General features: G+C 63.9%; 49 protein-coding genes and 1 pseudogene. 31 read left to right on the forward strand and 19 right to left on the reverse strand.

Translation table 11 applies throughout. The features are described from left to right. Positions 1-1131, forward strand: a 1131-nt coding sequence (locus tag VNH11_13585) for a DUF4214 domain-containing protein (protein ID HVA47396.1), incomplete at its 5' end; no start/stop codon positions are given. A 22-nt stretch (positions 1132-1153) separates the two neighbouring features. Here the strand turns inward: VNH11_13585 and lpxK are convergent. From lpxK to VNH11_13620, 7 genes are all read right to left on the reverse strand, one after another. Beyond that, the gene (gene lpxK / locus VNH11_13590) at positions 1154-2224 is read right to left on the reverse strand and encodes a tetraacyldisaccharide 4'-kinase (GenBank protein HVA47397.1); all 1071 of its coding nucleotides are present in this window, start codon (positions 2222-2224) and stop codon (positions 1154-1156) included. 21 nt (positions 2225-2245) lie between these two features. After that, positions 2246-3544, reverse strand: a complete 1299-nt coding sequence (locus VNH11_13595) for a hypothetical protein (protein ID HVA47398.1) — start codon at positions 3542-3544, stop codon at positions 2246-2248. A 97-nt stretch (positions 3545-3641) separates the two neighbouring features. Continuing rightward, positions 3642-3875 (reverse strand): hypothetical protein, encoded by a 234-nt coding sequence (locus tag VNH11_13600; protein ID HVA47399.1) that lies wholly within the window; start codon positions 3873-3875, stop codon positions 3642-3644. Between the two features lie 38 nt (positions 3876-3913). Continuing rightward, positions 3914-5011 carry an isocitrate/isopropylmalate dehydrogenase family protein gene (locus tag VNH11_13605; protein HVA47400.1) on the reverse strand — a complete coding sequence of 366 codons (1098 nt, stop codon included), beginning with the start codon at positions 5009-5011 and terminating at the stop codon, positions 3914-3916. 123 nt (positions 5012-5134) lie between these two features. Continuing rightward, positions 5135-6163, reverse strand: coding sequence for an ROK family protein (locus VNH11_13610; protein ID HVA47401.1), 1029 nt, complete (start codon positions 6161-6163; stop codon positions 5135-5137). A gap of 30 nt (positions 6164-6193) precedes the next feature. After that, positions 6194-6817, reverse strand: coding sequence for an SIS domain-containing protein (locus VNH11_13615; protein ID HVA47402.1), 624 nt, complete (start codon positions 6815-6817; stop codon positions 6194-6196). A 236-nt stretch (positions 6818-7053) separates the two neighbouring features. Beyond that, the gene (locus VNH11_13620) at positions 7054-8763 is read right to left on the reverse strand and encodes a DNA-directed RNA polymerase subunit alpha C-terminal domain-containing protein (protein HVA47403.1); all 1710 of its coding nucleotides are present in this window, start codon (positions 8761-8763) and stop codon (positions 7054-7056) included. Positions 8764-9035: 272 nt separating this feature from the next. On the opposite strand from VNH11_13620, the gene VNH11_13625 reads away from it, so the two are divergent. The 3 genes from VNH11_13625 to VNH11_13635 are packed head-to-tail and all read left to right on the forward strand — an operon-like array spanning position 9036 to position 13642. Further along, positions 9036-11222: an ATP-binding protein gene (locus VNH11_13625; protein ID HVA47404.1), complete on the forward strand. Its 2187-nt coding sequence runs from the start codon at positions 9036-9038 to the stop codon at positions 11220-11222. Further along, positions 11212-11664: a response regulator gene (locus tag VNH11_13630; GenBank protein HVA47405.1), complete on the forward strand. Its 453-nt coding sequence runs from the start codon at positions 11212-11214 to the stop codon at positions 11662-11664. The genes VNH11_13625 and VNH11_13630 overlap by 11 nt, the downstream gene beginning before the upstream one ends. Positions 11665-11674: 10 nt before the next feature. Then, positions 11675-13642 (forward strand): response regulator, encoded by a 1968-nt coding sequence (locus VNH11_13635; protein ID HVA47406.1) that lies wholly within the window; start codon positions 11675-11677, stop codon positions 13640-13642. A 41-nt stretch (positions 13643-13683) separates the two neighbouring features. Here VNH11_13635 and VNH11_13640 read toward each other — a convergent pair whose 3' ends face one another. Continuing rightward, positions 13684-14091, reverse strand: coding sequence for a response regulator (locus tag VNH11_13640; GenBank protein HVA47407.1), 408 nt, complete (start codon positions 14089-14091; stop codon positions 13684-13686). Positions 14092-14432: 341 nt separating this feature from the next. Between VNH11_13640 and VNH11_13645 the strand changes: the two genes are divergently transcribed. The 3 genes from VNH11_13645 to VNH11_13655 all read left to right on the forward strand — a co-directional run bounded on the left by VNH11_13645 (position 14433) and on the right by VNH11_13655 (position 19148). Continuing rightward, entirely contained in the window at positions 14433-16460 is a 2028-nt protein-coding gene (locus VNH11_13645) for an ATP-binding protein (GenBank protein HVA47408.1), read from the forward strand. A 119-nt stretch (positions 16461-16579) separates the two neighbouring features. Then, positions 16580-17767, forward strand: a complete 1188-nt coding sequence (locus VNH11_13650) for a response regulator (GenBank protein HVA47409.1) — start codon at positions 16580-16582, stop codon at positions 17765-17767. A 187-nt stretch (positions 17768-17954) separates the two neighbouring features. Beyond that, complete coding sequence (locus tag VNH11_13655; GenBank protein ID HVA47410.1) at positions 17955-19148, forward strand: HD domain-containing phosphohydrolase; 1194 nt, start codon at positions 17955-17957, stop codon at positions 19146-19148. 520 nt (positions 19149-19668) lie between these two features. On the opposite strand, the gene VNH11_13660 is transcribed toward VNH11_13655, so the two are convergent. Next, on the reverse strand, positions 19669-19839 hold the full coding sequence (locus VNH11_13660) for a hypothetical protein (protein HVA47411.1): 171 nt from the start codon (positions 19837-19839) through the stop codon (positions 19669-19671). Between the two features lie 93 nt (positions 19840-19932). After that, entirely contained in the window at positions 19933-20319 is a 387-nt protein-coding gene (locus VNH11_13665; GenBank protein HVA47412.1) for a hypothetical protein, read from the reverse strand. Between the two features lie 502 nt (positions 20320-20821). On the opposite strand from VNH11_13665, the gene VNH11_13670 reads away from it, so the two are divergent. From VNH11_13670 to VNH11_13685, 4 genes are all read left to right on the forward strand, one after another. Next, the gene (locus VNH11_13670; protein HVA47413.1) at positions 20822-21943 is read left to right on the forward strand and encodes a HEAT repeat domain-containing protein; all 1122 of its coding nucleotides are present in this window, start codon (positions 20822-20824) and stop codon (positions 21941-21943) included. Between the two features lie 157 nt (positions 21944-22100). Further along, positions 22101-23123 (forward strand): porphobilinogen synthase, encoded by a 1023-nt coding sequence (gene hemB / locus VNH11_13675; GenBank protein HVA47414.1) that lies wholly within the window; start codon positions 22101-22103, stop codon positions 23121-23123. A gap of 109 nt (positions 23124-23232) precedes the next feature. Continuing rightward, the gene (gene hemL / locus VNH11_13680) at positions 23233-24534 is read left to right on the forward strand and encodes a glutamate-1-semialdehyde 2,1-aminomutase (GenBank protein ID HVA47415.1); all 1302 of its coding nucleotides are present in this window, start codon (positions 23233-23235) and stop codon (positions 24532-24534) included. 120 nt (positions 24535-24654) lie between these two features. Beyond that, the gene (locus tag VNH11_13685; protein HVA47416.1) at positions 24655-25581 is read left to right on the forward strand and encodes a diadenylate cyclase; all 927 of its coding nucleotides are present in this window, start codon (positions 24655-24657) and stop codon (positions 25579-25581) included. 8 nt (positions 25582-25589) lie between these two features. Here the strand turns inward: VNH11_13685 and VNH11_13690 are convergent, their stop codons facing one another. Beyond that, on the reverse strand, positions 25590-26519 hold the full coding sequence (locus tag VNH11_13690) for a PDZ domain-containing protein (protein HVA47417.1): 930 nt from the start codon (positions 26517-26519) through the stop codon (positions 25590-25592). A 286-nt stretch (positions 26520-26805) separates the two neighbouring features. Between VNH11_13690 and VNH11_13695 the strand changes: the two genes are divergently transcribed. The 3 genes from VNH11_13695 (at position 26806) to VNH11_13705 (ending at position 30644) form a co-directional block, all read left to right on the forward strand. Continuing rightward, the gene (locus tag VNH11_13695; protein HVA47418.1) at positions 26806-27816 is read left to right on the forward strand and encodes a GNAT family N-acetyltransferase; all 1011 of its coding nucleotides are present in this window, start codon (positions 26806-26808) and stop codon (positions 27814-27816) included. A gap of 570 nt (positions 27817-28386) precedes the next feature. Beyond that, complete coding sequence (gene dnaA, locus VNH11_13700; GenBank protein HVA47419.1) at positions 28387-29778, forward strand: chromosomal replication initiator protein DnaA; 1392 nt, start codon at positions 28387-28389, stop codon at positions 29776-29778. Between the two features lie 80 nt (positions 29779-29858). Beyond that, positions 29859-30644 carry a methyltransferase domain-containing protein gene (locus VNH11_13705; protein HVA47420.1) on the forward strand — a complete coding sequence of 262 codons (786 nt, stop codon included), beginning with the start codon at positions 29859-29861 and terminating at the stop codon, positions 30642-30644. Between the two features lie 43 nt (positions 30645-30687). Here the strand turns inward: VNH11_13705 and VNH11_13710 are convergent, their stop codons facing one another. The 3 genes from VNH11_13710 to VNH11_13720 all read right to left on the reverse strand — a co-directional run bounded on the left by VNH11_13710 (position 30688) and on the right by VNH11_13720 (position 32703). Next, entirely contained in the window at positions 30688-30846 is a 159-nt protein-coding gene (locus tag VNH11_13710) for a hypothetical protein (protein ID HVA47421.1), read from the reverse strand. A gap of 32 nt (positions 30847-30878) precedes the next feature. Further along, entirely contained in the window at positions 30879-31214 is a 336-nt protein-coding gene (locus tag VNH11_13715; protein HVA47422.1) for a hypothetical protein, read from the reverse strand. A 100-nt stretch (positions 31215-31314) separates the two neighbouring features. After that, positions 31315-32703, reverse strand: coding sequence for a DUF1501 domain-containing protein (locus VNH11_13720; protein ID HVA47423.1), 1389 nt, complete (start codon positions 32701-32703; stop codon positions 31315-31317). A 202-nt stretch (positions 32704-32905) separates the two neighbouring features. Between VNH11_13720 and VNH11_13725 the strand changes: the two genes are divergently transcribed. Beyond that, complete coding sequence (locus tag VNH11_13725) at positions 32906-34213, forward strand: hypothetical protein (protein ID HVA47424.1); 1308 nt, start codon at positions 32906-32908, stop codon at positions 34211-34213. Positions 34214-34229: 16 nt separating this feature from the next. Here the strand turns inward: VNH11_13725 and VNH11_13730 are convergent. Together VNH11_13730 and VNH11_13735 are read right to left on the reverse strand one after the other, a co-directional pair. After that, positions 34230-34442 (reverse strand): annotated as a pseudogene (locus VNH11_13730) (IS1 family transposase). A 159-nt stretch (positions 34443-34601) separates the two neighbouring features. Further along, entirely contained in the window at positions 34602-35105 is a 504-nt protein-coding gene (locus VNH11_13735) for a hypothetical protein (protein ID HVA47425.1), read from the reverse strand. Positions 35106-35297: 192 nt separating this feature from the next. On the opposite strand from VNH11_13735, the gene VNH11_13740 reads away from it, so the two are divergent. From VNH11_13740 to VNH11_13760, 5 genes are all read left to right on the forward strand, one after another. Further along, entirely contained in the window at positions 35298-35717 is a 420-nt protein-coding gene (locus VNH11_13740; GenBank protein HVA47426.1) for a hypothetical protein, read from the forward strand. Beyond that, entirely contained in the window at positions 35696-36079 is a 384-nt protein-coding gene (locus tag VNH11_13745; protein HVA47427.1) for a hypothetical protein, read from the forward strand. The genes VNH11_13740 and VNH11_13745 overlap by 22 nt, the downstream gene beginning before the upstream one ends. Positions 36080-36095: 16 nt before the next feature. Then, the gene (locus VNH11_13750; protein ID HVA47428.1) at positions 36096-36281 is read left to right on the forward strand and encodes a hypothetical protein; all 186 of its coding nucleotides are present in this window, start codon (positions 36096-36098) and stop codon (positions 36279-36281) included. Beyond that, positions 36278-36427 (forward strand): hypothetical protein, encoded by a 150-nt coding sequence (locus tag VNH11_13755; protein ID HVA47429.1) that lies wholly within the window; start codon positions 36278-36280, stop codon positions 36425-36427. Before VNH11_13750 ends, VNH11_13755 begins: the two co-directional genes overlap by 4 nt. A 166-nt stretch (positions 36428-36593) precedes the next feature. Further along, positions 36594-38789: a PQQ-binding-like beta-propeller repeat protein gene (locus VNH11_13760; protein HVA47430.1), complete on the forward strand. Its 2196-nt coding sequence runs from the start codon at positions 36594-36596 to the stop codon at positions 38787-38789. Positions 38790-38805: 16 nt separating this feature from the next. On the opposite strand, the gene VNH11_13765 is transcribed toward VNH11_13760, so the two are convergent. Continuing rightward, a complete protein-coding gene (locus VNH11_13765) occupies positions 38806-39339 on the reverse strand; it encodes a hypothetical protein (GenBank protein ID HVA47431.1) in 534 nt (177 codons plus the stop codon). A 322-nt stretch (positions 39340-39661) separates the two neighbouring features. On the opposite strand from VNH11_13765, the gene VNH11_13770 reads away from it, so the two are divergent. Further along, entirely contained in the window at positions 39662-40717 is a 1056-nt protein-coding gene (locus VNH11_13770; protein HVA47432.1) for a MoxR family ATPase, read from the forward strand. A 145-nt stretch (positions 40718-40862) separates the two neighbouring features. Next, positions 40863-41087: a hypothetical protein gene (locus VNH11_13775; GenBank protein HVA47433.1), complete on the forward strand. Its 225-nt coding sequence runs from the start codon at positions 40863-40865 to the stop codon at positions 41085-41087. Between the two features lie 99 nt (positions 41088-41186). Here the strand turns inward: VNH11_13775 and VNH11_13780 are convergent, their stop codons facing one another. After that, complete coding sequence (locus tag VNH11_13780) at positions 41187-41774, reverse strand: nucleotidyltransferase family protein (GenBank protein HVA47434.1); 588 nt, start codon at positions 41772-41774, stop codon at positions 41187-41189. 67 nt (positions 41775-41841) lie between these two features. Between VNH11_13780 and VNH11_13785 the strand changes: the two genes are divergently transcribed. The 9 genes from VNH11_13785 (at position 41842) to VNH11_13825 (ending at position 57223) form a co-directional block, all read left to right on the forward strand. After that, positions 41842-43830 carry an ABC transporter ATP-binding protein gene (locus VNH11_13785; GenBank protein ID HVA47435.1) on the forward strand — a complete coding sequence of 663 codons (1989 nt, stop codon included), beginning with the start codon at positions 41842-41844 and terminating at the stop codon, positions 43828-43830. 471 nt (positions 43831-44301) lie between these two features. Continuing rightward, a complete protein-coding gene (locus VNH11_13790) occupies positions 44302-46632 on the forward strand; it encodes a hypothetical protein (protein ID HVA47436.1) in 2331 nt (776 codons plus the stop codon). Continuing rightward, positions 46625-47929: a DUF1501 domain-containing protein gene (locus VNH11_13795; protein HVA47437.1), complete on the forward strand. Its 1305-nt coding sequence runs from the start codon at positions 46625-46627 to the stop codon at positions 47927-47929. Before VNH11_13790 ends, VNH11_13795 begins: the two co-directional genes overlap by 8 nt. Before the next feature lie 453 nt (positions 47930-48382). Continuing rightward, positions 48383-51325 carry a DUF1592 domain-containing protein gene (locus VNH11_13800; GenBank protein ID HVA47438.1) on the forward strand — a complete coding sequence of 981 codons (2943 nt, stop codon included), beginning with the start codon at positions 48383-48385 and terminating at the stop codon, positions 51323-51325. Then, positions 51322-52680: a DUF1552 domain-containing protein gene (locus VNH11_13805; protein ID HVA47439.1), complete on the forward strand. Its 1359-nt coding sequence runs from the start codon at positions 51322-51324 to the stop codon at positions 52678-52680. The genes VNH11_13800 and VNH11_13805 overlap by 4 nt, the downstream gene beginning before the upstream one ends. 247 nt (positions 52681-52927) lie before the next feature. Next, positions 52928-53962, forward strand: coding sequence for a TIM barrel protein (locus VNH11_13810; protein HVA47440.1), 1035 nt, complete (start codon positions 52928-52930; stop codon positions 53960-53962). 355 nt (positions 53963-54317) lie between these two features. Then, positions 54318-55349 carry a DUF1573 domain-containing protein gene (locus VNH11_13815; GenBank protein ID HVA47441.1) on the forward strand — a complete coding sequence of 344 codons (1032 nt, stop codon included), beginning with the start codon at positions 54318-54320 and terminating at the stop codon, positions 55347-55349. 64 nt (positions 55350-55413) lie between these two features. Further along, the gene (locus VNH11_13820) at positions 55414-55908 is read left to right on the forward strand and encodes a hypothetical protein (protein HVA47442.1); all 495 of its coding nucleotides are present in this window, start codon (positions 55414-55416) and stop codon (positions 55906-55908) included. Between the two features lie 55 nt (positions 55909-55963). Next, a complete protein-coding gene (locus tag VNH11_13825) occupies positions 55964-57223 on the forward strand; it encodes a hypothetical protein (protein ID HVA47443.1) in 1260 nt (419 codons plus the stop codon). Between the two features lie 13 nt (positions 57224-57236). On the opposite strand, the gene VNH11_13830 is transcribed toward VNH11_13825, so the two are convergent. Further along, positions 57237-57524: a hypothetical protein gene (locus tag VNH11_13830; protein ID HVA47444.1), complete on the reverse strand. Its 288-nt coding sequence runs from the start codon at positions 57522-57524 to the stop codon at positions 57237-57239. Positions 57525-57671 lie beyond the last annotated feature (147 nt).

Here is a 57671-nt window from a genome sequence, read left to right on the forward strand (position 1 = left end):
AGCGCCACCATCAACTGGGGCGACGGCTCAAGTTCCACCGGCACCGTCGGCGACGGCGTGACGCCGGTGGACGCGAGTATGGCCGGCGGTTACTTCACTGTAGCGGGCAGCCACACTTACGCGGCCACCGGCAGCTACACCTTCACCGTCACCATCAGCGACACCGACGGCATCACCACCACCGCGAAGGGAACGATCGACCTTGGCCAAGCGCCGCTGTTGGCGGTGGGCGTGCCCGTCGTCGTCACCTCGGGGCTTTCGATCGACGGCGCGATCGTGGCGGCCTTCGCCGATGCCGGCGGCGGCGATGCGCTTACGAATTACAGCGCCACGATCGACTGGGGCGACGGCAGCTCGACCTCGGTCGGCAGCGTCACCGGGTCGGGCAACAGCTTCATCGTCACCGGCAGCCACACTTACGCGGCGGGCGGCGATTACGAGTTGAAGGTCGCCCTCGCCGACACGGACGGTTCGACCGCGAATGTCACGGCGCACGCCTTCCTCGACTCGCCGGTGGCCTCCGTCGTGGCCACCGCCTTCCAGGACGTGTTGCACCGCGCCGCCGACGACTCGGGGCTCAGCTATTGGACCCAGCAGATTGCCGGCGGCCTGCCGCCCAGCCAGTTCGCCAGCGACTTGACGCACAGCGCCGAGTTTTACGCCACGAACGTCATCGACCCGGCCTACCAGTCCTATCTGGGCCGCGGGGCCGACGCCGCCGGCGTCGCGTATTGGACGAGTCAAATGCAGCAAGGGTTGACCGACCAGGAGATCGAAGCCAATTTCATCGCGTCGCCCGAGTTCTACGCCCACGCCGGCGGGACCGATGCGGCCTGGGTCAACGCCATGTATCAGACGGTCTTGGGACGACCGGCGGACAGCGCGGGCCTGAACTACTGGACCAATCAATTGGCTGGCGGGGCCAGCCGTTCGAGCGTGGCCATGGGCTTCGCGGCCAGCCAGGAGCGCGAGGCGCAGACCATCCAGAACGATTACTTCACGTATCTCGGCCGCACGGCCAGTCCCGCGGAGGTGAATTATTGGGTCGCGCAGTTCGACCAAGGCTCGACGAACGAAGATATCGTCAGCGCGTTCATCGGGTCGAGCGAGTACTTCAAGGTACACTCGTAGGGCGGGACCAGCGAGCTGATTCCTATGACGCCACAAACTCCGCAAGCCGGCGATCAAGCGCGTCGCGGCCTGAGATGATGTCCAGTTCGATCGCCAACGCCCACAGCGGGCGGCAGCCGATCTGCGTTAACCGCAGCTTGACGAGGTCCTTGGCGGTGCAGACCACCGCCTCGACCGCGAGCGATTTGGTCCATTGCCCGAGGGCCTCGACGTCGTCGCGAGTGTAGGCGTGGTGGTCGGGGAACTCCTGCAGCGCCACGACGTTGGCGCCGACACTCGACAGCGTGTGGAGGAAACCGACGGCATTGCCGATGCCGCAGAACGCCGCGATGCGCTTCCCGGCAAGGCCTTCGAGCGGTTGTTCGTCGCCGCCCGCTCCAACGAACCGTCGCGGCCGATGTGTCAGTTCCAGCCAGGCGGCTTTGGGCGCATAGCGGCGCACCCGATGGGCAATCGTTTCGCGCTCGGCGGCATCGACGACGTCGGCACGCGACAGAGCGACGATATCGGCCCGCGCGAGGCCCGCAAGCGGCTCGCGCAAGGTGCCGCGCGGGAAAACATGATCGAAGCCGAACGGCTCCAGGGCGTCGATCAACACGATGTCGAGATCGCGGGCCAGGCGGCGGTGCTGAAAACCGTCGTCCAGCAAGATGAGTTGGCTCTCGAACTCTTCGATCGCCATTTTCGCCCCGGCCACGCGGTCGCGGTTTTGCACGTGCGGCACGTCGGGCAAACGCTGCTCCAGTTCCAGGGCCTCGTCGTTGGCCGCCCCCTGTTCGGCGCCGTAGCCGCGGCTGACGATGGCCACGCGCACGCCGCGCGCCCGATACCAGCGGGCAAGCCACTCGACCATCGGCGTCTTGCCCGTGCCGCCCAGGGTCACGTTGCCGACGCTGATCACGGGGACGCCCACGCGTTCGATAGGCAATCGTCCGCGGTTAAAGCGGTAGTTTCGCCAGCGCATCGCGGCGGCATAGCCGAATTCGGCTCCCCGCAGCACCATCCGCGCGGCGGCGGCTCCGATACCGCGACGGCGGCCGCTGACAAGATCACGGAATTCGGAGGGGCGAAACATGGCCGTGCCTAATGGCATTGCTGGCTCACGGCAATTGACTCATGTGCGGCTTGCACGGCTCATGAGGACAACCGCTTCATGGAGCCCGGACTTGCTTTGTCGACGCCGCATTTTTTCGATTCCATCGAGCCGAAACCCAAAATGCTGGAACAGCTCAGCGAGAAGTTCGTCACTCGGCAGTGGCGCCCCGTAGAACTTGCTGTTGCCGATGACATACGCTAAGCGAGCGGCTCCAGAGCACACCGCGGCAACCTGCGAGGCATGCTGGTACATATCGTTAAAGTACTTGATCACATAGCTCTCCATCAGAGATCCGTTCGAGGGAACGCTTCGCCGATACGGCGCCAATAATTCGGCGATAAACGCGTTTGCGGGTTCGACGCCGTTCGCAAGAACCGACGTGGCCTTGCCCCAGGTACCACCGATCGCCTCCGTCTCGAGCGCTCCGACGCTGCGCGACTCGCTTAAGAAATTCATGAAGAAGAGATGAGGTCGAGTCTCTCGTGCATAACTAAAGCGATTAGGATAAGGGGGCGACGTGATGACCGCAGTTGGCTGTTGGCCTTTGATAACTTCGACCAATTGCTTGCTGTTTCCCCGAAATACATGAACGGCGGCAGAGGGCAGGCCCGCGACGGCCCGCAGATCCGCGATCATTTCTTCCAGTTTGTCAGACAGCACTTGGCAGACATCGACTTTCGGCATCGGCTCGTCGGCGAAGGTAAGTGAGACATGATTGTGCTTGGCGTTACTTACCGGAATCAGGATCGCCAGAACTCCCATGCGCAGCAGGTCGAAATCAAACGATTCTTCCTTCATATCCAGAAGCAGTCGGCGAAGGCAAACGAGTTGCATCAGATTAGCGGGCGACCACCAACGCTCGACGTTTTTTATTGGCGGGACGAAGTTGGCGTTGCCGCTCAGGTAGGCAGCCGCTTGTCCCTCATCAGGAACTTCATCAAGGTGCGCGCGATACCGCTGGACAAATGACGCGAAATAGGTCGCAGTGGCCTCTGGGTCGCGGTACGTACGGTTTTTTACCGTGCTGACGAAATGCAAATATGGGTTGATTTCAACGCTGAATGCCGGGATACTACGATATTTCATGGTGAGCGGCACGGTACCGACTCCACTGAATGGATCGAGCACCAAGTCATCCGTCCCGAGGCGAAAATGGGTCGCAATGTCGTCGGCGAGCTGTGGCGAGAAACTTGCTGTTAGGCGATACCAGCGATGAATCGGCCGGCCGAGCTTGCCCTGAAACGTGACGGCCTTAACCGAACGGTTGCGAAACCGCTCCGAAGCGCCGATATCGAAAAGAGTTCGCTGCTGCGTCATTTCGTCAAGTTCCGCAAAACCTTTATGACCGGTTGACGAAACAGTTCTTTGTTGCGCCGCAAAAAGTCATAGTAGTCAAAGCCAGATAATTCCCTGATCAACTCGTCCCGCCAGATAGGGCGGCGGCGATGTATTCAGCGGAGTCTAAGCCGAAAATGCTGAAGACCGGATCTTGCTCGAATCGGCGAAGCAACGCGTACTTTGCCTTGCCTGCCTTTTTCACCGGTCCAGGAATATAGCTGTCCAGTTTGGCCAAATGCTGGAGCGTGATATCAAACAACGTTTGTTCGAGCGGTGACCTGATATCCGGTGCAGCAACTTTTTTTGGCATCTCCCACGCCTCGCCTCGATCGCGTTGGATAGATGCGGCTATTTTAACTTCGCACAAATCGCCTCGGCCATCTCGCGCGTGCCGACGGCCGTGGGATCGTCGCGGTGCGGCTTCAAGTCGTAGGTCACGTGCTTGCCTTCGACGATCACGTCGGCCACAGCCTTTTCCAGCCGGTCGGCCGCGTCGGTCTCGCCCAAGTGCCGCAACATCAGCATGCCCGACAGGATGAGCGCGGTCGGATTGACCTTGTTCTGTCCCTTGTACTTTGGCGCGCTGCCGTGGGTCGCTTCGAACACGGCGCCCTCGGGTCCGATGTTCGCCCCAGGGGCCACGCCAAGCCCGCCGACCAGTCCGGCCGCCAGGTCGCTGAGAATGTCGCCATAGAGGTTTTCCAGCACCAGCACATCGTACAGTTCCGGCTTCTGCACCAACTGCATGCACATGTTGTCGACGATGCGGTCTTCGAACTCGACCGCCGGATACTCGGTGGCGACCTTCCGCGCCACCTCCAGCCAGAGGCCGTCGGTGTGCTTCATGATGTTCGCCTTGTGGACGCAGGTCACTTTCTTGCGGCCGTTGGCCTTGGCGTAGTCGAAGGCGCAACGCACGATCCGCTCGCTGCCCGACACGCTGATCGGCTTGATCGAGATGCCGGTCTCCTGCGGGCCGGTCTTCACTTTGCGGTCGGGCGAAATCTGGTTGATGAAGTCGATCAGCTTGGCGGTTTCGGGCTTGCCGCGCTCGAACTCGATGCCGGCGTATAGGTCTTCGGTGTTCTCGCGGACGATCACCAGATCGACCGGCACGCCGTCGAAGAAGGTCCGCACTCCCTTGTACTGCTTGCAGGGCCGGATGCAGGCATATAGTCCCAGGGCCTGCCGCAAATGCACGTTGATGCTGCGAAAGCCGGTGCCGACGGGCGTGGTGATGGGGGCCTTCAGGGCACAGCGAGTGCGGCGGACGCTTTCCATGACGGCGTCGGGCAGGGGCGTGCCGGTGCGGGCCATAACATCGACGCCGGCCTCCTGGACATCCCATTTGACTTTGACGCCGGTGGCGTCGATCGAGCGTCGGGCGGCGTCGGCCAGTTCCGGGCCGGTGCCGTCGCCCATGATAAGCGTCACTTCGTGGGCCATGAGAACCTCTTTGCATAACGGTCGTTGGATAAGTTCGCAAACTAACAGATGCCGCGGCATGAGCCAAGGGGCCATCCGTCGCGCAGGGTGTGAAACCGCGGCGCCCCGGTACGAGTCGGCATCTTACGCGCCGGCCGCCAGGGCCAGCGCGCCGTACACGACCATCTCTTCGCCCAGCTTGGCGGGCAAGATTCGAAAGGTGCCGCCCAGCGGCGGAAAGACGTAGCGATCGACCGCCGCGCGCAGCGGCTTGAAGAACTGCTCTTCGCCAATCAGCGACACGCCGCCGCCCACGACCACCACCGCCGGCGAAACCAGCGTGACGACCTGAGCGATGGCCCAGCCCAGCGCCTGGCAAGCATGGTGCAAAACGTCGCGGGCCACCAGATTCTTTTCGCAGGCCGCTTCGCCTACGATCTTGGCCGTCAACGCTTCCGGCTCGCGGTCGCAACGACGCAAAAGATCGGCGGTATGTTCTTCCAGCACGGCTTCGGTCTCGATCAAGTGCTGTCGCACCATTTCGGGTTTCAGCGGCCGCGAACCACCGCGGAACGCGCCGAGTTGGTGCGAGATCGGACCACCCAAATAGGCCTGGGCCGCGGCGGCAATGCCCCAGCCGCTGGCCAGCGACTCGACCGTTTGATCGGAACGGTCGGCGTGCAGGCCCGGCCGAAGGTGGCCGATTTCCGCCGCGGCGGGTCCGTGGCCATGATACGGCTTGCCGTCAATCACCAGTCCGCCACCGATGCCCGTGCCCACCGTCACATAAAATACCGGGCTTTGGCCCTGGGCGGCCCCGAAACGCGCTTCGGCCAGGCCGGCCAGGTCGGCGTCGTTGCCGAGCACGGCCGGCACGCCCAGCGCGTCCTTGGTCCAGGCGGCGAGCGGAAAGTCGTCCCAGCCCTCGACGTGATGGCTCTTGATGACCCTGCCCCGCGCCGCGTCCACCGGCCCACCAAAGCCGTAACCGACCCGCTTCACCCGGTGCTTCTTGACGAGTTCGCCGCCGGCCCGCGCGATTTGATCGCGAATGCCCGCCGCGCCGTTGGCTGGCGTCACATCCAAGCGGCGCATCTCGGCCAGCGTGGGCGAATCGCCTGGGCCGACGCCAAGCTGCAGCTTTGTGCCTCCGATTTCAATTCCCAAGAACATCGCCGTGCTCGAGGCGTGCGAGATGGCAGGTTAGCGCGCAGCCAGCGCCTCGGCGTGGCGCCCTTCCTGATTGATCCGGGCAAAAACGTCGTTCAGCACCCAATGGAACAGCGCCAGGTGGATGCTTTCGACCATTCCCATGTCGTCGAGCGGCACGTGCAGACCCGCCTGCTGCATCTGTTTGAGCTTGCCGCCCTTGAAGCCGGTGAGACCGAAAGTCCGCAGTCCGTGACGGTTGGCCCAATCCACGGCCTTGAGCACGTTGGCACTGTTGCCCGAACCGCTAATGCCGATCGCCAGGTCTCCGGGCCGGCCATAGTTCATGAGTTGCTGGACGAAAATCTGGTCGTAACCGCAGTCGTTGCCCACGGCCAGGATCCAACCCAAATTGTCGGTCAGGCTCATGATCTTGAGCCGTTGCTTGCTTTCGTCCTGCAAATCGCACTCGCGAAGCGAGCTTTTGCCTAGGTCTTCGCTGATGTGCGTGGCCGTGGTGCCGGAACCGCCGTTGCCGAAGACATAGACGAACTTGTCCTGCTCCCAGGCTTCGAAGATCCAGTCGGCCATCTGCTGAATTTCGCTGTGGTCGACGCGGTCGATTTCTTCGTGCAGCCGGGCGAGGTATTTTGGGATGTCAAGTTTGGCGCCAAGCATGGCGGCAGGGTCTCCGGGATATATAGGGAAAGGTGCCATGATTGTAGCGTATGCAGGCGGCGCGTTCCAAGTGCTCCGTCATCGTCCCTTGACGGATCGGTCGCAACAGCAGCGACGCTGGCTGGTGGCCGGGGCATCGCTTGGCCACACAGCGTATCGTGAAGGGTCGTGGTAGTAACGGCCAAGCTCTGCCCCAGCCACCGCCTGTCATCCATCAATTGACGAGCGGTCGAGTACTACTCCGTCGGCAGCGGCACGCTGCCCGTAACGCCGTAGAGGGCCAGGCCGTAGCGACTGATCGCGGGACTTTGCAAACACCTTCCATACGACGGGGCTTCAATGCCGGCCTCCGCGGCGAGCGACGCAAGCTCTCGCCGGGGCAAGGGACCGTGCTCGATCAGCAGGCGGACGATCTCTCGCTCATGTCCTTGCAGAACGTCGAGCGGGTTTTCGGGATGACGTGCCATGATGAATTTTCCGGCAACGCGCCACCCGGGCTGACGACGGCAATAGTCCAAGAGCTGTGCCCGTGTCAGAGCCTGACCCGGATAACGGTCGTCGTGCTGCAGGGCCAGCCAAAGCACGTCTGCGGAAATGCGGGGACAGACCGCCAACACCTTGCGGATCCGGTTCCAGAGCACGTTGGGCCGCGACCAACGCAACGAAAACGTGCCTTCCGATTCGTCGAGCCAATAGAAGCCTTCGAGGGACCGCAGGGCGTACATCACCGCCGAAGGCGAGAGGCCCGCCGCGGCCGGAGTGTCCGTTGCCCGTTTGACCGTCGTCAAGCCGACCGTCGTGACGAGCTGCCGCGCGCGAGACTGCAACTGCAAAATACTCCCCAACTCCGCTTCGGAGACCACGGAGCGCCGTTCTCCGTGGCCGTGGATCACGAAGCCCGGTTCGCGCCCCATAAGCGTCGCCAGCTCTCGAATTCCCGCGACGGGTACACGGCCCTTGGTCAGCCGCGAGCGGGCCAATCGCCGCTCGACCTCCGCCAGCGGGGCCGGCAGGTCGGCCCGCACGATTTCCAGCGCTCGATCGAGCGTGGGAGCAAACGGTGCTGGTCCGCCCGACCGCGGTAGCCAACGGCAAAACACCTGGCGAACGCGCTCGTACGTGATGTCGAACTGCTTGCCCACGCTGGTATTGGTCGCCCGGCGGTTGCCCTGCCATTTCAAGCAGGCTGCGACCACTTGGCGGTCGCGTTGAGACCGGCCGGCGGCCAGGATGTCGACCAACTCGTCTTCCAACTTGGCGCCGTCCAGCGTTTGGACCTCCTCGCAGAGCGACAGCAATGCGGCGGTCGAGGGTCCGCTCAATCGGCCGTCGCGCAGCGCGTCGAGAGCCGCGCCCAAGGTCGTCGCATCGTGGACCGCGGCCCGGAATTGGCGGCCCACCCGCGGATCGGCAGGGGCGATCGCCAAGGCGCCGGGAAGCGCGGACATGCTGGCCGTCACATTTCGGATTCGCTTCGAGACGGCTCCGTCGCGTGCCGCGGCGGGCAGCTTCCGGCTTCGCGCCGCCGGCGACTTGCCTGAGCCGTCCTGTTGGCGTCGCTTGGAATCGGCCGGCGCGCTTGCTTCCAACGACACCAAAAGATCGACGAGACTCTTGAGGCCGAAGCCTTTGAGGTGCAACAATTCGCCAATCGTCACCCCCTCGGTGCCGGTCGTAAAGCGATGGATGCCGGCGCGGTCAAGGCAGTTGAACGTGCGGTTTTCAAGCTGCAGGTCGTCGATCGCGACGGTCCGAGGATGCGGCGAAACCGGGCGGCTCTCCAACGAGCGAACGAGCACGGGCCACCGGGCCGCCAGCTCGTGGAGCAGACTTCTCGCCAGGCGGCGGCGTGTACTTTCATCCTGTCGATTGGAATTCGTCGCCTTGAGGCCCTGAAAGCCCGGCACGCCCTCGTCCTGAAGGAATTCGTGTACCAGTCGGGGCACAATCGGTTGCCCTGGTCGAGGATAGCGAGAAATAGGCATGATGCTGGTGAATTTTACTGCAATTCGAACGAAGGTCCAAGTCCCAGTATAATCGACAAGACCAGCAAACTCACCCCACCTCTATCGGCTTTTCGGCATATCTGACCTGAAAGTGGACGGCGTCGGCGTCCCTCACGGCCGAAGATTATCATATTTGGTCATCGATAGATCGACGCGCGCGGACGCGCCGTGTGAGGGCGCGGTGGCTAACGGATCTTCACCAAGGGGGGCCAATGCGGAACTCGGTTGAACCGTTTGCTGCCAGCCGGCGTTTTACCGGCGCGATCGCCGGTTCGATCGTCGTCGGCTGCCTGGCAACACTCACGGGCTGGCTGATCGACAGCCCAATTTTGAAGAGCTTGCTGCCCGGACGGGTGGCGATGAATCCTTCCACCGCCTTGGCGCTGGTCGGCGCGGCCGTTTCCTTGGGTCTGACGGCAGCCGGACGTGCTCGGAATCTGGCGCGGCTGTCGGCCTCGGTGGTGGCCGCCCTCGGTGCGGCTTGCGTGGCCTGCTATTGGGCCGGCGTCGATTCGCGAATCGACCGCGTGCTGTTTGCTTCGGCGCTGGGCGACAACCGCATGGCCCCCAACACCGGGGTCTGCTTGTTCCTGGCCGGCACGGCGCTGCTGACGGTACCGCAGCCACGCGGTCGGCGAATCGCCGAGGCGTTAGGCTCGGCCCTGGCTTGCTGGTCGTTTTTGTCGGTCATCGGTTACCTCTTCGGATCGCGCTCCTTGTACGGCATCGGTGCGTATATCCCCATGGCCCTCAACACGGCCCTGCTGCTGCACCTGCTCGGGCTGGGAGTTGTACTGGCAGCCGGCCCGTCGTGGCTGGCATCGGTCATCGACACGAACACGCCCGGCGCGATCATCGCGCGGCGGCTGATGCCGGCGGCCGTGGCGGTGCCGTTGGTGTTCGGCTGGCTGCGGCTGAGGGGAGAGGCGGCGAAGCTTTACGACACCCAGTTTGGCGCGGCCCTGCTCGTAGTGGCGACGATTGTCGTATTGCTGAGCGTGGTCGTGTGGGCGGCGAAATCGGTCGATCGGGCGGTGGCCCACAGCGCCGCGGTGCAAGCGGCCTCACGCGCCCAAGAAATACAATACCGGCTGCTGGTCGCGGGCGTTCAGGACTACGCCATTTTCCTGCTCGACCCCGAGGGAAACGTCAGCACCTGGAACGAAGGCGCCCAACGCATCAAGAGATACAAGACCGCGGAGATCCTGGGGCGCCATTTCTCGCGTTTTTACCCGGCGGAAGACCTGGTGCATGGCAAGCCGTTGCGCGAGCTGGCCCAAGCGGTAAAGCAGGGCCGCGTGTGCGACGAAGGGTGGCGCGTGCGGGCCGACGGCACCAGGTTCTGGGCGAATACCGTGATTACCGCCATCTTCGACGACAACGGCAAGCTCACCGGCTTCTCCAAAATCACCCGCGACATGAGCGCCGAAAAAGACTACCAGCAGCGGCTGGCGGACCTGAACGACGATTTGGAGCGGCGCGTCGAGCTGCGCACCAGGGAACTGGCCGAAGCCAACCGCGATCTGGCGGAACAGAACCGCGAGAACGAGACGTTCGTTTACAGCGTGTCGCACGACCTGCGTTCGCCGCTGGTCAATTTGCAAGGTTTTAGCGCGGAGCTGGAGCTGACCTGCGGCGAGCTTGCCGAGACGCTGAGCGCCGCAGACGTGCCGGCGGCGGTGCGCGAGTGCGCCGCGAAACTGATCGATCCCGCAATGAAGGAGCCGATTCACTTTATCCGCACCGCCGTCACTCGGCTGAGCGCGATCATCGACGCCTTGCTGCGGCTGTCGCGCGCCGGCCGCGTCGAATTTCAGATCCGGGATGTGGATCTGAATGAAGTGGTGCAGCGCATCATCGACGCGATGCGCGCCACCCTGGCCGCGCGCGGCGCGGAGATCATCCTGCACCCCCTTCCGGCCGTTCGCGGCGACGCCACCGCTCTGGAGCAGGTGTTTGCCAACCTGATCGGCAATGCCGTCAACTACCTCGATCCGGCCCGGCAAGGGGAGATCGAAGTCGGCGTGTTCGAAGAGGCTCCCGCGACCGACAAGAACGGTCCGCCACTGTGGACCTGTTTCGTGCGCGACAGCGGTCTGGGGATTGCCGCCCCATGTCAAAACAAAGTGTTTCAGGCGTTTCAGCGGCTGCACCCGGCGGCGGCGCGGGGCGAGGGAATGGGGCTGACGATCGTGCGCCGGGTCGTCGAACGCCACGGTGGACGGATTTGGCTGGAATCCACCGAAAACGTGGGCAGCACGTTCTTTGTTTCGTTGCCGGCCGCGGACGCGAGCGGCCGGAATCCGACCTCGCAAGCCGGCCGCGGCGCGCCCGCATCGGAGAGTGCCGGTCAGACCATGAAGGCCACTCGGCAGGAAGGACTTTGTCATGCGCACTGAGCCACTGGTGATCCTTTTGGCGGAAGATGACGACGGTCATGCTCGGTTGGTCGAGCGGAACTTGCAGCGGGCCGGCATCACGAACCAGGTGGTCCGTGTCCGCGACGGACAACATGCCCTCGACTACGTGCGCCGCACGGGAGAACATTCCGGCCGCGATGCCGGCGCGCCCTTGCTGCTCTTGCTCGACATCAACATGCCGCGGGTCGACGGCGTGGAAGTGCTGCGCCAGGTCAAGGCCGAAGAAGCGACGTGCAAGATTCCGGCGATCATGCTGACCACCACCGACGATCCGCGTGAGGTGGAACGCTGCTATCAGCTCGGCTGCAGCGTGTACATCACCAAACCGGTCGAATACGAGGCCTTCGTCGAAGCCGTCAAGCGGTTGGGCCTGTTTTTGCAAGTCGTTCAAGTTCCACTCGAGGACGCGAAACTAGCGTAAAGGACAAGCCATGAGCGAAGAGCGCGAGATCGTGCTGATTGTCGACGACGACCCGGGCGTGGGCGCCCTGCAGCGGCGTGGTCTGGAACGCGCCGGGTTTCAAGTCGCCAGCGCCGAGACCGCTTCGGCGGCGATGGAGCACCTGCGCCGCGGCGGCGTCGAGCTGGTGGTGCTGGACTATCGCCTGTCCGGCGAGATGAACGGCCTGGAGTTCTACGCCGCCATGAAACACGCCGGCTACGATGTGCCGGTGATTATGGTGACCGGGTACAGCCAGGAATCGACCGTGGTAGAGGCCCTGCGGGCCGGGGTGCGCGATTTCGTCAGTAAATCGCCCAACTATCTCGACTATCTGTTGCAAGCGGTCGAGCGGTTGTTCCAGCAGTTGCGGATGCAACGCCAATTGGCCGAATCGCAGGCGCGGCTGGGCGCGGTGATCGGTTCTTCGATGGACGCCATTATCACCGCCGACGCCGGCGGAACGATTACGCTGTTCAACGCGGCGGCGGAGCGGATGTTCGACTGCGCGGCCGCGGAAGCGGTAGGCCAGCCGATCGCCAGGTTCAGCCCGGAGATGGCGGGTCTGCTGAAAGGGGCGGGGGTTGCTTCAGGGACCGCGACTCAAACCGCACCTGCCCTGCCGTATGAAATGCACGCCCAGCGGCTCAACGGCCAACCCTTTGCCATCGAGGCCTCGCTGTCGCAGGGCGACGCGAGCGGCAAGTCTTTTTATACGTTCATCGTGCGCGACGTCACCCAGCGCCAACGGGTCGCCACCGAGCTGCGGATGGCCAAGGAGGCCGCCGAAGCCGCCAACGTGGCCAAGAGCAGTTTCCTCGGCAACATGAGCCATGAGCTGCGGACCCCGATGACCGCCATCCTCGGCTTCACCGACTTGTTGCTCGACGGCGAACCGAACGTGAGCCGGGAGGAAGCGCTGGAGGTGATCAAACGCAATGGAAAGCACCTGCTGAAGATCATCGACGACCTGCTCGACATTTCCACGATCGAAGCCGGGCATTTGACCATCGAGCGCGTCCCCTGTTCGCCGGCGCAACTGCTCGTCGAGACGCACGCCCTGATGCAGGTCCGCAGCCAGGCAAAAGGGCTCTCGCTCACGATCGAGTGCCGCGACTCCCTGCCGCAACTCGTGTACGCCGACGCGACGCGGCTGAGGCAGATTCTGCTTAACCTCATCGGAAACGCGATCAAGTTCACCGAGTCGGGCGAAGTGCGAATCGTGGCCGAATACGACGCCGGCCGTCAGATACTGCACGTCGAGGTGAGCGATACGGGCATCGGCATGACCGAGCGGGAAATCGCCGGGCTGTTTCGTCCTTTTACGCAGGCCGACAGCACCATCACTCGCCGTTTCGGCGGCACGGGCCTGGGACTGACCATCAGCAAGCGGCTGGCCGTGCTGTTGGGCGGCGACGTTCATGTTCGGAGCAGTCCGGGCACGGGCAGCACGTTCCGGCTGAGCGTTCCCCTGCAGCCCATCCGAGCGGAACGGAGTACCCCTCGACCACAGCCCGAGGCCTGCCATCTGCTGGCGGACCGGCGGATCCTGTTGGTCGAAGATTCGCCCGACAGTCAGCGGTTGATCGCGTTCGTGCTCGCCAAGTGCGGCGCGGAGGTCGTGACGGTGGAGAACGGCCAGCTCGCCATCGACGCAGTTTTGGCCGCCAAGGAACGCGGCATCTCCTACGACCTGATTCTGATGGACATGCAGATGCCGGTCTTGGACGGCTATGAGGCGAGCCGCCGGCTGCGCGACTGCGGTCAAACCGAACCGATCATCGCTTTGACGGCGCACGCCATGAAAGGCGACCGGGAGAAATGCTTCGACGCCGGCTGCAACGATTATCTGACCAAGCCCGTCGACGTCGCCCTGCTGCGGGGCAAGTTAGGTGAATGGGCCCATCGTGGCTCGGTTGCCGTCGCGGCCAACTTTGCCGACGCCTCGGCGGGCGAATAGAGAAGGCTCACTCGATTTCATAAATTGGGCTGCGCGGGTCGTCAACACGACAGGGCGCATTCGCGGCCGTGCGTTTGCTGGCCATCGCCTTTTGCGAACCGCGCGATCGTCCCAACCAGCCGTCGCAGGTCAACCGGTTTTCCAAGATGTTCGTCGAAGCCCGCGTCCAGGCATTTGCAGCGGTCGTCGAGCGAAGTGAGCGCCGTAAAGGCGATGATCGGTCCGCAATACGCTTGGGCCCGCACCCGGCGCGTCGCCCCGACACCGTCCAGAACCGGCATCTGGATGTCCATGAGAACCACGTCGAATGCGTTGCCGAGCTGCGCGGCTGCGAGAATCTGCTCGGCGCCGCTCTGGCCGTTCGATGCCAGGCTGACCGTGGCGCCCGCACTTTGCAGTACGGTGATCACGAGCTTCTGAATATCGGGGCAGTCGTCGCACAGCAACACAGTGCAACCTTCGAGACGCCGTTTGTCGAGCATGGTTTCCTCTTGTCAGCGACGGTTTCACCGGCACGCTTGTCCCACCTCACGGCAAGCCGCGTGCCGGAAAGTGCGCCGTCATAAAGCTGACGAATGCGCAAGTCGAATGGATGTGATAACCGGAGCGACCCGGCCGATCGCGCAGACCGTGCCGCGCGACGGCAAGTGCGCTGTGCGAAACCGCCCGCTCAAGCGCAGTACCCGCACACGGACACGGCGCGCGAGGAAAGCGTCGCGGGTTTGTTCGCCGGGCTGGCGTAATCTAGGCTCGATAGGGACACCAAATCACGAACGACCAAGCGGCCAGCATGCGGCAAACGACGGCGGCGGAGATGAACGATCCGAGGTACCGCTTTGCGGTCCTCTATATCGGCGACTGCGATGAGCGGTTCGACCGAGCGGCATCGGCCCTCGAAGCATCGCGCCGTCTGCGCTTCGAGGTCAGCCGGCTAGGCGCGGCGGAGGCCACGCCGTCGCTGCTCGACTCTCGCCAAGACGAAGCCTGGCTGATCGATGCGGTCGACGATTGCGGCGTCGCGCGGCGGTTGATCGAGGAGACCGATAACGATTCGCAACGTCCGGCGCGCATCGCGCTGGTGCGCGCCGAGCGCGGCGAGGAACCGTTTGGCGACGCCACGCTCGACATCGCCCAATTGCAAACCGAGACCATCGAGCGGTCGCTGTCGGAGGCCCTCCGCCGCCGCCGGGAGCATCGCGTCTGTCTGGAACGACAAGCCAGCGCCCAGCTTCAGCCGCCGCAGGCCGACGGACAGTTCACGATGAATGCCGAGGGCATCATCGAGTCTGCCACGCCGGCCGCCGAGAGACTCCTTGGTTTCCCCCCGAACGGCCTGTGCGGCCGCGCCGCACGCGAGCTGGCACCGGGCATCGGCAACTTTCCCGCCGACGCCTACCTCTCGGCCGACCACCAGCGGACCGGTTCGCGGCTGGGCCTGGATGTCTGGCTCCGCTGCCGCGACGGCAAGGCCATCCCCGTCAACCTGCTGCTCTGCCGGCGGACGTTGCCCGACGGCCGGCAGCGAACGGTGGCCACGCTCAGCGACCTGAGAGAAGCGAAACAAAGCGAGAGCCAGTTGCGGCAATCGCAACGCTTTCTGCAAGCGACGCTCAACTCGCTCTCCGCGCGGATTGCCATTCTCGACGATCGCGGCGTGATCATCGCCGTCAACGAGGCCTGGCGGACCTTCGCCGACGCCCAGCCCGATTGGCGCCAGTCGGCCTTGGTGGGCGCCAATTATCTCGACGCCTGCGCGCTGGGCACCGCCGACTGCGGACGCGAAGGCGCCCAGGCCGCCGACGGCGTGCGGCAGCTCCTCGGCGGCCAACGGCGCGAGTTTCACCTGCAATATCCTTTCGCGGGACCGTCGGGCACGCGCTGGTTCGTCATGACGGCCACCCGTTTTCCCGACGATGGGCCGCTGTGCGTGGTGGTGGCCCACGAAGACGTCACGGAACGCACTCGCTTGCAGGCCCAGCTCTTGCAGGCCCAGAAGCTCGAATCGATCGGTCAGCTTGCGGCCGGAATTGCGCACGAGATCAATACGCCCACCCAATACATCGGCGACAATAACCGCTTTTTGCAGGACGCCTTCCGCGACCTCGACGGCCTGTTGACGGAAGTCAAACGGCTTGCCAAGCTGCCGGATGCTGCGGGCCGGTGCGGCGCTTTGGCCCAGCTCGCCGCGCGGGCCGACTTGGACTACTTGCTCGACGAGATCCCCAAGGCCATTTGCCAATCGCTGGAGGGCATCGACCGGGTGGCCGGCATCGTGCGGGCGATGAAAGAATTCGCGCATCCGGGCACGCCCGAAAAAACGCCGGTCGACCTGAATCGCGCCATCCAAAGTACGCTGACTGTGGCCCGCAACGAGTGGAAATACGTGGCCGACCTGGTGACCGAGCTGGACGACCACCTGCCGCCGGTGCCTTGCTTGCCCGGCGAAATCAACCAGGTGGTGCTCAACCTCGTGGTCAACGCGGCCCATGCGATCGGCGACGTGGTGTCGGCGGGCAAGTTCTCGAAGGGCCAAATCCGGGTGGCCACGCGGGCCGACGGCGACTTCGTCGAAATCCGCGTCTCGGACAACGGCACCGGAATTCCGCCGGAGATCCATCGCAAAATCTTCGATCCTTTCTTCAGCACGAAAGGAGTCGGCAAGGGCACCGGGCAAGGGCTGGCGATCTCGCACGCCGTGGTCGTCGAAAAGCACGGCGGCACGATCGCTTTCGAGACGGCATTGGGACGCGGAACGACCTTCATCGTTCGGCTGCCGCTGCAGACGGGCCAGGACGACGAGGGTTCAGGGTTCAGATGAGGGATGAGGGATGAGGGATGAGAGATGAGAGATGAGAGATGAGAGTACGCTTCGCCCACTCAAGACCCGAACACTCGGCACCAAAAACCTGAACCCTGAACCCTGAACCCTGAACGCTCATGAAGCGCATCTTGTTTGTGGACGATGAACCGAGCGTGCTCGATGGCCTTCGCCGCATGCTCCGCGCCTGGCGCGGCGAATGGGAACCGGCATTCGCCGCCGGCGGCAGCGAGGCCCTGGCCCTCTTGGCCGAGCGGCCGTTCGACGTGGTCGTCTCCGACATGCGCATGCCCGGCATGGACGGCGCGCAGTTGCTCGACGAGGTGACGCGGCGTTATCCGTCCATCGTGCGGATTATTCTTTCCGGCCAGGCGGACCGCGAGAGCGTGCTGCGTTGCATCGGTCCGACGCACCAGTATCTGTCGAAACCGTGCGGCGCGGCCGAGCTCAGGGCAACCATCGAGCGCGCGTTGGCTCTGCGACAATGGCTGGACGAGCCGACGATTCAACACGTGATCGCCAACGTCTCGTCGCTGCCCGGCCTGCCGGCGCTCTATACCGAGCTGGTGGCCGAGCTGCAATCGCCCGACTGCTCGCTGGCACGCATCGGCGAGATCATCGGTCGCGACGTGGCGATGACCGCCAAGATCATGCAGCTCGTCAACTCATCCTATTTCGGCTTGCGGCAGCGCGTGGGCACGCCGCAGCAGGCGGCCGCCGCGCTGGGTACCGAAGTGTTGCGGGCGTTGGTGCTGTCGATCAAGGCTTTCTCGCACGAGGATCAGATCAAGCTGCCCGGCTTTGACATCGAGCGGCTCTTCGAGCACAGTCTGGCGGTGGGCGCCACAGCCAGGGCGCTGGCCCGCCTGAGCGGCGGCGCCACGGCGCTGGTCAACGATTCCTTCGTGGCCGGCGTGCTGCACGACGTGGGCAAGCTGGCGCTGGCGCGCAGTCTGCCCGAGCGTTACGCAAAGGTGCTCGCCCTGGCCGATAACGAAGGGTTGCCTCGCTGCGTGGCCGAGACGGAGATCCTCGGTTGCTCGCACGCCGAAGTGGGCGCGTATCTTCTGGGGCTGTGGGGCTTGCCCGACGCGCTCATCGAAGCGGTGGCCTTTCATCACCAGCCTCGCCGCTGTGGCCGCCAGATGGTGGGCGCCGCGGCCACCGTGCATCTGGCCAACGGTTGGGAGCACGAGCGAACGGCCGGCGACGGCGAGCCGTTCCTGCCGGTCGATCAAGAGTATGTCGCGGCCGTCGGCTGGGCCGAAAAGCTCGGCCATTGGCGCGAGGTGCTGAAGCTGCCGTAACGGTAGGGTGGGACCAGCGAGCTTGCGAGCGCCGGCCCACCATCGCCGTAATTTTGGATTTTCGATTTTGGATTTTGGATTGTTCGTAATCCAAAATCTAAAATCCAAAATCCAAAATAGTGGTGGGCCGGCGCTCGCAAGCGCGCTCCCACCCTACCAAATGAAGAAACCCGAGGGGAATCCTGCAATGGACGAGCCAATCCTGTTTGTCGACGATGATCCGAACCTGCTGTCGGCCGTGGCCCGCGGTCTGCGGGCACGCTTTCAACTTGAAACGGCCCTCGGCCCGGAACAAGGTCTGGAGTTGGTTCAAGCACGCGGCCCGCACCAGTCCTTTGCGGTCGTAGTCGCCGACATGCAGATGCCGGGTATGAACGGCGTGGAGCTGCTGCGGCGGGTCGCGGAGATCGCCCCCTTGAGCGTGCGGATCATGCTCACCGGCCAGGCCGACCAGCAGACGGCCATCGACGCCATCAACCAGGGGAGCATCTTTCGCTTTCTCACCAAGCCGTGCGGTCAGGAGTTGCTGGCCGGCACCTTGACGGCGGGCCTGGAGCAATATCGCCTGTTGACGGCCGAGAAGGAGCTGCTGGTCAAGACGCTCAGCGGCAGCGTGCGGTTATTGGCCGACATGCTGGCCCTGGCCAAGCCGAAGGCCTTCAGCCGCGCGGCCCGCGTCCGCAAGCTGGTGCAAGACATCGCCGCGCAGCATGGCATCGAGCCTGCCTGGCCGCTGGAGATCGGCGCGATGCTCTCGCACCTGGGCTGCGTGACTCTGCCGGAGACCGTTTTGGAAAAAGTCTGCGCCGGCCAGTCGCTCGGCCTGCGCGAGACGGCGCTCTTCTATTCGCACCCGCGCGTCGGCGCCGAGCTGCTCGGCAACATTCCGCGGCTGGCGCCGGTGGCCGAGATCGTCGCCTATCAAGAGAAGCACTTCGACGGGGCGGGCCCGCCCGACGACGGCCGTTCGGGCGAAGACATTCCGCTGGGCGCCCGCGTCTTGAAGCTGGCACTCGATTTCGACGTCTTGCGGGCGTCGGGCGAGAACCAGGGCCAGGCGCTCGCCGAGCTGCACCGGCGCAAGGGTTGGTATGATCCCGCGGTGCTGGAAACGTTGGCGCGGCTCTTCAATTGCGAGATTTGTTACGAGTCGCGCACGGTGCTGCTCAGCCAGCTCGAAGAAGGGATGTTGCTCGATCAGCACGTTCTGTCGAGCGAGGGCGACATTCTGGTGACCCGCGGGCAGGAAGTTTCGCTGGCGCTCATACAACGCCTCCGCAACTATGCCCAGGCGGTGCGCGGCGTCCAACAGCCAATTTCCGTGCTGATGCCCATTCGCGTAACAGAAACCAGCGCTGGCATTGCCGGCGGAACGCAGTAAAATGAGAGGAACGGAGTCGCGGGAATCTCATCTTTGTCTTTGGAGAAGTGCCTTGGGCACACATTCGATTCGCAAAAGGCGTTGGCCGTGCCTTGGCGGTGATTTCTTGGCTGTCCTGCTGAGCTGGGTTGTTCGGCGGCGTGATCGCCCGGCGTAATCGGCAACGTAAACGGTGAGGAGGACGGCTAACGGGGTCCAAACAATTTATACTTCACGCGGCCCAGAATGAGACATCGGCGGTGGCTGGGGCAGAGCCTGGCCAGGTGGAGGCTGGCACTCCGTTCATCTCGACGGCCAGGCGATGCCCCGGTTGGGCGCACCGGGGCATCGCTTGGCCTACAGCGCGCTGCTTGCTGACAACGCCGGCACCGATCATGGCCATTTCGCCCCCCTTTTGAGACGTGGTAACGGTTACCACCTGACATCGAATTGACGACACGAACGCACGGCTGACGCCGCGCATTTCGGCGTCTAAATTCATGGCACCGGTCGCTGAGTGGCTCAATTTGTCAGCGGGCCGCTAGCGCTGTTTGGGCGCCAGGCTCATGTGCGGGCTGCACCAGCCAACGAGAAAGTCCATCACTTCCAGGACGACATCCTCGTCGCTGTCGCGGCCCGCCTCGCGCAAAGCTTGACGGTTTTTGTCGAAGAAGCCGAGAATGGAGTCGCGCTGCTGACCGTCGCGTTGCATCGTTATTGCGAGCGCTCGCAATTGTTCGAGTGGCCTGGGTGCCCGAAGGGCCTCCTCTAATCTCACGTCAACGGACATACCACCGTTCTCCCTTCACGGAACTTGTCGCCACAGCGTCTGCGTCGCTGCAATCGCGTTTTGAAAATCGTCGAGAGTCATCGGTTTACTCGGCTCGATCAGGCCGTGGGTCGTCGTGCTTGGATCCGGTCGATAAACCAGATTCGATCCGAGCAAGCTGCTGTCGATCACCCACACTGGGTCTTTTCCCGTCCCTCCCAACTGTTGCGGACGCCGAAAATAAGGCAAATTCGCCGCCTGACCGGGGCTTACTGACAAGCCACCCAGACCCGGTTGAACAAGATCCCCAGGCAACGTGGCGAGCACGTCGGTACCCGGACGCACGCCAAGCGCTCGCGCATGGGGGCCGACGTCGGGCAAGCCGCTTTTGTTCTTGCGCATCGCCCTGAACAGGCTCGCCATCCGGATGTCCTGAGTATAATCCGCAGAACAGGATGACGGAAGCCGCAACTCCTGTCAAACTCTGCGGCAGGCCCGAAAGCCTGACTCAGGGGCTGGGCAGGAAGAAACGAAAATGACGGGCAGAACTTTCTTGGAATTCGAGGCCGGCGTTTCGCGTATTACTGGTAACGGCAAAAAGAAAGAAAACGGCCGGCGACCGCTTTTCCCTTGCCGACCGATCAGGCTCCCACGCCTGACGTATTGGTCTTCGCTTGGCTTGCCGGCGGACGCGGAACGCCCGATCAACTGTCAGAATCCGACAGTTGGCCCAATGGTGGGGTTCCCTCCGCGTTCTCGACGAACAGAAACCGGTGCTGGCATTGCCAGCGAAACGCCGTAAAATGAGAGGAGTTGACTCGGCGGAATCTCATCTTTGTCTTGGAGAAGTGCCTTGGGCATACCTTCGATTCGCAACCGCAGTGGCGTTGCGCTGGCGGTGATTTCTTGGCTATCGTGCTTTGCGATGGCACCGTTGTTTGCCGCCGACGTTCGCCTGCCGGCGAACGCCGGCGAGAGGGCCGACGCCGACCAGATCGCCATACTGGTGCGCGAACTGGGGGCCAACAGGTTCATCGTCCGCCAACACGCGCAACGGGCGTTGGTCGAAATCGGCTTGCCCGCCAAAGCGGCGCTGGAGACGGCGGTCCACGATCCCGACGGCGAGGTGCGTCAGCGCGCCAGGCAGGCCTTGGCCGCCATCGCGGACGTCGACTTTCACGCACGCCTCGGAGCGTTTCTTGCCGACTTGGACCCGGACCACCACTACGGCCTGGCGGGCTGGCAGCGTTACCGCTCGCTGTCGGGTGAAAGTCCCGCCGCGCGACGGCTGTTTGCCGATATGCAGCGGGCCGAACGAGAGCTGCTCGAAGCCGTGGCGAATGCGCCCGCGCAGGCCGGCGCCCTGCTCGACGCGCGATGCCAGCAGGTCGAAAACGGCATCGCCGGCGACCCGTTCAAACAGTCGCACCTCTCGCTGGCAACCATGTCGGCACTGCTTTTCGCGGGTGGCAACCCCGAAGTGCCGGTTTCTGCGCACGCGGGCGGCAGCCTTTTCAGCTTCGGCAGCCAGGCCGCGTTGGCGCAGGCGATGCACGCTCGGCCACCTTCGCCGGTGCGGCCGCTGGTGGCCGCCTGGGTGGGCCGATCGTTCGAGATTGATTCACTCACTTCCTATCGCAACCAACTGTTGGCCATGCAGTACCACCTGAAAGAGGCCGTGGCCCCGGCGCTCAAGTTGATTCAGCCGCCCGGCGGCCGACCGGAGTGGGAACACTTCGCCATCTTGGCCATTGCCAAGCTGGGCGGCCAAGAGCATGTGGCGGCGCTGGAACCTCTGCTGAACGACGAACGCACCATTGACGCCTCCGATCGCGGTGGTCAGAAGTCGGACGCGGAAATCCGCGACGTGGCGCTGGCCGCGATGCTGCACCTCACCGGGCAAAAGTTGTCGGACTACGGCTTCCAGCACGCAAAGGCGAATCCCACGCTCTTGTGGAATGCCACTTCGCTTGGTTTCAACGATCCCGCGGCCCGCGAAGAGGCCTTGAAAAAATGGCGTGCCTGGGCCGAAAAGCATCTCAAGTAGGGTAGGACCGGCGAGCTTGCGAGCGACGGCCCACCGATTCGAGGCGTCAGGTTTCAGGCGTCAGGCGTCAGGACAAACAACCTGACGCTTGACTTCGGTGGGCCGTCGCTCGCAAGCTCGCTGGTCCCACCCTACGGCTTTTTTGATGTGGCACTCCATGCACGAAGAACCGCTTTCCGCCCCCGGCTATCCAACCACGCGTCTGCGGCGATTGCGCTACGACGCGCGCATCCGCGATCTGGTGCGCGGCGTGCGATTGTCGCCCGCCACGCTGGTGCAGCCGCTCTTCGTGCGGCGCGGCAGCGGCGTCCAACACGAGATCGCGTCGATGCCCGGCCAGTATCAGTGGTCGCTCGATCTCGTCGTCGAAGAAGCGGCGCGGCTGGCCGAACTGAAACTGGGCGGCGTCATCTTGTTTGGCATTCCCGACGAGAAGGACGCGACCGGAAGCGACGCCTGTTGCGACGAGGGAATCATTCAAGACGCCGTGCGCGCGGTCAAGGCCGCCGCGCCCGGCCTGCTGGTGATGACCGACGTCTGCTTTTGCGAATACACCGATCACGGGCATTGCGGCGTGCTCTACGAGCGGCAGGGACTGGTCGACGTCGACAACGACGCCACGCTCGAACTGTTGTCCCGGCAGGCCGTCAGCCACGCGCGTGCCGGCAGCGACCTGGTCGCGCCCAGCGGCATGATGGATGGCATGGTGGCGGCCATTCGCCGCGGCCTCGACGACGCCGGTTTCACGCATCTGCCGATCATGAGCTATTCCGCCAAGTATGCGAGCGCGTTTTACGGGCCGTTTCGCGACGCGGCGGAAAGTGCTCCGCAGTTCGGCGACCGCCGCGGCTATCAAATGGACCCCGCCACGACCGCCGGCCAGGCATTGCGCGAGGTCGAGCTCGATCTGGCCGAGGGTGCCGACATGATCATGGTCAAGCCGGCGCTGGCCTATCTCGACGTTATCTCCGCCGTGCGGCAGCGTTTTGCCGGCGTACCGTTGGCGGCGTATAACGTGTCGGGCGAATACAGCATGGTGAAAGCGGCCGCCGCCCGTGGCTGGCTGAACGAGCGGCAGACCGTGCTCGAATCGCTCATCGCGATGCACCGCGCCGGCGCGGACATCATTCTTTCCTATTGGGCGCAGGACGTAGCGCAGTGGCTGAAGGATGAGTCGTAGGGTGGGACCAGCGAGCTTGCGAGCGCCGGCCCACCATAATCGACGTCCCTAACGGTGGGCCGGCGCTCGCAAGCTCGCTGCTCCCACCCTACGCGAAGGATACACCACAATGACCACACCACGCGACCGTAGCCATCGGGCATTTTTCCGAGCAAAGCAACTTATTCCCGGCGGAGTGAACAGCCCGGCGCGGGCCTTCGGCGGCGTCGGCGGCGAGCCACTGTTCATCGCTCGCGGCGAGGGAGCATACCTGGTCGATATCGACGGCAACCGCTATCTCGACTACATCGGATCGTGGGGGCCGATGATCCTGGGCCATGCCCATCCGCGCGTCACCGCGGCGCTGGAAGAAGCGGTCCGCCGCGGTACGAGCTTCGGCGCGCCGACCGAGGCCGAAAGCGAGTTGGCCGAGTTGATCGTCGAGGCCGTGCCCTCGGTCGAAAAAGTGCGGCTTGTCAACTCCGGCACCGAAGCCACGATGAGCGCCATTCGTTTGGCCCGCGGCTATACGGGCCGGGAGATCATCGTCAAGTTCGCCGGCAACTACCACGGCCACGTCGATAGCCTGTTGGTGGCCGCCGGCAGCTCGGCCGCGACCCTGGCCGTGCCCAATTCGCCCGGCGTCACGCGCGGCACGACGCAAGACACGCTGGTGCTGGAATACAACGATTGCCAAGCTTTGCGGCGTGCCTTTGCCGAGCATGGCCCGCGAATTGCGGGCGTGATCGTGGAGCCGGTCGTAGGCAACATGGGCTGCGTCATTCCGGCCCACGAGTTCCTCCATGCCTTGCGCGAGGAGGCGAGTCAGGCCGGCGCCTTGTTGATCTTCGACGAGGTGATGACCGGTTTTCGCGTGGCGTACGGCGGAGCCCAGTCGCTCTTTAACGTTTTGCCCGACCTGACGACGCTGGGCAAAATTGTCGGCGGAGGTTTGCCGGTCGGCGCCTATGGCGGCCGGGCCGAGATCATGGACCACATCTTGCCCACGGGCAAGGTCTTTCAGGCTGGCACGCTTTCCGGCAATCCGCTGGCGACCGCGGCGGGCATTGCCACGCTCAAAGAGCTGCGCGACAACCCGCCCTACGAACGGCTGGAAAGTCTCGGTGCGAAGCTCGAAACGGGCCTGGTGGCGGCCGCGCGGGACGCCGGCTTGCCGCACTCGGCGGCCCGCGTCGGCAGCATGCTCACGCTGTTTTTCCACGCCGGGCCGGTAACGAGTTGGACCGAGGCCAGCCATTGCGACACCCCGCGTTTCGCCCGATATTTCTGGGGGATGCTCGAACGGGGCTTCTACCTGCCTTGCAGCCAGTTTGAGGCCCTCTTCCTGTCCGCCGCCCACACCGACGCCGACGTCACGCACACCATCGACGCCGCGCATGAGGCACTGCGGACGGTTGCCCGCACTCCGTGATGGGGTATTCGGGCGAACTGCTCGAAGAACGAAAAACTTCACTTCTTGCCCGACGCGGCCAAAAGCCGTACATTGCCCACGTCTTTCGCTGTCAAGCAAAAATGTACTCGCCCGCCCCTGATGCAACCGCTCAAGTTCAACGAAGAGTTCGCCACGGTTTACGACGCGGCCGCCGGGCTGGCCAAAAGCTCCGGCGCGCATGCCGTCTTGCTGCTGCTCGACGGCCCCACCGATTGGCAGCAGTTGCGGCAACATGCCGCCGGTGAGCGAGTCATCGTGGCCGCCGACACGCCCGAGCAGCTTGCCGGAGCCCATGCCGCCGGGCTGTTGCCCGTGGTGCTCGATATGGCTGAAAGCCCCGTCTACGACAAGCTTTCGCAGGCCCTGTTGGAGGCGGTGGCCGACGAATTCGTGCGGCCCGGAGCGCGGGTGGTGGCCGTCTATAGCGGTTTCGAGGCGCGGGCACTCGATTCGATCAGCGTGATCGACCTGGGCGACCATTTGGGCCGCCTGACCGTTCGCGACCTGCAGCAGCTCGAAACGCGGGTGCCGCTCGATACCTTGCAAACGGTGGTGAACCTGGCCCTGGAGATTGGCCGCGAGGGACGCGAAGGCAAGCCGGTCGGCACCATGTTCGTGGTGGGCGACACGGTCAAGGTCCGCAAGATGTGCCGTTCGGCCGGCTTCGATCCGGTCAAGGGTTACAGCCGCAAAGAGCGAAACCTGAAGAGTGCCCGTGTGCGCGAGGCGATCAAGGAGATTGCCCAAATGGATGGTGCCATCGTCGTGGCGGCCGACGGCACGGTGGAGCTGTCGTCACAATATATCGACGCGCCCGCGACGAACATTACGCTGGCCAAAGGTTTGGGCGCTCGGCATTGGGCCGCGGCCTCCATCAGTCGGGCAACCAAGGCGGTGGCGGTGGCCGTGAGCGAGTCGAACGGGACGGTGCGGATTTTTCAGAACGGCGAAGTCGTGCTGCGCATCGAGCCGTTCCGACGGCCGATGAAGTGGCGCGAGTTCGAGTATGAGCCACCCGGGGAGTAGGTGAGGGTTCAGGGTTCAGGCGCGCCACCTAGAAATCGTTCGAACTCGGCGATGCGCGCTTCCAAGGCGCGTACGCGGCGCTCGAGTCGCTCGACGCGCTGGCGATCGGTAAGCGACTCGTCCGTCGACTCAGGCGGTTCGGGGTCTGCCAGGGGGGCCGCTGGGACCGCGGGCATGATTTCGGCCAGCCGCAGGTTGCGCTGGATGAGTTTGCCACGGCTGTAATAGTCGATCTTCACTTCTTGGCCGGGACGCGCGCGGGCGATGATCCGTTTCAAGTCGTCGGGGTTGTCGACTTCCTGGCCGTCGACGGCGACGATGATCGCCTTCAGCGGGATGCCCGCCGCCGCGGCGGGCGATCCCGCGGCCACCCGCGACACGACCGCCCCTCGCGCCACCGGCGCGCCGGCGGCGGTGGCCGCTTGAACGTCGCACTCTTCGACGCGTACCCCGAGCTGCACCCTGCGCAGCGGCTGGGGCTCGCCACTAATGGGGCCAAATTTCGCAAAGCGCCGCGCGCCTGGCGGCGGCCGTGGGCCGAGCGTCACCTCGATGTCCTGGGGTTTGCCATGCCGCTCGATCGTGATCCGCAACGTCTTGCCCACGGGCTGGCCTGCCACGGCTGCCGCGAAGTCGTCCAGCGTGCGGACCGGCTTGTCGCCGATTTTCGTCACCAGGTCGCCCGCTTCCAGGCCGCTCTTTTCGGCCGGGCTGCCCTCATGCACCTCCAGCAACTCGACGCCTTGCCCCTTGGCCGCCGGATCGTCGGCGACGACGCCCAAATAACCGATGTCGGCGTCATCGGCCGCGGCGCCCTCTTGCTGCGCCAGTTCGCGCACGCGGCGTTCCAAGCGGTCGACGGCCGGCTGGGCCAGGGCGTCGCAAGCCGCAAAAGACCAACTGGCTAGAATTCCGAACGTGACGAGCGGCCGGTTCATGTTTCGATTTTTCCTGGGCCTTTCTGCAAGTGTAAGCTTATGTCATCCCTCGCTACGGTGAGACTTTTCGTATGCGATGCCGTCCCGGCTCAACGACCACGAAGGATTCGGCCAACCGGTCGAATCACCTGGCACCGCCGACGTCGATCATGGCAACTCTCTCCAACATCATAACGCCCTGCCATGCGGCAGTCACGACGGGATCCGAGGATTCCGTTGGGGGAGCACAAAGACTCGCCCGTGGCTGGCCTGAACTCCTGCCGTTTCACGTATCCTGAACCCTCCTATGGTGCGCCGCCACGCTCCGCGGTATCTTCCACACATGCTCCTTGCCAGCAGCGACCGATTCGACATCGGCCCGCCTCCCGCCGATTTGCAGCGCGCCGCCTTGGAATGGGCGTTCGAGTCGATTGGCGTTCCGCAGCGCGGCTCGCTGGTCGAACAAACGCTCACCGCCGCCGCACGCGGCGAGCGGTCGCTCGACGGACTTCTGGCTGCCTGGCGCGAACACCGCGTGCTGGGGGCAGTGTGGTCTGAGATTCAACCAGGCGACTCCGCCGCGGTCTGGCCGCCGCAAACCTCGAGCGAGGCGCCGCCAGCCTTGGCCGACGAGCTGCTCGAACGGGCACTCGATCGATTGGCCTCGAAGAAAGTGACGATGGTGCAAAGCTTGCTTCTCACCGACGCGGGCATCGACGCCGCGCGGTTTCGCCGTGCGGGCTTCGACCACCCCTGCGATCTGCTCTATCTGGCCAGCTCGCGGCCGCAGTTTCCCACGGCGCCCAGCGGTGCGGATTTGCAGTTTGCGCCGATCGTGCCGTCCGCGCTCGATGAATTGGCGGGCCTGATCGAGAAGACGTATCAGCAGACGCTCGACTGCCCGGCGCTCAACGGACACCAAGATTGTCGGCAGGTCGTCGCGGGCTACCGGGCCACCTGCCGAGACGACCTGCGAAATTGGTTTACGGTGCGGCACAACGACGAGGCCGCCGGCTGCCTGTTGCTGGCCGACCATGCCCGCTCGCAAAGCTGGGAGTTGATCTACATGGGCCTGGTGCCTGTCGCCCGTGGCCGCGGCTGGGGAATCGAGTTGGTCCGGCAAGCCCAGTGGCTGGTGCGGCAGCAGGGCGGCGAACGTCTCTTGCTGGCGGTCGACGCGGCCAACTCGCCGGCCTTGCGGATTTATGCGGCCGCCGGTTTCATGACCTGCGACCGCCGCTCGGTGTTTTTGAAATTCCTGTCGCGATCAACGGAGGATGGGCCTCCCGGCCCGTCGAGTCGCACGGTGACGGCATAGTGCTTTGTCAGTCGTCGATGGATGGCGGTCGGTGGCTGGGGCAGAGCTTGGCCGCTACCACCGCGACCTTTAGGATACGCTCTGCGGCCAAGCGATGCCGGTTTGACGTGCCGGGGCATCGCTTGGCCGCAGCGCGTGTCCTCAGACCGGGCCGACTCTGGCCAAGCTCTGCCCCAGCCACCGCCCCACAACTCGTTGATGTGATGACGGTTGCGGAGCCCGCGCAAATCGCCCGCCCCGCGGTGCCGACACGTTATCCACTCGGGCGAGTCGAGCGGCAAAATTTTTTCTTCATCGCCTGCGCCGCCGCGCCGCGCTCGTTTGCCGAAGAAACCCGGCGTTGCGGCCGCGATGCTGGCCGCGGGGGTTGGCCACCCTGTCGGGGCGCTTTGACAGGAGTGCTAGCAGCCTTACAATCGACGCCTCGGGTGACATCAACAACCTACTTCGGCGTTGGTTTTCCAACGCCGCGTGTCCAGCGACAACCACTCACGGACCGACGTTGGCTGTGACGGGGAAACGCGCGCCGATCGCGCGGCTGGAGACGACACTGCGCTGAGGATTCAGGAAGTGACAAGGGACGATATGGAGATCGGGTCGGCGCTGCGCCTTGCGCTGGCCGACCAGGTGGGACAAGATCGCTTCGATCTTTGGTTCGGCAATCACACGTGTCTCGACTACGACAACGAGACCGTGACCGTGCGCGTTCCCAACCAGTTCTACCAGGACTGGCTGCGCACGAATTTCAGGCGCCAGATCGAGGCCTCCTGCCACGCGGCGCTGGGCAAGGTGGTGCCCGTGCGGTTCCACATCGACCCCGGCCTTGAGCACAAGCCGCCGGTGCCGACCGCGCCGCCTTGCACGACCGCGCCGACGGCCTGCGGCGCGGTCGCCAAGCTCGCGCCGGCGGAACCGGCCGCGGTTCACCGCCGCCGCATGGCGACGCTCGATTCGTTCGTCGTCGGGCCCTCGAACCAACTTGCCTGGGTCGCCGCGCAGACCACCGCCAGCCGTTTGGGCGCCTCGTCGCCGCTGGTGCTGCACGGCCCGACCAGCGTCGGCAAGACGCATCTGCTCGAAGGAGTCGTGAGCGAAGTGCGGCGGCTGCGCAGCGGAGCGCAGGCCGTGTACCTCTCGGCCGAGCAGTTCACGACGCTCTTTCTCGAAGCGCTGCACGGACGCGGACTGCCCTTGTTCCGCCGCAAATACCGGGGCCTCGACCTGTTGATCGTCGACGACATCCAGTTCCTCGTCGGCAAGCGGGCCACGCTCGCCGAGCTGCTGCACACGATCGACGTTTTCATCCGCGAGGGGCGGCAGCTTGTCTTTGCCGCCGACCGCCCGCCCTGCGAGCTGGGCGACCTCGGCCAGGACTTCACGACGCGGTTGCAAAGCGGCCTGGTGTGTGACATCGGGCCGCCCGAATACGAGACGCGGGTGGGAATTGTGCGGCGGCTGGCCGAGCGGATGGGACTCGATCTGCCGGAAGAAGTGCGGCACTTTGTGGCGACGCGCATCACGACGCACGCGCGCGAGCTGTCTGGGGCGCTGAACCGGCTCGACGCCACCAGCCGCGCCCTGGGTCAGCCGATGAGTCTGGCGTTGGCCGAGCAGACCTTGGCCGATGTTCGCCGCCAGACGCGCAGCGTGCGGCTGGGCGATATCAACAAGGCGGTTTGCGACGTGTTCGGGCTGGAGCCGCAAATGCTGCAATCGGAGGCCAAGGCCAAGCAGGTCAGCCATCCGCGGATGCTGGCCATGTGGTTGGCCCGACGCTATACGCGGGCGGCCTTGAGCGAGATTGGCAGTTACTTCGGCGGCCGCAGCCACAGCACGGTCATCTCGGCGAACAAGAAGGTGCGCGGCTGGATGGAGTCGCATTTGCCGATGGAACTGGCCGACGGCGAATGCACGGTCGACGAGGCGGTCCGCCGCGTGGAACAAGCGCTGCGGGCAAGTTGATCCATTTTGGATTTTCGATTTTGGATTTTGGATTGGGTCCTGCGCTGCTCTAATCCAAAATCCAAAATCGAAAATCCAAAATGCCCGACGACGTTCCCCAGTGGCGACTCCCCAGCGGCATCACGCTGGGACTCTGGCAGTATGCGCACGCCGACCATATTGCCTACCGCTACGACGATTACTTCGCCCAAAACAGCCTGTTCGAGTTCGATGAGGCCGTGCTGTCGCGCCACCTTTCCCGGCCCGGCCTGCTGGTCGATCTGGGCTGCGGCACGGGCAGGCTGCTGGTGCCGTTCGCCCGGCGCGGCTTTCGCGGGCTGGCAGTCGATCTATCGATGCCGATGCTCGACGTGGTGGGCCAAAAGGCGCGTGAAGAGTCGCTGGCCATCGACCGTTTGCGGGCCAATCTGACCGAACTGGGCTGCCTGCGCGACGCGGTGGCCGACTATGCCATTTGCATGTTCAGCACGTTGGGCATGGTCCGCGGCCGGCAGAACCGCCTGCGCGTATTGGGTCATGCCCGTCGCATTCTTAAACCCGGCGGCAAGTTCGCGCTGCACGTTCACAACCGCTGGTATAACCTGTTCGACCCGCAAGGCCGGGCATGGCTGGCGCGAAACCTGTTCGGTTCGCTCGTGCGGCGCGACCAGGAGCCGGGCGACAAGTTCTTCGACTATCGAGGCATTCCGAACATGTTTCTGCACGTCTTCACACGTCGGGAATTGAAGACCGATCTTTTGGCCGCCGGTTTTCGCATCGTCGAGTTCATCGCGCTCGACACCCAGCGGCGTCACGCGCTGCGGCGGCCGTGGCTCTTCGGCCGGCTGCGGGCAAACGGCTGGATCGTGGTCTGCGTGCCGGATTAACCGATGGCTTGCGCGAATGGAGGAGGCTGGGGCCAGCCACCACTTACTTCTTCGCGGCATACAAGTCGTCGGCGGTCTTGACGATCGGCGTGGCGGACTTTGCCGCGCGAGGCGCCCGTGAGGGTTGCACCCCCCCCAGCCGCTCGATCGCACGCGCCTTCAGCGGGCCGGCTTGCGGCGACGACTTGACGAGCTTCAGCAAGCCGGTGGCTTCACGTACATGGCCCGATTCGATCAGCTTGTCCGCTTTGCCGCGACGAGATCCACCGCCAGATGAGCACGGGACGGCTTGGCCGCGAGCTGTTTCCGCTGCTGATGGCGCTCGTGGCCCTCGTGCCGGCGTTCTCGCGAGGCTTTGACGCGCTGGCGAATCTGATTCACCAGCGGCAGCTCGACGAAGACGCCCGGATCGTCGAACGATTGGCTTCCCGGCGTGGCCATGATGCAGCACGCCGGCCGCCGCCCGCTCTTTCGTGTGAACAGCCGCGACGGCCGGTCGTAGCTCCAATGCTCCGCCGGCTCGCGAAAGGGCGCAGCCGAACTATACAGCGAGCGCTGGCGGAACGGCACAGAGTCCGTTCCCTACAGAGTTTGCGGCGCGCCCGCTGCCACGAACAGTCTTGCCGCATGCCGCCGGCGACGGTCTGCGACCACAAAGGCCCGGAAAAACTCAAGATGATCCCCAGAGCCGCAGAAGCGGCCGCCCGTTGGAAATCGGGCAGCCCCTGCCTCGCGCGTCGCGGATCACCGTCTGCGGGTCGACGCCCAAGGTCGAAAAGACCGTGGCGGTCAGATCGGCCGGGCTGACGGGATGCTCCAGCACGTGCGCGGCGTGTCGATCGGTGCGGCCGTAAATCGCCCCGCCCGGCAGCCCCGCGCCGGCCAAGACCACGGTGAAGGCGAACGGCCAGTGATCGCGGCTGGCGTACTTCTTGTCGATTTTGGGCGTGCGGCCGAAATCGCCCATCCAGACCACCAGCGTCTCGTCCAGCAGGCCGCGCTCGGCCAGGTCGCTCAGCAAGGCGGCCAAGGCGCGGTCGGCCCGCGGCGCCAGACGGTCTTCGACCAACGGAAAATGATTGCGATGCGTGTCCCAAGGGTTGTTCGCCAGCCGCGGCCCCTTGCCGTCGGCCCAGTCCTGCTCTTCCTTGCCCCAATAGACGGTGACAAACCGGGCGCCGCCTTCGACCAACCGCCGTGCCAACAGCACCGATTGCCCGTGCCGGTTGCGACCATAACGCTCGTGCATTTCGGCCGGCTCGCGCTCGATCTCGAACGCGGCCTGCACGCTGGGGCGGCTCAAGAGCGCCACCGCCTGCTGCTGGTACTCGTCGAAACGCCGCACCTCCACCGATGCTTCGAGCCGTGCCAATTGCCCGTTGTAGCGCTCGACCAACGAACCGACCTGCGTAAAACGCTCACGCGAGATTTCCGGCAGCAAACGTAACGATGGCTTGACGAGCCTGGCCTCCTCGCGCGTGATCTCGACGCGGAACGGGTCGTACGAGCCACCCAGGAATCCGGCGTTCTGCCCCGGCAGCACGCGGGCTTCCATCTTCATGGTCTCCGGCAGTTCGATGACTTTCGGCATCGCCGCGGGGCGACGGTCGGCATAGCCGAACGAAGCGCCCATCTGCGGAAAGTCGGTCTCTTCGACCTTCAGGTTGCCCGCCGAGCTGATGTGCTTGTAGCCGGTGAGCATCTGGTAGACCGCCGGGTCGTGGACGGTTTCTTGATGGCAGACGCTGCGGACCTGCACCAGGCGGTGCATTTGCCGTGCGGTCAGGGGCAGCAGTTCCGAGACGTGCGTGCCCGGCACCGAGGTGGCAACGGAAGCATAGGGACCGCGTATCTCCTGGGGCGCGTCGGGTTTGAGATCCCACAGATCGAGCTGGCTTGGGCCGCCATCCATATAGAGGAGGATGCAAGCTGTGGCGCGGGCTTTGGCGGCGCTGCCCGATTCGGCCGCCTGCAAAAGCGCGTTCAGCGGCTGGCCGCCCAGCGCGACCACGCCCAAGGTCAGCAGATCGCGACGGGGAAGTTGCGGCCAGACAAGCATGATCGTTGCCCTGTGGACGGTGTGGATAGGCGTGGACGCAAGAGCCACTCTTGTTCTACTCGCTGGTCGAGATCTCGGCCAGCCTGCGTTCGATGCCCATGCTCGCGCCGCGACGGTTGACCTGATGCTTCCTTATCATCTGTTCGGCGGCGTGGTCCACGCGTGTTACAATCAACGAAGTCAGCGGCCCTCGGAGATGAACATGAATGCCAACCCATCGATCTATCAGCCGCCGCGCGTCGTGTCGGCCGTCGGCCTCGGCTTTCTGGCCGTTTTTGCCGGGCCTGTGGCGGCGGCCGCCCCAGTGGCCATTCGCGATCGCGCGGTCGATCGGGTGGCGCTGGTCGGAGGCGAGCAGATTTTGGGCATGTTCGCGGCCCCGCCGGCCGACGGCACGGTCACGCTTTATGTCCGCCGCCAGTGGCTGAAAAAACACCAGCCGGCCCTCTATCGCAAGACCGCGGCCGGCGAAGACGATCGCCGCAAACAAGCGCTCGAAGAGTATCTCCAACGTCTCAAGACGTGGCGCGAGCGGCGGCCCGAACCGAAGCTGCTGAACGACTTCATCGAACGCAGCATTCGCGACGTGGAATCGCGCCTGCAAGGCGCCGGCGATCAAGATGCCGAAGCCGGGCCTTCACAGCTTATGGTGGTGGAAGTGCTGGCCATCAAGGTCAAACGGCATGATGTCCAACCGACCGCGGTGCGGCGGCTGCTCGGTCTGGCCTGGCAGGCGCGGCTCGACGATGCCGAAGACCTTTCGGCCGCGGCATTGGCCGAAAAACTCAAGGAGCAAGCGGTCGACGTCGAGCACGCCGTGCCCGACCTTTCGGACCGCTTCGACATTGTGCCGCTCGACGACCGTCAGTGGGCGGCCAAGGTGGCGCTGATCGAATTCGAGATCCTGGTGCAGCCGCACTTTCAAGGCACCGGCGGCATGCTGGTGCGCGACGACGGCGACGGCGGGAATCGTCCGCCGTTGGCCGATCTGATCGGCGGCATGCTGCAAGATCAGCTTGGCGACGCGTTGGGCGATTTGCTCAATCCGCAGCCGGGCGGCGCAGGCGATGGCGGTGCGACCAAGCAACGCAAAGCAGCGAACGAGGCGCTGGCCTCGGCCGCCGAAGAGAAGGCGACCGGCGTGCGAATCACCTATCTCGATCAGGACATCGCCAACCGTCGCGTGACGGTGACGGACACGTTTTACGCCCTCATGCCTGGCAATGCCTGGGAAGCGATTTGGCGGCAATCATCAACGGCCGGGATCGATGTGGCCAAAGAGATGAACGAAGACGAGCTGGCGGCCGATCCGCAAGTGGCTGAGGTTTCGAAGACGTTGAAAGGTCTGGGGATCGACGCGAATAACGAGCTCTTCAAGTCGGCGCTGCGCTTCGGCGGTGCGACGCAGAAGGCGGTGCAAGACAGCGACCGCGCATTCACCGAGTATTTGCTTTCGCACACGCGCCGCCTCATCGGCCCGCCGGTGCCGTTGCCGTCCGCGGCGCGCTAGGAAGGTGTCCGAACGTCCAGGACCGGTTCGTCAGCCCGGCCGCCATCGCCGGCGTCATCCTGTCGGCCAGCGTTCTGGGCTGCCAACAGAAGTTGTAATAGGCCATGTGCAGCGTGACTGCGGCTTCAAGGCAATCCAGCTTTTTGCTGAACCCAAGGGCCAGCCGCGCGAACCGCTTCATAAAGGTCCGCACGGTCAGGTTCGACCGTTCAACGTGGCTGGTGCGTATCGTGTTCTCTTGATCGGGGCCTATCCCGCGGCGGCCGGTTCGCTTGGTGCCGACCATTTCGCTGGGCTGATACAAGATCTTGGCGTTGCGGTATTCCTTGACGATCGTTCCGAAGCGCTGGTGCGCCGACCAAGACGCGGGCCGCCTTCCGCTGTCTTTTCACGTACCAGCCTCATTCAGTTTTGCCGTAATTAGGTTCTCGCCTTGCGTTGAGATCCGCCACATGCCACGACCGATGTTGTCTGCATATCCGTATTTTCGCTTGGTGTCGAAGAGAGCAACCGGCATTTGAGACGGCTTTTGGAACCCGCACATAGTGAACCAGCCGTCAAGTTCTTTTGGAGAAAACGATGGCCTATTTTCGATCTTGTTGATATAGTATGCGATTGCCGCAATGCGCTCCGGCGCATTATTGAGCGACAAGGACCGTGCAAATTGCCGCAGTGTTTTTGGCCCGTGACCCTGTGCCGCGATCGTGGACTGAGCCGGTCCTTGCTCATCGCCCTCTGATCCTTCATTGCCAGACAGCTCTGTTGACGTGATGATTTGAATTTGCTTGACGCTCGGGGCAAGCGCCCTAGCCGCCTCAAGGACCTTCAGCAGCTCGGGACCATCGCCTTCGATGGCTAGGCGACCTGACGCAACATCAATGACGACTTTCATTTTTTACAACCTCCGGGACTAGTGTTGATGCTGGAAACATTATATAATGTTTCCAGTGATTCGCGTCAAGCCGTTATCGGATTTTTCCGGCCTTCAAAGCTCGAATAAACCGACTACGGAGGGCCATTTTTTTGCCGCAAGTCTATTGACTGTCCGAAGATATAAACCCTACTGTTTTATGGAGGAGCCGCAATGAGCACGCGGTGGAGCGTCACTTTTCAGGCAATTTGCCCAGACAATCCGACGAAAAAGACATGGGATGTCGGTGTGGCTGAACGATTTTTTTCGTTGTTGCGGACGCAAGGCGACACCGCCAAGCTCGCCCGGCTTCTGCTTGTCCAGGAAGTTCTTGAACCCGGAGGAACAGAAAGGCTTTATCAAGGTTGGTCACGTGCCGACACTGACGATTGTTTCGTCTATGTCGGCCTTCCAAAGCACGACATGAAGAGTCTCACGATTGAGACTCCCCCACCAGTAGCCATGCTGTTTTTGGTTTTCGTTCAACCAGATGGAACGATTGACCATTGGACATGGCGACCTTGCTCTGAGGACGATCCGATGTGCCCATCTGATGTAAAGGGAACGCTAATATGGCCGCAAAACCAGACCTAATTCGACTGTTGAAGGAGAACCCGCCAGCTCGGCAATTTGTTCCGTATTGCTATCTGAACAAAAAGTCGGATGCGCTAACGGTGTGCTTTGAGGGTGATCCAGACTACTCGAAACGACTGAGTGACCACGTAACGCTGTTTTTATCGCTGGAAACAAACGAAATCGTGGGATGTCGGATCAAGGGCATATCCGGGATCATCGAAGACCTGCCGAACTTCATTCATGTGAACCACGGCGGAGTCAAACTTTCGATAGTCTTTTTCGCATTCCGCGGTGGCGCGGAGGGGGAAGCTAGAGAAGCGCTCAACGATCTTGCGCGTGTCGCTAACGAACGGGAAATGGTGTTTGAGCCATCCGCCTAATAGCCCAGCTCGCCCCATGCCCCTCCGTTTTCAGTTCAGCTTGCGGGCGTTGCTGGTGGTCATGCCGGTCGTGGCCGCGTTTTTTGGTGGCATCCATTTCGAGCGTGAGCGGAGAAGGCGGAGGGATGAGAAGCCGGCGACTGAACCGGAATTCAAGCTGAGCCGCCAGGCGAAAGGGCAGACGCTGAAGCCGAAACTATGACCATGCGCCGCCCCCAGTTTTCCCTGAAAACGCTGTTGTGGCTGATGGCCGTGGTCGGGGCGTTCCTGGGCGGCGTCGTTATGGGCCAGCGCATCGGCAAAGAAGCAGAGCGCGCTTATTGGCTCGACGTGATAAGGGAGCTTTAGGCGTGCCCGCTTTCTGGGCACGGCCGCGAATCCGACTAAAAATCACGGACTAGAGTTGACGGCGGATGAAATGAAATCACTACCCGCGGCGGCCTCTGCTTTCCCCAAATCGTGCCCGCGTCTATACTAAGGAGGGTTTGTTGCTCGACTTAGGGGGATTTGCTGCATGTGCGTTGGCTCGCGGACCATCGGGCTGACCGTGATGGTGGCGAGCTGGCTGGTTTCGGCCTCGGCTTCGACACCCGCACGCGCCCAAGGCACGTTCACGCCTCGCGTCGATCTTTCGGATGCCATCCTGGTCGACGAAGCCGACGCAGCCACCCGGACCCATCTGGAACGGGCCAAAGCCTTTATCGCCGACGAGCAGTGGGACGAGGCGGTCGAGATTCTGCGGCAGGTGACGGAAAGCCACGGCGGCAAAGTGCTGCCGGTTTCGCCGTGGCGGTTTGTGAGTGTGCGCGATTATTGCCACCTGCAGATCGCCTCGCTGCCGCCTGCCGCGCTGGAGCTGTATCGCAGCCGCGTCGACGACCGGGCACAACAATGGTACGAAGACGGCCTGCGGCGGCGCGATGCCGGCCGCTTGCGCGACGTGGTCGATCAGCTCTTCTGCAGCACGTGGGGCGACGACGCCCTGCTGGCCCTGGGCGATCTGGCTCTGGAGGCGGGCAGCACCGGCGAGGCACGCGGATATTGGGAAAAAATACTCCCGCCCGATTACTGGGCCAGACTTGCCCCGGCGGTGGTGCAAACCAACGGCTCGCCCGTGTGGCTGCTGTATCCCGACAGCGACCTGGACCGGGCGGCGGTGCGTGCCCGGCTGCTGCTGGCAATCATTCTGGACGGCGATCTGAAATCGGCACGGCAAGCGCTTGAGCCGTTCCGCCGCGAGTGCGGCGCGGCCGAAGGCAAGCTGGGCGGCCGCCGGGTGAAGTATGCGGAGTTTCTCGAAGAGCTGCTGAGCGAAAGCAGCGGGTGGCCCGCGGAGAAAGTCGATCGCCAGTGGCCGACCTTTGCCGGCTCGCCGCAGCGAGACAAAGTGGCGCCCGGCGAGATCGCCGTCGGCCCGATCGCCTGGGAGGAGCCGCTGCCGGAGACCGCGCCCGCCGAAGCCGGTAGTTCGACCGGGCCGCGTCGCATCGCCGAAGCGCGCGACCAGCTTCTCAGTTACCACCCGGTCGTGGTCGACAACCTGGTGCTGGTCAGCACGTTCGACGAGATTCGGGCCTACGACCTGGCCAGCGGCAAGCCGATGTGGAGCGATTCGGAAGGGCAGGCGATGTATCGGCTTCGCGAGCGTGGCGAAGACGCGGCGGCGGCCCGTTTCGGTCCGGCCGGCGTCGGCGCTCCGCGCTTCACGCTCACGGTCCGCCAGCGCCGCGTTTATGCCCGGCTCGGCAGTCCCGTGACGACGCGCACCAGCGATCAGCCCTTCATGGCCCGGCAGAGTTATCTCGTCTGCGTCGATCTCGATCTGCAAGGCAAATGCCTGTGGGCCACGCCCGACACGCTGGGGCAGGAAGGGAACGATCCGAGTTGGGCCTTCGAGGGTTCGCCGCTGGTCGACGGCGACGGCGTTTATGTGGTGATGCGCCGCAGCGGTGTGCGGCCGCAGCAGTATGTCGCCTGCCTGCACCCCGAGACGGGCCGCTTGAAGTGGCGGCGGCTGGTGTGCGGCGCCGAAACGCCGGGCATGGGCCAGGAAGAAATGACCCACAACCTGTTGACGCTCGACGCCAATACGCTGTATTGCAACACGAACCTGGGCGCCGTGGCCGCGCTAAGCACGCGCGACGGGCAAATTCGCTGGATCACCCGCTATCCCCGCACTCGCCAGCTCGAACTCACTCGGCGGCCCAAGCACCTTTGCCGCGACCTGACGCCTTGCGTTTATCATCACGGCATCGTGTACGTGGCGCCGGCCGACAGCGAGTTGCTGCTGGCGCTCGACGCGCCCACCGGCCTGCTGATCTGGCCCACGCCGTTTCCCGAAGACGTGGTCCACCTGCTGGGCGTGGTGGACGGCAAGTTGGTGGCGAGCGGCGACAAGCTGTGGTGGATCGACACCCTGAGCGGCAAAATCGTCTCGCCACCCGGCACGAGGGGGGCGGTGTCGTTTCCCGAAGGCGGTTCGCCCAAGGGCATCGGCCGCGGCCTGTTGGCGGGCGACCGCGTCTACTGGCCCACCTGGGACAAAATCTACGTTTTCGACCACAAGACGAACCGGCAGCTCGAACCGATCAATCTTGGCCTGCGTCACGCGGCCGGCGGCAACCTCGTGCCCGCCGGCGATTCGCTGATCATCGCCGGCCACGACCGGTTGACGGTGTTTCGTGCCGAACGAGGACCGCATGAAAGGTAGGGTGGGACCAGCGGCCTCAATTACCAACTTCTTCCGCCAGGGTCCAAGTGCGGAGCTTCAGCCCTTTGAGCTCGGACAGTTCGAGTCGCAGGGTCTTTGTGTCTTCCGTTGTCGTCCGAGGATGCGCGCCGTTTTTGTGATCGGCGGGCGAGGCATAAATCGAAGTGCCTCTGGGTGTGAGGTCGGTTGTGAACTTGGCTGAGTCCACAATTGCCGTCAGCGTAACAAGGCGAGCCTGATGACCATCGCGCACGATGTGTGACCGATGCTCAATGCGAATTCGCCCGCCGTCAAGTTTTTGCTCGATCGTCGCGGTCGTTTCGATTGTGAGCCCAGCGGATGCTTCGGTTTCTTGCGGCGATCCGGTGCGCCGTGCATATTGTTTGGCCAGATCGCCCGTCATTCGGATAACGAGAAGATCGCCGACTTTGGCAGCGGCGTCGCTTTGCTGGGCAAGAAGTCCGTGTCCGGTCACGGCGACGAGGGCCAGAGCAACAAGTGTTCGAACCGGCATTTTTTTAACTCCTTCATTTGTGGAGAAGACGGACATCACCAACAGTATTTCGGATATCGCAGAATGCCGTCAATAGCGATCCACGCTTCCTGACGACGATGGTGGAGGCGGTTGTGGCTTCCGGAAGCCGCCGTCGTTAAGTAAAATGAAACGATGCCGCTGACAGCGTACGTTCCGCTGGATCGGTACGAGGTCTGAAATGACGAGCCAGTTGTTTATTGATCGCGACAAACTCTCGGTCGTCCAACTCACTAACGGTGGACCAGCCGAGCACAAGTCACCGAGCGGTCGCGTAGTCAACCAGTCCAGGACGATGATCTTGTCGCGCATGAGAACCCTGAACCCTGAACCCTCCCCCATGCTTCCTGACGACGATCTCCGCGCGGTCGAAAAACTGAGCGAATCCTACCGCCGCATCACCGCCGAGCTGTCGAAAGTGATCGTCGGCCAGCGGCAGGTGGTCGAAGAGCTGCTGATCGCCCTGTTTGCCAACGGCCACTGCTTGTTGGTGGGCGTGCCGGGCCTGGCCAAGACGCTGATGATCCGCACGCTGGCCGACGCCCTGTCGCTCAAGTTCAGCCGCATCCAGTTCACGCCCGACCTGATGCCGGCCGACATCACCGGCACCGAAGTGATCCAGGAAGACAAGCCGTCCGGCACGCGCAGCTTCCGCTTCCTGCAAGGTCCGATCTTCGCCAACGTGGTGCTGGCCGACGAAATCAACCGCACGCCGCCCAAGACCCAGGCCGCACTGTTGGAAGCGATGCAGGAGCACCAGGTGACGGTCGGCGGGCAGCGGCACAAGCTGGCCGAGCCGTTCTTCGTGCTGGCCACGCAGAACCCGATCGAGCAGGAGGGGACGTATCCCTTGCCCGAAGCCCAGCTCGACCGCTTCATGTTCAACGTGTTCGTCGATTACCCCGACGAAGACGAGGAGCTGGAGATCGTGCGGCGGACGACGGCCGACGTGGTCCACCAGGTGACGGCGACCTTGACGGCGGAGGAGATTCTTGCGCTGCAACAGATCGTGCGCCGCGTGCCGGTCGCGGAGCACGTCAGCCGCTATGCGCTGAAGTTCACGCGGCTCACGCGGCGCGAGAAGGGCGAGGTGCCTGACTTCGTCTCTTCCTATGTGAGCTGGGGCGCCGGGCCGCGGGCCAGCCAATACCTGGTGCTGGGGGCGAAGGCCCGCGCCGTGCTGCACGGCCGGCACTTTGTGAACAGCGACGACATCCGCTCCGTGGCCGCGCCCGTGCTGCGGCACCGCATCATGACCAATTTCAACGCCGAGGCCGAGGGGATCAAGCCCGACGACATCGTGCGGAGGCTGATCGAAGTCATTCCGCCGGCCGAAGAAGAGGCCACGCTTGGTGGAAAACTATCAGAGGTATTTCGACCCAAACACGCCGGCTAAGCTCTCCGGGGCCGCCGTACGCGTCAGTGCGTCGTCAGCAAAGACATGGGGTCATGGCACAACGGCAGGCACGGTCGCTGATCGGCGGTACGGGCCCCTACCAGGAGTGTACAGACGGGCCGAAGAATTGCGTGGGCCCCAACCCGTGCTGCGCCTCCCGCATGACGAACTGTTCGATTTGCCCAACGGCCCACGTTACCGCGTCCCCGTCAGCCGGTTGATGGAAGACGGCGCGGTCCACGAGTGGGAACCAAGCCGATCGCCGCAGCCGCAGGTCATCGGGAGCGACGAAGATGAGTGGCAACGAAACCGTTTGCAGCACGCCTCCGGGCTCGCGCAGGTTCTCCTGCAGAAGTTCAGCCCACGCTAATTCAACCATTGACCAACCGCGCGGCTGCTCAAGCATCGCTTCGCACCAACACGGTCTAACAATTCCGGAACCGGCGTGATTGCGTGGATCACGCCGGGCCTATTCGGGATTGTCGATCAACTCTTGCAACCGCGTTGCCAATTCGCTCGGCAGTTTGGCCACCCACGATTCGTCGATCAATCCAACGCCGAGCATATCCAACAAATGCACCTGGTCCTTCCGTCGAAACGCCGTCAATTTCATGCGGACCAGGGCGTCGAGCTTGACCAGCCGAAAACGCTCGCTCGGTTCGCTCTCATCTACGTCAGGGGCGGGCAACAGACTGTCTGGCCGCACCTTTTCTTGAGCAAAGACGACATGCACCGCGTCGCGGGCCTTTGCGTCGGGGCCGTCCAGAAAAAGATCGATGCTTGCCACGTGCCGATAAACAAAACCGGCGGCGCTCATGGCGGCGATTGCTCGTTCCAAATCGGACCGCCGCAACAGAATATCGACGTCCTGAGTGTTCCGCACCGCGGCCGAATCGACTTCCGCGACCCAGGCCGCCACGGCGTTTCCACCCACCACCGCGTAAGGCACGCCCGCCGCGTCCAGCGCACGAGTGGCACGCAACAGTCGATCGCGAACTTTCTCCACGGCCCTTACCATCCTTTCCAGCAAAACTTCACCCGAGATCATATCGGCCATCAACCTATCTCTCCCTTGCCCCTCTTCCTGTCTGCCTCTCGCTATTCTATCACCGATCCACCGTATAATGGATTCGACTCCATCACCGATTCGCCTCGACCGCATGCCCTCACGCCCCAGCACCAGCCGACGCCAATTCCGCGAATACCTGGCCGACCTGCGCCGCCGCCGCGCGTCGGGCGAGTTCGATACGCCCGCCCCGCTGCACGGCCACGCCCGGCCGTACACACCCCGAAACCGCTCCTTTTGGACGCTGCTTACCGAGTTTCTGGAACTGCTCCGCGGGCAGCGGCTGCCGCTCGTCGTGGCCCTGGCGACGCTCAGCCTCTCGACGCTGCTCAAGCTCGTGCCTCCGGCCGCCACCAAAATCGTGATCGACAACGTCTTGGGCGGCAAGCCCATCAGCAGCCCTCGGCTGCACTGGCTCGCCGATCAGCAAAGCCACGGCAGGCTGCTCTTGTCGCTGGCCGTCGCCGTGTTCGTGGTTTCGCTGGTGCAGACGATGGTCCATTTTTGCGGCCGCTGGTATGCCACGCGGGCCACCAAGCGGTTGCAAGCCACCGTGCGCAAGAGGGCCTTCGAGCATGCCGCCCGACTGCCGCTGCACCGCGTCTATCAACTCAAAAGCGGCGGCGTGGCCAGCATCCTCCGCGAAGACGCCGGCGGCATCGGCGAGCTGGTGTTCAGCATGCTCTACAATCCCTGGCGGGCCATCGTGCAGCTTTGCGGCAGCATGCTCGTGCTGGCTTACGTCGATGGGCGCTTGCTCACCGGCGCCCTGTTGCTGCTGCCGGCGATTTACTACAGCCATCGCACCTGGATCGGACGCATTCGTCCGCTGCACCGCGACATCCGCCGGCAGCGTCAAGACATCGACGGCCACGCCACCGAGGCCTTCGGCGGCATGCGCGTGGTGCGGGCCTTCGGGCGGCAGCGCAGCGAGGCGGGCCGCTTCGTGCGGGCCGGCGATCTGATGGCCCGGCAAGAGGTGCATGCCTGGTGGTGGTCGCGGGGCGTCGAGATCGTCTGGGACATTCTCGTTCCCTTGTCGTCGGCCGGCCTCTTGCTGTACGGCGGCTCGCAGGTGCTCTCCGGGCAGCTTTCGCTGGGTGAGCTGATGATGTTCCTGGTGTATCTCACCATGCTGCTGGAGCCGCTGGCCGTGCTGGCCGAGAGCGCCACCGCGCTGCAAGCCGGACTGGCCGGACTCGACCGCGTGCTCGACCTGCTGGCCGAACCCGCGGAGATGCCGCCCTTGCCCGGTGCCGCCGTCGTCGACCGCCGCCACGTCGACGGCCGCATTGCCTTGGAAGACGTCAGCTTCTGTTATCCCGGCACGAGCGAGCTCGTGCTGAAAGACATCAACTTGGTGGCCGAGCCGGGGCGGATGATCGCCCTGGTCGGTCCCAGCGGCGCCGGCAAAACGACGTTGTGCAACCTGGTGGCCCGCTTCTATGACCCCACGTCGGGCACCATCACGCTCGACGGCGTCGATTTGCGCGAGCTGGAGGTCGATAGCTACCGCCGGCTGCTGGGGGTTGTGGAGCAAGACATTTTTCTCTTCGACGGCACGGTGGCCGAGAACATCGGCTATGCCAAACGGCAGGCCGGCTTGGACGAGGTGGAACAGGCCGCCCGCATCGCGCACGCCCACGAGTTCATCACCGCGTTGCCGCAGGGTTACGACACGCTGATCGGCGAGCGGGGCGTGAAGCTGAGCGGCGGGCAGCGTCAGCGGCTGGCGATTGCCCGTGCCGTGCTGGCCAATCCGCGCATTCTGATTCTGGACGAGGCCACGAGCAATCTCGACACGGAGAGCGAGCGGCTGATCCAGCACAGTCTGGCGAGGCTGCTGGAAGGCCGCACGAGCTTCGTGATTGCCCATCGCCTGAGCACGGTGGTGCATGCCGACCGGATCGTGGTGATCGAGGCCGGTCGGATTGTCGAAACCGGCACGCACGACGAACTGATGGCCGCCAGCGGCCGCTATCGGCAGATGGTCCGGCAGCAGACGAGCGGTGAAATCGAGTTCGACGATGTTGCGGCCTCGAACTGATCATCGCCAAGCACCCCTGCGGAAAGCAGGGACCGCTCCAAAGCGGTTGCACTTGCGGAAAACAAAGGGTCGCCCGTGGCTCTCTTGCGTTGTAAGTGCTTGCCCGCAACAAGACTTGCGTCGTCGCTGCCGGGTCGCCAAAAAACACCGATGCCCTAGAATTCCAAAAAACTTCGGGGTTGGGTCAAAATCCCTATCTGGCCAGGCCGGGCGAGGGCAAAACTCCCTTCCCACCGCGAGAGGCCAGGCCACGATCAGCACGCGGTCTAAGGGGGCCAAACGCCTCTTCGTGTCGCCGCCGTTGCCGCCGGGCAAGTACGCCTACACCATCCAGGCGGTTATTCCCCGATCCAAACGGGCCACGAACGGTCACCCGCTCACCCGCTCTAAACTCGTGACTTAGATCAAAAAATCGGCTAAGATCGATGTCCGCCCACCTGCGTCCCTCCCCCGCCTGGAACCTGCCGGCTCATGAAACTGCCCGCCTGCTTACCGGTCGTTCTGATCGCCACGCTCCACACGCTTGCGGTTGCGGCGCGCGGCGACGACGTCCCACCCGCCGCGCCACCGTCCTGCGCGTTCGCGGTCGACAATTATTTTGTCGAAGAGGTTTGGACCAAGGTCGGCGCGCAAAAATGCCTGAACTGTCACAAAGCCGGCGGCGACGCCGAGGATAGCCGCTTCGTGCTGCGCGATCCGCAGCGTGTGACCGGCAACGAGCGACGAGCGGTGCTTGAGCACAATCGCGACGCCTTCACGCGGATGGCGCAGCTCACCGAAGGCGGCACGTCGCGGTTGTTGGTCAAAATGACCGGCGGGCTCGATCACGGCGGCCAGGTGGTGCTGCCTGCCGATACAAGCGGCTATCGGATCCTGGCCGACTTCGTGAGCCGCGGCACGCGTCCGGCGGACGGTTCTGCGGCCGACGCCCGCGATTCCAAGGCCCCGCCCTTCTTCCAAGGCATCACGATGCTCGACGACCGCCGCCACTTGCGTCGCGCCACCCTTTCGTTGGTGGGTCGGTTGCCCGCGAGTGCCGAGCTCGAAACGATCCAGCAGCAAGGCTTGCCGGCTTTGCCCGGCTTGCTCAACAAGATGTTCGAGGAAGAGGCGTTCTATGAACGGCTGCGAGAAGGGTTCAACGACATCTTTCTCACGATCGGCATCACGGGCAACCCGGATCAAGTGGTGCTGGCGTACGAGCATTTCACCAACACGCGACAATGGTATGCGAAGCACGACCTGAGCCACATCCAGGATGAAGCCGAGCGGCGCAAGGCGGGCTATAAGTTGGCCGATGATTACCGCCACGCGCTGCTGGCCGAGCCGATGCAACTGGTCGATTACATCGTCCGTCACGATCGTCCGTTCACCGAGATCGTCACGGCCGACTACATCCTGGTGTCACCGTTCTCGGCCCGCGGCTACGGCATTTACGACGAAATCAAGGACCGGTTTCAGGACCCCGACAATCCCCATGAGTTCATCCCGGTCAAGCTCAAGGCGCTGGTGGGCCGCAGCCGATCCACCGATCAGGAATCGGCCACCGGCTTCTATCCCCACGCCGGCCTGCTGAGCACGTTCCAATATCTCGTTCGTTATCCGACGACTGAGACGAACCGCAATCGACTGCGGGCCCGGATGTATTATCAGCATTTTCTGGGAATCGATGCTCTGGAGCTCGCGGCCCGCGTTTCCGATGCCGCGGCGGTCACCGCCAAATACGAGATTCCGACGATGCAAGCCGCCGAATGCGTCGTTTGTCACAAGACGGTCGATCCGGTGGCGGGCTTGTTCCAGGATTACTGGCAATTCGCCGACGGCCTGGGCGTGTATGGCCGGCGCAAAGAGGGCTGGTTCAAGGACATGTTCGCCGCCGGTTTCGAAGGGGAGGATCTGCCGGCCGACGAACGTTGGCGGGCTTTGCAATGGCTGGGGGAACGAACGGCCAAGGATCCGCGCTTCGCCGTGGCGATGGTCGAGCATGTCTACTATATTCTGACCGGCCGCAAGGTGCTCCTGCCTTCCAAGGCGATCGATGATCCTCTTTATCCCGCGCGGCAACGGGCCTATCGCGAGCAGCGCCGCGAGATCGAGCGCATCGCCGCGGACTTCGCCGAGACGAATTTCAATCTCAAGCGGGTGTTCCAAGACTGGATCATGTCGGATTTCTATCGGGCCGACGGCCTCGAGTCGGCTGCGTCCGGTCCCTGTCGACTGGCCGAGCTCGACGATCTGGGCCTGGTGCGGATGCTGGCGCCCGAACAGCTCGACCGCAAGCTCAAGGCCGTATTTGGCGAGAGCTGGGGAAAGCTCGATGGTCAGTTGGCGATGCTCTACGGCGGCATCGACTCGAAGGAAGTGACCGAACGGGCCAGCGATCCGAGCGGAGCGATGGGGGCGATTCAGCGGATCATGTCGAACGACGTGGCCTGTAAGCAGACGGCCCGCGACTTCGCCCGACCGATGCACGAGCGGCTGCTCTTCCCCGCGATCGAGCCGGCCGTCGTGCCCGGAGAGTCTCACGAGGGAGACCAGGCGCTGCGCAAAGCGATGGCCTATCTGCACGAGCGGATCCTCGGTCGCTACGACCCGGTTGATTCGCCCGAGGTCACCCGCACGTTCGATCTGTTTGCGGGCGTCGTACACGACGCGGCCGAGCAGCGTGGGCTCGACAAGCTCGAACGCTGGGCGTGCCGGCAGGGTTCGCCGACTCCGCCCGAAGATCCGCATTACACGGTCCGCGCCTGGCGGGCTGTGGTCACCTATCTCCTCCGTCGCCAAGAGTTCCTCTATGAATAATTCCACGAGACGCGATTTCCTCAATCTCTGCGGCGCGACCGGACTGGGGCTGACCGTCCCCTGGGCCTGGCCCACCGGGTCGTCGGCCGCAGCGCAGGACGCAGTTCAGGACGGCGGCTATCCCGGCCCGTACTACCTGGTTTTCAACGCCGAAGGCGGCTGGGATACGACCTATCTCATGGATCCCAAGGGGGTCAATGGAATGAACCGCCTCTACCAGGAAGGCGACATTCTCACTCGCGGCCCCCACAAATTCGCGCCGACCGCCAAGCACAAGAGTGGTGGCCTGAGCAACGAGGATTTTTATGCCGAGTTCGGCGACGAGTTGTTGGTGCTCAACGGCCTCGATTACTCGGTCAATAACCACTCGCCCGGCGCCCGCTACATGGCTACCGGCAAGCTCGACAGCCTGGCCTATCCGACGTTTGCCGCGCTGGTGGCCGCCTGCAAGGGCGCGACCTGCCCGTTGGCGTTTCTCACCTTCGGCAACTACTCGGCCACGGGGAACATCGTGGCCATGTCGCGCGTTCCGTACGCTCAATCACTGCAAAAGATCGCCAACGCCGACGCCATGGACGGGAACGAGCGCTCGCCCTATCACGATGGCTTTGCGCTCGACCGGATCGAGCGGGCCGTCGAGGCGACCTACCAGGCCCGGGTCGAACAGTCGAGCCTGCCCCGTTTGGAGCGGGCCCAGAACATGCTCTACGCGGCCCAAGTACACTCGAAGGCCCTGCGGCGCGTCACGCCCTACGTTCCCAAGACGCTGGCCAAGGAGCGGCTGGCGCAACAGGTCGACGTGGCGCTGGCGTCGTTCAAGGCGGGCGTCTGCGTGAGCGCGAACCTCTCCATCGGCCAGTTCGACAGCCACGCCAACAACGATCCTGACCAGATGAAGCTGATTCCCGAGTTTTTGGCGGGGATCGCCTATGTGGTGCATCGCGCCGAAGAGCTGAAGATGCGCGAGCAACTTGTTGTGATCGTCCAAAGCGAGATGGGCCGCACACCCAATTACAACGCCGGCAACGGCAAGGACCACTGGTCGATCGGTTCGGTGATGTTCCTGGGCCAGGGGATCAAAGGAAACCGTGTGTTGGGCGCAACGGACGACAAGCTCCAGCCCGTACCGATCAATCCGCAGACGCTCGCCCTCGACGCCGCAGGAGGCCTGCGCGTGCGGCCCGAGCACATTCACCACGCCCTGCGCGAGCACGCGGGGATCGTAGACCATCCTCTCAGCAAGAAATTTCCCTTCGAGATCGCCGACCAGGACAAGCTCCGCGGTTTGTGGGGCTGATCAACAACGGTTGATGATTCAGCGCCAACGCCCGACAGTGGCACGCACACACCACAGGCCCGATGATGAGATCGCCATTTCGCTGGAAGACCCGCTTCACCGCCGCCATGCGGCAGTGTCCCGGCGGCTTGCCGCCGGCTTGCGGTCGAGGCACTCGCGCAGTGCTGGTCTGGTGCGGGGTTTGGCTCCTGTCTTGTACGACAGCGCGTGCCGCCGAGCTCAGCGAGGCCCGACCGCTCGTCAGGCAATTCTGCGTCGACTGTCACGGCGCCGACAGCCCCGAGGCGCATCTCAACCTGGAGCAATTGACCTCTCAGCCCGAGTTCGCCACGCAATTCCGCAGTTGGGAAAAGGTGATCGAGCGGTTGAAGGACGGGCGGATGCCGCCGGCCGACGCTCCGCAGCCGACCGCCGCGGAGCGAAAGCAGTTGATCGAGGCCATCGCTCGGCGACTTGAATGCCTACATCGAACGACACGCGGGCGATCCTGGAAAGATCGTCGTCAGGCAACTGACCAGCGCCGAGTATGCTTACTCCATCGAGGACCTGACCGGTCTCGATCTGATCGACGAGCATGATTTCGTCAACGACGCCGTCGGCGGCGCCGGCTTCACCAATGCGGGCGACGTGCAATTCATCGACGATGCGACACTCGAACGCTATCTCGAATCCGCCAAGAAAACGGCTGCTCACGCCGTGATCGGAGCGGGTCCGCTGCAGTTCGACGTCGACCGTGGCAAGACCGGGCGAGAACTGTCGGCCATCCGCCGCATCCAACAGACTTATCGCTCGCACGGTTTCCGCACCGCGGCCGGCGAAGGCGGCAAACCGTTCGGGCTGCACCTGTACCCCAAGGCGTTTTATGTCGCCTGGAGGTTCCGCTATCGCCAGGCATTGGGGCAGACCGGGGCCACGCTCGCCGACCTCGCTCGCGCAGAGGGGCTGGAGCCGCGCTTCGCGGAATACATCCATTCGCTCTTGACCGCGCCTGCGCTTCGTTTTCCAACCAGCGAAATCGTCGAGCGCTGGCGGAAGCTGCCCGAGCCAGGCGCTGTGTCGATGCAGGCGGTGCGCGAGGCCTGCCATGAGATTTACGATCGTCTGCGCTATTGGCAGCACTTGTTGGCCGTGGAATCGTCCGACGAAGAAGAGGCCGCGGTTCTGACCGACGGAGCGGTGGAACTTTCGAACGAGAGTTCGTTCAAGGCCCGTTTGGATTGGCCCGAGGGAGCCGATCGCGCCACGCTCGAGCTGGCCGTCCTGCCCGTGGCCAAGGCGCAAGCCAAACCGCTTGTGGTCTGGCGCCATCCGCGGATGCGGTTCCGCCGCGACCGCAAATGGATGGAATATCAACCTCTGCGCGCGGTTCTGTCGAGTGAGAGTGCCGACAAGTTGCAGTTCGGGCATCATCCGGCGGACGCCGAAATCGACGCTGACGATTTCGTGCTGGGAGATACCGAAAAGCTCGTGCTCGCCTTTCCCGTGCCGGCCGGCGCCAAGAGCGGTCAGCTCGTCGTCGACGTGATGCTGGATGTGATGCACGGCGACGAAGGCGTGGTCCGCTGCACCGTCTCGGACGGAGTCAATCCCGGCGAGACCGTCGCGGCGACCGGCACCTACTCGGTGCTGCTGGCCGATCCCAACGGCCCCACCTACCGCCGGCTGAAGCCCGGCATCGAGGAGTTTGCGCGCACGCTGCCGGAGGTTTCGCATCGCGAGCCGGCCCCGTCCGACCGCGATCCGATCCCCGCGCCGTTCGACCGCACCTACAATTCGGCCGAGCGCAACCATTTTCACGCCAAGATCAAATATCATCGCGACGACCGGTTTCTGGTCGCCTATCTGCTCGACGACGCGGACCGCGTACGACTGGACCAGGCCTGGGCTGACCTGCTGACCTCCTTTGATTACCACGATGAGTTCTATCGCGTGGTCGCGCGGAAGTTCGATTTGCCCGACGATCGCCGCATGGCCGACATCGACGCGGCCTGGATTGCCACTTTGCCCGATGGGCCGCGGACGTATGTCGAACGGTTGTACAACGATTACCTCGCGGGCCATCGTGCGTTGGCGGCGGCGGAGCCGGGGCACGTCGAGCAGGCTCTGGAGTTGGCCGAACGGGCCTGGCGGCGCCCGTTGAGCGCGGCGGAGCAGGACCGACTGCGCGGCTTCTATGCGCGCCTGCGCGACAATCATGTCGAACATGTTGAAGCCATGCGGTTGCTGTTGGCGCGGATACTCGTGGCGCCGGCCTTTCTTTACCGGACAGAAGCTCCGCCGCCGTCGCCGACGCCTGCGCCGCTCTCCGACTGGGAGCTGGCCGGCCGGCTGAGTTATTTTCTTTGGTCATCGGTCCCCGATGAGCCGCTTCGCCGTGCCGCCGCGGCAGGCCGGCTGCACGGTCCCGAAAGGCTGGCCACCGAGGTCCGGCGCTTGCTGCGCGGTCCGAAAGCCAGCCGCTTCGCCACGGAATTCTTCGGCCAGTGGTTCGGCTTCTATCGCTTCGACCGGCATCGCGGCGTCGACGGCGCGCGGTTCACCGAGTTCACCGAGGCGCTCAAGCAGGCGATGTACGACGAAGCGATTTCGTTTTTCACTCACATCGTGCGCCAGGACCGTCCGGTCGACGAAATCCTGTTCGCCGATTACACGTTCGCCGACGCTCAGCTCGCTCGGCACTACGGGCTGCCGGCGGTCGAGTCGCGCGAGTCGGTGAAATTCGAAGGAACCGGCCAGTATCATCGCGGCGGACTGTTGCGATTGGGGGCCGTTTTGACGGTCACGTCCGCGCCGTTGCGGACCAGCCCCGTGAAGCGGGGCGATTGGGTGCTGCGGCGCGTGTTGGGCACTCCGGTCCCTCCGCCCCCGGCCGACGCCGGTTCGATTGCGGCCGACGACGTTCAGCCCGACGGCCGGACGTTGCGCGAACGCCTGCAAGCCCATCGCCGCGAGACCAGTTGCGTGAACTGCCATTCGCGCATGGATCCGCTCGGCTTCGCCCTGGAGCAATACGACTCCATCGGCCGCTGGCGCGAGCGCTACCGCGACGATCAGCCGATCGATACCAGCGGCGTACTCAACGACGGCGCCGAGATTTCGGGCGTCAGCGGATTGCTTGACTATCTGCACGCGCACCGATCACAATTTCATCAGGTGCTTGTCACGCGGCTTCTGGGCTATGCCTTGGGCCGTCCGGAGTTGGCGTCCGACCGGCCGCTGCTGGACGAATTGGCCGGCGAGCTTGACCGCGGCGGCAGCCTCTCCGACCTGGTGGTGCGGATTGTGTCGACCCGGCAGTTCCGCTATCGCCGAGCAAGCGGCCCGTCGCCCGAAACAGAGCCGCCCGAAACAGAGCCGCCCGAAACCGAGTCGCCGGAAACAGGAGAGCAACCATGAGCCACCGCAAGAAAAGCGGCAACCTTGTATCGCGGCGGCGATTTTTGCGCGGCTGCGGCGCGACGCTGACACTCCCTTGGTTGGAGTCGCTGGCTCGGGCGGCTGAGATCCCGGGACCGCAGGCAAGTTCGGCCGACCAACCGCCGACGCGCTTCGCTTGCATCTTCTTCTCCAACGGCGTCGAGCCGGCCCACTGGTGGGCGCAAGGCGAAGGCGCCGCGATGCAGGTCGGACCGGGCCTCGAGCCGATGCGGCCCCACTGCCAAGACATGGTATTCCTGCGCGGTCTTTACAACGCGCAGGCGGCGGCACACAAAAGCGCGCATCTCGGGCGATCGCCCAATCTGCTTTCCGGCGCCTGGGTAAGCACCGATCAAAACGAGATTCGCGTCGGCCGCTCGTTCGATCAGGTGCTGGCTCAGACCATCGGCAAACAAACGGCCGTCCCCAGCCTGGTTCTGGGCATCGAGCCGACCGAGCTGCGGCTGGAAGATGGACTGTCCATGCTTTATGGGTCGAACATCTCCTGGGCGACCGACACGAAGCCGGGGACCAAGGAGATCTACCCCGCCCGAGTTTTTGACTTGCTTGTCGGCGGCGGCCAAGGGCGGGAATCGGACCGCAGCGTGCTGGATGAGGTGTTGGCCGACGCCCATGACCTGAAGCGCCGCGTCAGCCGCTCCGACGGCCACAAGCTCGACGAATATCTGGAGTCGGTCCGCAGCATCGAGACCCGCATCGCCCGCGCCGGCGAAGAGGGCCGCTTGGAAGGCTGGCGGCCGACGTTGACCAGGGCCAACATGGCGCGTCCCGACGGTCCGTTGCCGCAGGACATACCGGTCCATATTCGGCTCATGCTGGATCTGATCGTGCTGGCGTTTCAGATGGACAAGACGCGCATCGCCACCTGCATGCTGAACAACGATCTATCGCAGATGAACTTCGGCTTTCTGGAAGGCGTACGCGGCAGCCTGCATCTCGACCTGACGCACAACGGCCGCGACCCCGAGCTGGAAGCGATGTACCTGAAGACCAACCAGTTCCACATCGCCCAGTTCGCTTATCTGGTCGAGCGCCTGAAAGCGATCGACGAAGGCGAGTACACGCTGTTGGACAATTCCGTGCTGTTGTGCTGTTCCAATTTGTTCGACGGCGACAAACATCAGGCCGACCAGATGCCGATGATTCTGGCCGGCCGCGCCGGCGGACGCCTGCAGACGGGACGTGTGCTCGACTATCTCGATGCCGGCGACGAAAACCGCCGCGCGTGCGGCCTTTATCTTTCGCTGATGGAACTGATGGGCGCGCCCCAGACACGTTTCGGCGACGCCGAGCGGCCCCTCGCCCGGCTCTGAGCTATACTGCACGCGGCCGAGAATGAGGCATTATTCCGCGAGCAAAAGCGGTGGCTGGGGCGGAGCTTGGCCGGATAGCGGCTGGCGTCCATCAACGGTGTGGCGGCCAAGCGATGCCCCGGTTGGACGCACCGGGGCATCGTCTGGCCGCCGACATGAACGAAGTGCGAGCTCGACCTGGCCAGGCTCTGCCCCAGCCACCGCCAAGGTCTCATTCGCGGCCGCGTGAAATACAGGACTGAGTTGCATGAGACGACGTGACACATTGAAGATCTTGGCGACGTTGCCTTGGGCCGCGGCGGCCAACGCCTTTGTCCGGGAACACCGCCAGCCGCTGGGTTTGGTGATTCATTCATACGCGGTCCGCGGCTCCAGACCGCTCAGGCCCGAGTTTCCTCCGCTGTCCGATCCACTGGACTTCGTCGTGTACGCGGCCAGCTTGGGCGCGGCCGGCGTGCAAACGCGCATCGGCCCGCGGGAGCCGGCGGCACTCGACCGCTTGCGAGAAGCCGTCGCGGCGCGCGGCATGTACCTGGAAGGCACGATCGCGCTGGTCAAGGACGAAGCCGACCTGGCCCGCTTCGAGGCGGAAGTGCTGTCGGCGAAAGCGGCGGGGGCCGAAGTGCTCAGGACCGTCTGCCTCTCCGGCCGCCGCTACGAAGTGTTTCATTCGCGAGACGAATTCGACAAATTCGCCCGGCGGTCCTGGCAGTCGCTGGTGCTTGCGGAACGGACCGTCGCGCGTCACGGCATGCGACTGGCGGTCGAGAACCACAAAGACTGGCGCGTCGATGAGATGCTGGACTGGTTGAAACGGCTCAGCAGCGAATACGTCGGCGTTTGTCTTGATACGGGCAACAGCATTGCGCTCGTCGAGGAGCCGCTCTCGGTCGTCGAGGCTTACGCTCCTTGGACGATGACCGTCCATTTGAAAGACATGGGCGTGGCCGAATATGAAGACGGCTTTTTGCTCTCCGAGGTGCCTTTCGGCCAGGGCTTTTTGGACCTGAAAAAAATCGTGTCGCTGATTCACGCTTCCCGGCCGGAGGCGCGATTGAACCTCGAAATGATCACGCGCGATCCGCTCCGCGTGCCGTGCCTGACGGACGATTACTGGCGGACGATGCCGGAGCTTCGCGCCTCGCAGCTTGCCGCCGCGGTGGCGCGCGTGCGTCGGCACAAGTTCCCCGGCGAGTTGCCAACCATCAGCAACCTCCCGCATGCCGAGCAGCTCGAACGAGAAGCCGCGAACGTTGCACATTGCTTGCACTATGCACACTGACCATCGCCAGGTGAGCGGCGTGGAGCAGAGCCTATTCCGCATCGCTGGACCGTCGGCCGCCAAAGTCGGTCCATCCCAGTTGGCCATCCTCGCGAATCGGCGTCGCGCTCATCGTCCGTTTCCGATTCGAGGACCGCGAGGCAATCGCGAGCCCGCCGGCCGGTCCGCATTTGAGACCCGTACCGGATTTGCCGGCCTCACGATAGAAAGCTCACCGACTTGGCGGTCCTCGATGCGAGAGACTTGAGTCAAAATTCTCGGATTTGGCACCCTTCGTGCTAGGGAGTATGCTTCCTACGAATGGCCCGTGTTTCGTCGATCAAACGGTTTCAAAGTATTGTGCTGGAGGTGAGCGGTGGCGACTCAGTTGCGTGCGGCGGCGGTCTTGTTGGTCGTGCTGGTCGTGGGCGTGACTCCGGTTTCCGCCCAGCAGTGGGCCCGCAAGATGTTCAAGGAGACGCAGTTCAACTTCGGTGGCGTGGCCCGCGGCGCCAAGACCGAACACCGTTTCAAGTTTACGAACCTGTATATGGAGGACGTCCATATTGCGGGCGTCCGGGCGAGCTGCGGATGCACCACACCGTGGGTCACCAAAGACACGCTCAAGACCTACGAAACCGGCGAACTCGTGGCTCATTTCAATACCGACCGCTTCACCGGACAGCGCGGCGCCACCCTGACCGTGGTCATCGACCGCCCGTTTCCGGCTGAGGTGCAGCTCCGCGTCGACGGCTACATCCGCACCGACGTGGTCGTCGATCCGGGCAGCATCGTCTTCGGCCCGATCGATCAGGGCCAGGCGGCGGAGAAACGCGCCAACGTGGCCTACGCCGGCCGCGGCGACTGGAAGATCGTCGACATCAAGAGCAGCAATCCCTTTGTCACGGCCAAGGCGGTCGAAACGAACCGCCGAAATGGGCAGGTTGCCTACCGGCTCACCGTGTCCGTGGCTCCCAATGCCCCGGCCGGATACCTGCAAGACCAGCTTATTCTGGTGACCAACGACCGCAATTACACGCAGGTGCCGGTGGCCATCGAAGGCCGCGTCGTGCCGGATCTGACCGTCAATCCGACGCTCGTCTCGCTGGGCCGCTTGCAGCCGGGACAGGCGGTCCGCAAGCAGATCATCGTGCAAGGCAAACAGCCTTTCCGCATCACGCGGGTCGAATGCGACCACGGCGGATTTCAGTTCGACCTTAGCGCCGCGGCCCAAGAAGAGCTGAAAACCGTACACCGCGTCCCGGTTGTCTTTGTGGCCGGCAGCCACGCCGGCAAGATATCGGGCACGATCCGGATTGAAACCGATCTGCACGGCGGTGCGGCCACCGAGGTGCGGGCGACGGCCCAAATCGTGCCTACCGAAATCACCGCCGCCGAGCTAAAATAAGTGAGGGCTTTTTAGCTTGACGACTTGTCGGGCAGGCTTTTGGCCTGAAAGAAAGAGGTGACCCATGAGACCCATCATCGCTGCATTGACCGCCTTTGTCGTGGCCGCCGCCGCCTCGGCGGCTTCGGCCCAAGCGATTGTCTACGAAACCTACAGCCCGCTCGTCGTGCAGTCGCCGGTGGTGTACGAAACCTGGCGTCCGGCCGCAAGAAACTACAACTACAATCCGCCGGTTTCGTCGCCGAATTTCACGGGCTACACGTCGAACTACGGCAACTACGCCGCCACAACGACCTATTACGCCTATTCGCCGGTCACCACCTATAGCCCCGTGGTCACCGAGACCGTCACCGCCTATAGCCCTGTTGCGACAACGGCCTATAGCCCTGTGGCGACCACGACTTACAGTCCGGCGGTCACAACCTATAGCCCGGTGCTGACCGCGCCGGTGGTCGCCGCCCCCGTGGTGACGAGCTATTACACGCCCGTGGTCGTTCGTCCGCGCTATTTCGTGCCCGGCGAGCCGGTGCGGAATTTCTTCCGCGCGCTGGGTCCGTGATTCCAGTCGGCGGCCTGCAAATGCCGAACTGATTGGAAAGCACGGACATTTCAACATGCAGTTACCGCGTCACGGGCAACTCGATGACCGTCGCCGCCGGGTTTTGACCGACGAAGTGATGGGGAGTTCGCCCGCCATGGCGGAGCCATCGGCCGACGGCACCGGTGCCAGCAACACCGGCTCGCGGCGGCGCGCGACGAAAAACGCACGTTCGTATGGAGACGACGTCTTGACTGACCGCCAACCGCGCCTAACCGATCTGGTTCCACAACGCTACAGCCTTCTCTTCGTGGGCCTGTTTGCGGGGCTGATCGTGGTCGCGGGACTGGAGGCCGCGTATCTCTGGCTGCCCAAATTGACGGCCATGACCAGCGACGGCCAGCTTGCGGCCGTCGATCTGGAAGCCGAGGGGTCGTTGGCCAACTGGTTCTCGTCGATGACCTTGGCTCTGGCCGCGGTCGTGGCGGCCATCATCTTCTCGTTGCGGCGGCACCGGCAAGACGACTATCACGGTCGCTACCGCGTCTGGCTGTGGGCCGCCTTGCTGTGGATGGCGATGAGCATTGATGAAAGCGCCAGCCTGCACGAAGGATTCAAGGAATTGGCCTCGCACTTCAGCGGGCAGCGGGGCTACGGCGACGGCTCGATCTGGTGGATCGCGGGCTATGGCCTGGTCTTCGCCGCGCTGGGCATCCGGCTGTTTTTGGAGATGCGTTGCTGCCGTCTGTCGTGTACCGCCCTGGTGGCCGGCGTGGGCTGCTATGTCGCCGCCGTCGTCGCCAAGATCGGCATCGTGCCCGAACTGGGCGGCACGTATGCCGTGATGACGGAAGAAGGCGGCGAAATGCTGGGCGACGTGCTGTTGCTCTTCTCGATGGCGACGCACGCGCGATACACCATTCTCGACGCAAAAGGGGCGCTTTCCACGAAAGCCAAGAAGGCCGCCAAAGCGAAGTCGGAAAAGAGCGCCGCCGCGGAACTGAAGAAGGAGCCGTCGAGCAAATCGCAGGCGGCCGCGGAGCCGGTGAAGCGGTCGTGGTTTGGCCGGACGACGGTCGACGCGGCCCACGCTTCTCCGCCCGCCCCGGCCGCCAGGACCCTCGAGAGCTCGAAGGCCGGCGGCAAGTCGGCGTCGAAGCCCGCCGCGCAGCAGGCGACGGCCGACGAGGGCGGCGACTCCGCGACACGCACAGCCCGAAGACCGCCATCCGACTCTGCCGAAGACGACTACGACTTCGAGACGGACCGCCGCTTGAGCAAGGCGGAACGGAAGGCCCGGCGCCGCCAAAAGGACCGTTCGCGGCCGGGGGAGTGACGGCCCGCGGCTGTCAGTTTTCGGGCATGCCGCGCACGCGTTCGATCGCGGCACGCAACGACGGCACGCGATAAGCGATACGATCGAGCAGTCGCGCGAAAAACGGCACATCCGGCGCCAAGGTGATCGCGCCCCAGGCGAGAAACAGCCAGCCGGGCAGCACCGGCAACTGCAAGCCGGCAACGCCCAACAACATCAGGCCCCATCCGGCGAACTGCCGCCCGAGTCTCCAACGCTGCAAAACGCCCCGGTCTTTTCCCGTCGGCGGCTCAGCCTGTGGCAATTCTTCTGAAGCGGTCATGCGGCATGAATCCTTGGAATTCGATATCGTTCATTGTACGCGCATCTGACAAGAGATGTTCTGGAAAAGAATTCGAGGGATTCGAGAGGTCAGGTGCTTGACAACACGGGATCCCGTCTGCTGTTCTCCGACTCCAACGTTGGTTTC

The organism is Pirellulales bacterium (assembly GCA_035533075.1).
Lineage (GTDB): Bacteria > Planctomycetota > Planctomycetia > Pirellulales > JAICIG01 > DASSFG01.

What these genes read in the sequence shown, in the direction of transcription:
- lpxK (HVA47397.1), bottom strand. Translation starts at nt 2,224, where the DNA reads ATGCCATTAGGCACGGCCATGTTTCGCCCCTCCGAATTCCGTGATCTT.
- VNH11_13595 (HVA47398.1), bottom strand. Translation starts at nt 3,544, where the DNA reads ATGACGCAGCAGCGAACTCTTTTCGATATCGGCGCTTCGGAGCGGTTT.
- VNH11_13600 (HVA47399.1), bottom strand. Translation starts at nt 3,875, where the DNA reads ATGCCAAAAAAAGTTGCTGCACCGGATATCAGGTCACCGCTCGAACAA.
- VNH11_13605 (HVA47400.1), bottom strand. Translation starts at nt 5,011, where the DNA reads ATGGCCCACGAAGTGACGCTTATCATGGGCGACGGCACCGGCCCGGAA.
- VNH11_13610 (HVA47401.1), bottom strand. Translation starts at nt 6,163, where the DNA reads ATGTTCTTGGGAATTGAAATCGGAGGCACAAAGCTGCAGCTTGGCGTC.
- VNH11_13615 (HVA47402.1), bottom strand. Translation starts at nt 6,817, where the DNA reads ATGCTTGGCGCCAAACTTGACATCCCAAAATACCTCGCCCGGCTGCAC.
- VNH11_13625 (HVA47404.1), top strand. Translation starts at nt 9,036, where the DNA reads ATGCGGAACTCGGTTGAACCGTTTGCTGCCAGCCGGCGTTTTACCGGC.
- VNH11_13630 (HVA47405.1), top strand. Translation starts at nt 11,212, where the DNA reads ATGCGCACTGAGCCACTGGTGATCCTTTTGGCGGAAGATGACGACGGT.
- VNH11_13635 (HVA47406.1), top strand. Translation starts at nt 11,675, where the DNA reads ATGAGCGAAGAGCGCGAGATCGTGCTGATTGTCGACGACGACCCGGGC.
- VNH11_13645 (HVA47408.1), top strand. Translation starts at nt 14,433, where the DNA reads ATGCGGCAAACGACGGCGGCGGAGATGAACGATCCGAGGTACCGCTTT.
- VNH11_13650 (HVA47409.1), top strand. Translation starts at nt 16,580, where the DNA reads ATGAAGCGCATCTTGTTTGTGGACGATGAACCGAGCGTGCTCGATGGC.
- VNH11_13655 (HVA47410.1), top strand. Translation starts at nt 17,955, where the DNA reads ATGGACGAGCCAATCCTGTTTGTCGACGATGATCCGAACCTGCTGTCG.
- VNH11_13660 (HVA47411.1), bottom strand. Translation starts at nt 19,839, where the DNA reads ATGCAACGCGACGGTCAGCAGCGCGACTCCATTCTCGGCTTCTTCGAC.
- VNH11_13665 (HVA47412.1), bottom strand. Translation starts at nt 20,319, where the DNA reads ATGGCGAGCCTGTTCAGGGCGATGCGCAAGAACAAAAGCGGCTTGCCC.
- VNH11_13670 (HVA47413.1), top strand. Translation starts at nt 20,822, where the DNA reads ATGGCACCGTTGTTTGCCGCCGACGTTCGCCTGCCGGCGAACGCCGGC.
- hemB (HVA47414.1), top strand. Translation starts at nt 22,101, where the DNA reads ATGCACGAAGAACCGCTTTCCGCCCCCGGCTATCCAACCACGCGTCTG.
- hemL (HVA47415.1), top strand. Translation starts at nt 23,233, where the DNA reads ATGACCACACCACGCGACCGTAGCCATCGGGCATTTTTCCGAGCAAAG.
- VNH11_13685 (HVA47416.1), top strand. Translation starts at nt 24,655, where the DNA reads ATGCAACCGCTCAAGTTCAACGAAGAGTTCGCCACGGTTTACGACGCG.
- VNH11_13690 (HVA47417.1), bottom strand. Translation starts at nt 26,519, where the DNA reads ATGAACCGGCCGCTCGTCACGTTCGGAATTCTAGCCAGTTGGTCTTTT.
- VNH11_13695 (HVA47418.1), top strand. Translation starts at nt 26,806, where the DNA reads ATGGTGCGCCGCCACGCTCCGCGGTATCTTCCACACATGCTCCTTGCC.
- VNH11_13705 (HVA47420.1), top strand. Translation starts at nt 29,859, where the DNA reads ATGCCCGACGACGTTCCCCAGTGGCGACTCCCCAGCGGCATCACGCTG.
- VNH11_13720 (HVA47423.1), bottom strand. Translation starts at nt 32,703, where the DNA reads ATGCTTGTCTGGCCGCAACTTCCCCGTCGCGATCTGCTGACCTTGGGC.
- VNH11_13725 (HVA47424.1), top strand. Translation starts at nt 32,906, where the DNA reads ATGAATGCCAACCCATCGATCTATCAGCCGCCGCGCGTCGTGTCGGCC.
- VNH11_13735 (HVA47425.1), bottom strand. Translation starts at nt 35,105, where the DNA reads ATGAAAGTCGTCATTGATGTTGCGTCAGGTCGCCTAGCCATCGAAGGC.
- VNH11_13740 (HVA47426.1), top strand. Translation starts at nt 35,298, where the DNA reads ATGAGCACGCGGTGGAGCGTCACTTTTCAGGCAATTTGCCCAGACAAT.
- VNH11_13745 (HVA47427.1), top strand. Translation starts at nt 35,696, where the DNA reads ATGGCCGCAAAACCAGACCTAATTCGACTGTTGAAGGAGAACCCGCCA.
- VNH11_13750 (HVA47428.1), top strand. Translation starts at nt 36,096, where the DNA reads ATGCCCCTCCGTTTTCAGTTCAGCTTGCGGGCGTTGCTGGTGGTCATG.
- VNH11_13755 (HVA47429.1), top strand. Translation starts at nt 36,278, where the DNA reads ATGACCATGCGCCGCCCCCAGTTTTCCCTGAAAACGCTGTTGTGGCTG.
- VNH11_13760 (HVA47430.1), top strand. Translation starts at nt 36,594, where the DNA reads ATGTGCGTTGGCTCGCGGACCATCGGGCTGACCGTGATGGTGGCGAGC.
- VNH11_13765 (HVA47431.1), bottom strand. Translation starts at nt 39,339, where the DNA reads ATGTCCGTCTTCTCCACAAATGAAGGAGTTAAAAAAATGCCGGTTCGA.
- VNH11_13770 (HVA47432.1), top strand. Translation starts at nt 39,662, where the DNA reads ATGCTTCCTGACGACGATCTCCGCGCGGTCGAAAAACTGAGCGAATCC.
- VNH11_13780 (HVA47434.1), bottom strand. Translation starts at nt 41,774, where the DNA reads ATGGCCGATATGATCTCGGGTGAAGTTTTGCTGGAAAGGATGGTAAGG.
- VNH11_13785 (HVA47435.1), top strand. Translation starts at nt 41,842, where the DNA reads ATGGATTCGACTCCATCACCGATTCGCCTCGACCGCATGCCCTCACGC.
- VNH11_13790 (HVA47436.1), top strand. Translation starts at nt 44,302, where the DNA reads ATGAAACTGCCCGCCTGCTTACCGGTCGTTCTGATCGCCACGCTCCAC.
- VNH11_13795 (HVA47437.1), top strand. Translation starts at nt 46,625, where the DNA reads ATGAATAATTCCACGAGACGCGATTTCCTCAATCTCTGCGGCGCGACC.
- VNH11_13805 (HVA47439.1), top strand. Translation starts at nt 51,322, where the DNA reads ATGAGCCACCGCAAGAAAAGCGGCAACCTTGTATCGCGGCGGCGATTT.
- VNH11_13810 (HVA47440.1), top strand. Translation starts at nt 52,928, where the DNA reads ATGAGACGACGTGACACATTGAAGATCTTGGCGACGTTGCCTTGGGCC.
- VNH11_13820 (HVA47442.1), top strand. Translation starts at nt 55,414, where the DNA reads ATGAGACCCATCATCGCTGCATTGACCGCCTTTGTCGTGGCCGCCGCC.
- VNH11_13825 (HVA47443.1), top strand. Translation starts at nt 55,964, where the DNA reads ATGCAGTTACCGCGTCACGGGCAACTCGATGACCGTCGCCGCCGGGTT.
- VNH11_13830 (HVA47444.1), bottom strand. Translation starts at nt 57,524, where the DNA reads ATGACCGCTTCAGAAGAATTGCCACAGGCTGAGCCGCCGACGGGAAAA.